The organism is Bacillus sp. FG16, assembly GCF_057809515.1.
Genome location: NZ_JBMDKC010000041.1, coordinates 1 through 47,560, shown reverse-complemented (window position 1 = coordinate 47,560; position 47,560 = coordinate 1). Strand labels below are relative to the sequence as shown.

Sequence of the window (47,560 nt, the reverse complement as noted above, 5' to 3'; positions counted from 1 at the left end):
AATACATAATTATATTATGTAAACTATAAGCAGGATAAGAAAGCAAGAGATTTTAATTTTTATATTTTAGATGTATTTTTACCCGGTAAGTATTCCGGTAATCAACTTGCAACATTTACGGAGGTCATCAAATTTCGAGTAAGTAATGGAGTTGATAACAAAAAAATTAACGTTTGTGTATATGGAAAAATAGAAAGTATGGCGAGTGGGAAATGGATCGAATCATAAGGGGGAATTAAAAATGTTACTAAAAACAATCTACTGTAAGGTGGAAGAAGAGAAAAAAGAATTGTTTTCCAGTGCGCAAGAAAAATGGCGTGATATACAGCACCTAGATGGTTTTCATGGACAATTTGGTGGATGGAATGAAGATGAGGCATGTGTATTTACTTTATGGGAAGATAGAAGTGCATATCAATCATTTATGAATGGTGCTCACGATACAATTTATTTAAATAGTAATCAAGAGGATACGTTTCTTTCATGTGAAATTGAATTATTTCAAACGTTGTATGATATAACTGATATGCATTTGAAAGACGTTGTAGTAGAGGGAGCATTCGTAAGAGTTGCTATATGTGATGTAAAGTTGGAAAAGGAAAAGCATTTTTTACATAAGCAAGAAACAATTTGGAATAAAGGAATGGAAAAAGCAAAAGGAATGCTAGGTGGAGTAGTTGGAAAGTCTTTAAAAAATGAAAATCGTTACATAGTATTAACGTATTGGAAAGATGAAATAGCGCACCAACATTATGTGGAAGAGATTTTCCCAGATTTATATAAATTAGCTAATATTCATGAAGATATAGAAGAGATAAAAGGAAAACAAGCTGTATGTAAGGAAGAATGGCTTGTATATTAAACGATGAAAAAGTGCATAAATGATTGTATAATAACGATATTTTCTTATAAACAAGTAATTAATTGAAGACGTTATATACCCTTTCATGTTAATATATTTAAGTTATAATAGGAGGCTTACCCTTTTGTATTGTACGGTAGAAGCAGTGTGAGCTTGAAATTTTTTTTAGAAAAGGATGTGCCTAATTTGCGTATCAATAAATTTATTAGTGAAGCTGGAAAAGCGTCTCGACGTGGAGCGGATAAACTAATTAATGAGAGAAGAGTAATTATTAACGGTAAGGTTGCAAAAATTGGTGACCAAGTAAATCCAGGTGATGATGTACGAGTAAATGGAGAGCAGCTTCGAATTGCTCGAGATCACGTATATATCGCTTTAAATAAACCAGTAGGTATTACATGTACGAGTGAAAAAGCAGTAAAAGGTAATATTATCGATTTAGTGAATCATCCTTTACGAATTAGTCACATTGGACGTCTTGATAAAGACTCAGACGGTTTAATTTTGTTAACGAATGATGGTGATATCGTTAATGAAATTTTACGTGCTGAAAACAAACATGAGAAAGAATATATCGTTTCAGTAGATAAGCCAATTACTCCTGATTTCTTAGAGAAAATGGCAGCGGGTGTTAAAATTCTAGGTACAAAAACACTTCCTTGTGAGATCACACAGTTATCAAAATATGAGTTCAACATTATTTTAACGCAAGGGCTAAATCGTCAAATTCGCCGTATGTGTGAAGCTTTAGGTTATCAAGTATACACGTTAAAACGTACGAGAATTATGAATATCGAATTGAATAATTTACCAGTTGGACAATGGAGAGATTTATCGAAGAAAGAGAAAAGACGTCTATTTGCAGACTTAAATTACGAACCACAAGATTGGTAAAATTGCGAAGGGAAACCAAAAATCTATTTTTGGTTTCTTTTTTTATTAAAAAAAAATCATTTTTAAACACTTGCAAAAATAAAATGAATAAGATATAGTAAATAACAATTAATGGATGTACTTTTAAAAGCAAAGAAAAGGACACGAGTTATTTTACCCGGTTATACAGAGAAGGAAGGAAAGAAAGCTGAGAACTTCCTAACGCAGAAAAATAACTTACCACCTTAGAGCTGCACTAGGGAAATTAAGTATCTAGTGCCGTGTAAGCGACGTTATCGCAAAAGAAGCCATTATGTTTTTTGTGATGGGAATCTGGGTGGAACCACGGATATAAGCATATTCGTCCCTATATTTAGGGATGAATATGCTTTTTTGCATTCAATTTCATAATAAGCGAAGAAAAGGACACGAGTTATTTTACCCGGTTATACAGAGAGGGAAGGAAAGCTGAGAACTTCCTAACGCAGAAAAATAACTTACCACCTTAGAGCTGCACTGGGGAAATTAAGTATCTAGTGCCGTGTAAACGACGTTACCGTAAAAGAAGCCATTGTATGTTTACAATGGGAATCTGGGTGGAACCACGGGTAAAAGCACACTCGTCCCTATGTTAGGGATGAGTGTGCTTTTTATTATGAAATGGAGAGATGAAAAATGAAAGAGCAAATGATTGAAATTAAATTTCCAGATGGTAGCGTTAAAGAATTTGTAAATGGAGTTACTTTAGAAGAAATTGCGGGATCCATTAGCAGTAGTTTGAAAAAGAAAGCAGTCGCAGGGAAAGTAAATGATGGGTTATATGATTTACGCCGAAATATTGAAGAAAATGCGGAAGTAGAAATCGTTACTATAGATTCAAATGAAGGTGTAGAAATTGCAAGACATTCCGCGGCACATATTTTAGCGCAAGCTGTAAAAAGAATGTATGGTGATATAAATCTTGGGGTGGGGCCTGTTATTGAAAATGGATTTTATTATGATATGGATCTTCCAAGTAGTGTAAACGTAGAAGATTTACGAAAAATCGAAAAAGAAATGAAAAAGATTATAAATGAAAATATAAAGATAGAACGAGTTGAGGTTTCTCGAGAAGAAGCAGCAAAACTGTTTCAAGAAATGAACGATCGCTTGAAATTAGAACTTTTAGAAGCAATTCCTAGTGGGGAAAGTGTAACACTATATAAACAAGGTGAATTTGTAGATTTATGTAGAGGACCACATTTACCATCAACAGGTTATTTGAAAGCATTTCAATTAACTCAAGTTTCTGGGGCATATTGGCGAGGTGATAGTAATAACCAAGTGCTTCAGCGTATATATGGTGTTGCATTCTCTTCCCAAAAAGAATTAGAAGAGTATTTACATTTCGTTGAAGAAGCAGCAAAAAGAAATCATCGTAAGTTAGGCAATGAGCTTGAGTTATTTATGTTTTCTGAAGAGGCTCCGGGAATGCCGTTTTATTTACCGAAAGGACAAATTATTCGTAACGAATTGGAAGCATTTTTAAGAGAAATTCAAAAAGAGTACAATTATCAAGAAGTACGCACTCCGTTCATGATGAACCAAGAAGTATGGGAGAGATCAGGGCACTGGGGACATTATAAAGATAATATGTATTTCTCAGAAGTGGATAATAAAAGTTTTGCATTAAAACCGATGAACTGCCCAGGGCACATGCTTATGTTTAAAAATAAATTGCATTCTTATCGCGAATTACCAATTCGTATGTGTGAATTTGGTCAAGTACATCGCCATGAATTTAGTGGTGCGTTAAACGGATTATTAAGAGTACGTACTTTCTGCCAAGATGATGCACATTTATTTGTAACTCCAAAACAAATTGAAGATGAAATCAAATCCGTAATGGCGCAAATTGATTACGTATATAAAACTTTTGGATTCGAATATGAAGTAGAGCTTTCTACTCGTCCAGAAGATTCAATGGGTGACGATAAATTATGGGAGCAAGCAGAAGCAGCATTAGAAAATGTATTACAATCGCTAAATTATAAATATAGACTAAATGAAGGTGACGGTGCATTTTACGGGCCGAAAATTGATTTTCATATTAAAGATGCTTTAAATAGAAGTCACCAGTGCGGAACAATCCAGCTTGATTTCCAAATGCCAGAGAAATTTGATTTAAATTATATAGATGAAAATAATGATAAGAAAAGACCAGTTGTTATTCACAGGGCAGTTTTAGGGTCATTAGATCGCTTCTTAGCAATATTAATTGAGCACTTTGGAGGTGCGTTCCCGGCATGGGTGGCACCAGTTCAAGTGAAAGTAATTCCAGTTTCAAATGCAGTACATGAACAATATGCCAATGAGATTGCACATAAATTAGCAAAAGTTGGAGTTCGTGTTGAACAGGATGCACGAGATGAAAAATTAGGATATAAAATAAGAGAAGCACAAATGCAAAAAGTACCGTATGTTCTTGTTATTGGGGATAAGGAAATGGAAAATGGAGCTGTAAATGTACGTAAATATGGGGAAGAGAAGTCAGAAGTTGTTGTGCTAGATGTATTTGTGGCAAGTATTGAAGAAGAAATAAAGAATAGAAAATATTGATTGTAAAGAAAACACACTATTAGAAATTAGTGTGTTTTCATTTTTATCTTACAAAAATGTAAGGTAAATGTAAGCGAAATCGAGGGAACGAGTTGTAGAAAAATGAGAATATGAAGTAGGAAATAGGTTCATGTTACGGGTGTAAACCTTATTGAATGAATAATTAAAAAATTCTTAAGAATTTACATGACAAAATAATAAGAAATATGTGAGAAATTAAATTTATACAAAAGGGATGGAGTGAAAGAGATGTCAATGAATGTAGTTACTGTAGAAAGTGTAGAAAAAACGTATGGGAAAAGAAATGAGAATCAGTCAAAAGCGTTAAGGGGCGTATCATTAAATATTAAGGAAGGGGAATTCGTCGGGATTATGGGTCCTTCTGGGTCTGGGAAAACGACACTACTTAATGTGATTAGTACACTGGATCAAGCGACAGGTGGCAGTGTGACAATAGCTGGCACAAATATTACTTCAATGAAGGGGAATGCTTTATCAGATTTTCGATCTCAAAAATTAGGTTTCATTTTTCAAGATTTTAACTTACTAGAAAACTTATCAATTTATGAAAATATCGCTTTGCCACTTTCTTTGCAAGGCGTACCTTCAAGTGAGATTACTGGAAAGGTAAATGAGGTTGCGAAGAAATTAGGGATTACTGAAATTTTAACGAAATATCCAACTGCTGTTTCTGGTGGACAAAAGCAAAGAACAGCGGCAGCTCGAGCTTTAGTACATAATCCAGCAATTGTATTAGCAGATGAACCGACAGGTGCGCTTGATAGTAAAAACGCAAAAAGTTTATTAGAAGCAATGCAAGATTTACATGAAAATCATAATGTAAGTATTTTAATGGTTACACACGATGCATTTAGTGCAAGTTATTGTGAGCGTATTTTATTTATTCAAGATGGTCTTCTTTATAAAGAATTAAATCGTCAAGGCACTCGAGAGAATTTCTATCAAGACATTTTAGGTGTGCTCGCTCATATGGGCTCAGCTGCTGAGTCTAAGTAGGGGGCGAAACTATGTTATTTAAATTATCACGTCATAGTATGAAAAAGATGTTAAAAGATTATATGGTTTTACTTATTGGCCTCGTTATTAGTATTAGTATTTTCTACATGTTCCAAACAATGGCGATGAATAGTGAATTTACGAAAGATAATAGTCTAATTAGTAGTATTAGACTCGTCTTTTGGGTAGGTGCAATACTATTATCTTTCATTACTGTATTTTATATTATATATGCCAACTCTTTCTTGCTCACGTTAAGAAGAAAAGAACTCGGTATGTACATGATGCTTGGTGCGAAAAAGAAAAAAGTAGCACAGTTATTATTTATTGAAACATTCGGTATGGGTATTGTCAGTATTATTATCGGTATTTTAGTAGGGATGTTACTTGCAAGTGTAGCAGGGAATTTTTTAATGAATGGAATGGAAATTTCAGCAAAAGGTAGTTACGCATCTGTATACACACCAGCAATTTTAGTTACAGCTATTTTCTTCTTAATACTATTTTTCATTACTGGCTTAATGAACAGTGTCCGATTGTTACGTAAAACTGAACTAGAGTTAATTCGTGAAGATGAAACACTAGATGAAGTGAAGAAAAGTAAAACTCGCATTATAATAATGACAGTACTTGGTGTATTACTAGTAAGTACAGGGTACTATTTTATGATCAATGTAAAAATATATGCTGAATTAGGTTTTATTATAGCAACCATCGTTACAACACTTGGAACATATTTTATCTTTAGTTCATTACTCCCATTTTTTGTGATGAAAATTAAGGGGAATAAAAAACGAAATGAAACGGGCTTAAATAGTTTTACATATGCACAGCTACGCTTTCGAGTAAATAGTTTATCGAGAGTATTAGGTACTGTAGCGATGTTAATTGCATTAGGCGCAGGTGCGATGACGGCAGGTATGGCTTTCCAAAAAAATGTAGGTATTATGACAGACTTTTCTCGTGTATATGATGTTGTAATTCATGATCCGAATGATCAAGACAAAGCTGCCTTAAAAGAAATGGAAATTGTTGAAGAAAGCAAGTACAAATATAAAGTAGATGGAGAAGCGGTTTATTATTTACGTAACGACTTAACTGCGAAACCACCACTTGTTTCAGACCATTTTGATACAAAAACGTTAAAAGAGCCTGTTCGTAAACGTGTGACTGATCCTTTAACTGAACCTGTATATTCAGCTTTAGAGGCTCCTGAATTAGCAAAATTCCCTCGTATGCCAAAGGATTGGGAAGACGCAGTTGTAAGAGAGATACAAATTACGCATAATCAATTTAGCGGAAAACCAGTAAGAATTGCAGACGAAGAGCATTATAAAGGAATTCAAGGAACAGAACACACTGTAACATTAGCAAAAGTAGATGATATGAAAAAATATAAACCGTTATTGATCGAAATAGACAAGAGACAAAAAGCACAAATTGAAAAAGCAACAGGTGAAAAGGTAGACTTATTTACGAAAATGACAATTTATCAGTTTATGAACAGCTTCATGAGCGGAACAATGTTTATGGGATTCTTCCTCGGAATTGCCTTTTTAGCAATGATGGCAAGTTCACTAATGTTCAAAATATTAACAGGTGCTTCTCGTGACGTACGACGTTATGAAATGTTACGAAAAATCGGCGTAAGACGTAGTATGTTAACGAAAAGTATATATAAAGAAATTTCATATTTATTTATCTTCCCAGCGATCATTGGCATTTCTCACGTTTTAGTAGGGCTTAACTTATTTAGCTTTATATTAGTTGACCCGTTTGTGAAAGTGTGGGTGCCAATAGGAATTTTCTTAGTCATTTATTTCATTTATTACTGGATAACTGTTCAACTTTATAAAGGTATGGTAATGCCGAAAGAAGAGGTAGCTAAATAGTTTATGAAAAGAGTCCTTGTGTTGAGAATAAGGGCTCTTTTTTTTATGTTTTTTATAAAGAAGGAAAAGATTGGATAATGGTCGAAAAAGATAATGTAACTTCCAATAAATGACTGAAATAATACTATTTTGTCGAGAGAAAGGATACGAAGTATGAAAGAAATGCTACAGTTATTTCGCAACAAAGTGTATGCACGTTTTTTTCTAGCAAATATTTTAGAGCGACTCGGTTCTATGATTGCTGGAATTTCTTTAATGTTTTATTTGCTAGATCAATACGGAAAACAACCAGTTTACGCAACGATGACACAAATTATGATTGCATTACCTGCATTAATCTTTTTTCTATTGGTAGGGACAGTAGTGGATCGATTTGATAGACAACGTATATGTACAGTAAGTAACATATGTTGCTCGCTCTGTAATATTGGAATCCTAATTTCGCTTTATTACGGGATGATTATACTTGTCTTTATATTTTTATTTTTGGAAAATGCGTGTATACAATTTTTCTCTCCAGCAGAACAATCGATGATACAGGGAGTAGTTGAATCAGACCAATACGGTGCAGCAGCGGGTATTAATCAAATGGTAAATAGTTTGTATGCTTTGTTTGGTGTAGGAATTGCAACGATGGTGTACTGGACTTTTGGAATTTACGGGAGCATTTTAGTAAATACGCTCACTTTTATTATGAGTGGTATTTTGATTCAAACGATCTCCATTCCAGAAAAAGTTCGTTTACCAAATGGTAGAACAAAATGGAAAGAAGTTAATTTGAAGATGTTAATAACAGAGTTTAAAGAAGGGATTAGGTATATATACCAAAATGAAACTTTAAAAAAATTACTTTTAGGATTTATCGTATTTGGATTATTAAATGGTGTTTTAAGTGTATCCACTACTTACATATTAAAATACAAACTAGCTCCAGAAACGTATGAAAGTTTAGCGATGGTGGGCGGTGTAGTTGGAGGGATTTCATTACTAATTGGAAGCATAGTAGCAACGAGTATAGGTAAGAAATATGCGCCAAAATCTATTATAGTTTTTGGTATGGCAGGCTCAGGAGTCTTCTTTGGTATGTGTTACTTTGTAAATTACGTATGGTCTTTTTATGTATGTATCGCTTTAGCGACATTCTTTTTACCGTTTATTAATGTTGCAATATCAGGATGGATGTATGAAATCGTAGAAGAATCGTTTATGGGGCGTGTTCAAAGTTTGCTAAGTCCATTAACGACAGGGTTTCAATTGTTATCTCTTGGAGCGATAGCTATGTTATTCCCGAAATGGATTGAGGCGGATACTTTGTATATTATTTTATTTGGTTTATTATTTTTTGTTACGTGTCTATACCAAGCTATTTTACCTAGTGGGCAAAAGCGAGTACATGTTGTAGCTAAAGAGATGTGACATATTTAGCTCTTTTTGTTTCTAGATATTCTATCGAATGGTAAGGGGTAATAGTTATGTTCATGCGAACTGCCAAGTGGTGTTGGATTACTTGTTTACAATTATTAGCTGCAATTCTATGTATAATCTGTTTAGGTGCGCTCCCTCGATTATTTAAGGGATTGCAAATTGATTTAATCGGTTTTTGGAACACGATTGTGTTTATTGGGGGAAAGTTACTCCGACCATGGGAAATTACATTTGGATTTCGAGACTCGAGGAAATTATTTCCACAAATATGGATTCATTATAGTGAAACTATGCTTGTATTTCTATCAGCTTTTTTACTATCTTTGCTTATAGCGTATGTACTTGTTGTTTGGGTATTGCAGCGTTCTCATATGAAGCAAAAAATGTGGAATGGAGTTTTTCTTACGCTAGAGAGTATACCGGATATATTACTTATTTTATTATCACAACTTCTTGTCGTAATTGTTTTTCAAAAAACAGGTTTTATGCCAATAAAACTTGCTGGATTAGGAGAAGAGAGAGTACGATTGTTACCGATTATATGTCTTACAATACCAACAACGTTATTATTTATTAAACTATTGTTATTACGTTTTAAAGAAGAAATGGAGAAAGATTATAGTATATTTGCGAAGAGTAAAGGACTAAGTTTGCAGCATATTTTAACACATCACGTTTCAAGGAATGTTTTATTGACAACAATCTACTATGCGAAAACAAACATTTTATTTATGCTATCCAATTTATATATTATCGAATGGATTTTCAATACATATGGAATGTTTGTTTTTGTAAAAGAAAATTCTAAATTAGAAATATTTACAGTGAGTCTAGTTATATTATACGTTCCACTTTTTATACTATTTCGTATATTACATACGCTTTTACAAAATGTTATAAGGGAGCGTGTGTAACATGTGGCAAGTTGTAAAAAGAGATGTGAGATTTTGGATAGGTGTTACTTTTCTGAGTGTACTAATGATTATTAGTATTGGATATACGTTATTTTTCGATGGGAATATTCGTGAACTTACGATGATGTATAACGAAAAAGGAGAACTAGAGGCAGCCCCATTTTCGCCATCAAGTAAATTTTGGTTCGGAAGTGATACGAAAGGCCGTGACCTTGTCCAATTAATAATAGAAGGCGCGAAATGGACAGTTGGAGCGAGTATAATTATAGCAACTTTACGAGTTATAGTTGGAGGAGGGATTGGGTTACTTCTTGGTATGTATGGTAAGCGATCTTTTCCGGTTATCTCATCCTTTTTTGATCCTTTTAGTATTGTACCGATGGTTATGATTTCTTATTTTATGTTAAATGAAGTTTTAACGTTTGATAGTGGAGCGGAAGTTGTGCCGTTGTATTTGCGGGTGACATTTCAAATTATAGTTCTTACATGTCTTGCTGTACCAACAGTTATGTTGTATGTAGCGCAAGAAGTTAAACGTATTAAGAAAGAAGAATTTATGTTGGCAACCACTGTGCTTGGCGGGAGTAAGTGGCAGAGGTTGAAGCGCCATATATGGCCTCATATGTTGCCATCATTTTTTTTATTAGTAGCACAACAATTTGTGAGTACTTTATTACTTCTTTTACACCTTGGTTTGTTGCAATTATTTTTTGGTGGAACAATAACCTTCAGTGGAATGGATCCAGATAGTGTAACAAAAGAATGGACCGGCCTAATTGGTCAAAACTTCCGCCACTTAACTACTCATACATGGATTGTACTTATACCGATTGCTTTTTATAGTATGACAATTTTAGCTGGAAACTTAATTAGTAATAGTATGCAAGATGCGATTAAGTTAGGAAATGTGAGAAGGACAGAGAGGGAGAATAAAGAATTACAAGTAGAGAAACAAGTACAACCAACTATGAATGACTTTTCTTTTTATAGGGAGATACAAAAGTAAAGAAAGATAGCTGAAGACAAATCGTTTTCAGCTATCTTTTTTCGTTTATAGTGGAGGTAAATCAATCTTACCTTCTTCAAATAATTCTTTTATCATATGCTTCGTATAACCAGCGGCTTGACCAAATGTGATTTTTGCTGGCATTGGTGCTTCGTTAGCATCTACATCAATAATACACGGTTTATTTTGTTTTACTGCATTTTCGAAAGCGGGAAGTAGTTCATCTAAATTCTCAACACGGTATCCAATACCTCCACACGCCTCTGCATATTTTGCAAAATCAGGGTTCGTTAAGTCTGTTTCGAATTCGATATTACCCATAACTTCTTGCTCGAATTTAATCATCGCGATTTTATTATTATTTAATACGACGACAACGATTGGTAGTTTATATTTTACAGCTGTTACGAAATCATTCATCGTCATTCCAAATCCGCCATCACCACAAACTGCAAATACTTGTTTATCCGGGAATGCAATTTTTCCAGCAAGGGCACCAGGTAAACCGCAACCAAGTGTTGCGAGCCAGCTTGAAATGACAAATTGCTGGTTTGTCATACGGAAGTGTCTTGCGGTCCATACTGTTACATTTCCGACATCGACTGATAGAATTGCGTCATCATGTGCTACTTGCTGCAGAGCGTGCATAACGCGTTGTGGTTTAATTGGAATAGAAGAGTCTTCTTCTTGATCGTGTAATTTTTCTTCCCACTTTTTCATCATTTCTTGATGATGTTCTAAGAAGGAATGGTCTGTGTTTTTTTCAACATTTTCAATTAACCATCGCAATGTTTTATCAGCATCACCAGCTAAGCCAATATCTGTTGCATAACGTTTCCCGATTTGGGCAGGATCTGTATCGATATGGATTGTTTTAGCTTTTTCAGGTAAGAAACCAGTGAACGGATAAGAAGTACCAACCATAATTAAAGTATCCGCATGTTTCATTGCTTCATAAGAAGGTTTCGTTCCGATTAATCCTAATCCACCGATACAAAGAGGATGCTCATCAGGAATAATTCCTTTAGCAGGTAATGTAAGTACGATTGGAGCACCAATATGTTCTGCCAATGCAAGTAAAGATTCTCTCGCATGTTTTGTTCCTTTTCCTGCTAAAATCACAGGCTTTTTCGCTTCATTTATTGCGAGTTTTGCTCCATCTAAATCTTCTTTTTGTGGAAACAACTCAGGTAAAGTAAAAGAAGTATTTGTAATACGAGCACCATTTTTCACTTCGAATTTCGGGACATCATCAGGAATCGTAAGAACGGATACACCTTTTTTCGTATAAGCCATTCGAATCGCTTGATTTACGACAGCAGGTAGTTGTTCTGCTGACATAATGCGCTGGTTATAAACCGCGACATCATCGAACATTCTTTCCAAGTTTACTTCTTGGAAAAAATCCGTTCCGAGTAAATCGGTTTCTACTTGACCTGAAATTGCTAGTACAGGAGCTTTATCGAGTTTCGCATCATATAAACCGTTTAATAAATGAATAGCTCCAGGTCCTGCGATTGCCATGCAAACGCCGAGTTTTCCTGTTAACTTAGCATAGGCAGCTGCTGCTAATGCACCAGCCTCTTCATGGCGAACTTGAATGAATTTAATTTTATCTTGTTTTTTTCTTAATGCTTCAATAATAGAATTGATGGAATCACCAGGCATACCGTATATATGTTCTACTCCCCAGTCAATTAATAAATCAACTAATGCTTCACCGGCTGTTTTTCCAAACATAATTGTTCCTCCTTATAATAGGTAGATAACATTATGTTTTGGATAAAAAGGAAAAATATACAAATAAGAAAATTTATCTGGTTATTTGTGATCTAAGAATCAGTTTGGGAGGCACAAAATTTTCACTTTAGCAACTTTAATGATGACCAGCGAATAAAGTGAACAATGTTATTAGTAAAAAACCACTAGTTGCCCACATTAGAAATGTAAGGAAAGAGAGCTGTTTCTTAGCTTTCCAAAGCATTCCATGAATTGTGACATATCCAAGTGAACCAATAGCACTTCCCATAATGAGGCCTTGCAGGTGAAGAGCTTTTCCTTCCATCAAAATGCCAAAAACTGTGCCAGTACCAAGAATAAGAGAAAGTAATAAAGTCGTTAATAAAAAGGAAATATATTTATGCTTTGTAAAGAGAAAGGGGATAATTAATGCTAAGCCTTCTGGAATATGGTGAATTACAATTGCAAGTAAGAAAGGAATGGCAGAATCATTATGATTTATAAAAGCTGTACCTAATGCAAATCCACTCGGCAAATTATGAATAAATATAGCGAAAGAGAGAAAAAGGAAAGTTTGCCATGCTTGTTGATCTTTTTTATGTATCGTTGGATGATGACAATAGTTATCTAATAAGCTCATAACTAAAATACCGATGGCTATACCAAGTATAGGCCCAATCATTTCGTAGCTTGAAAATGTTTCAGGAATAATTTCAAGGGATAAAAGCCCAAGCAAAATACCGCCACATAATGCATATAAACGATGCATTTTTTCTTCAATGAGTTGGCGTGTTGCTACTCCAACAGCACCTCCTAATAGTAATCCACCGAACGAAAAAAATGTTACAATCATTGGGATCCATAAACGTTCCATAGTATCACACTCCGATTCTATTCCCTTATTTTTAGCTTACGAAAAGGAAAGTTAGATTAGTCCAAGTAATTGTGTTTGATTATAGAGAAAAAAGTAGTGATTCGTTATAATTTATATATTAAATTTAAGTGAGAAAATGAAAAGGGGAATTGGTTATGCAACAAATTAAAAAAATAGGAAACTCATTTTGGTATATGACACCTGTTTCTGAAACAGATAGACCTATATTAGGAATGGTTGTTGGACAAGAAAAAACTTTAATGATCGATGCAGGGAATTCAGAGGAGCATGCACAATTATTTTTAGAAATGTTAAAAGAACAAAATGTATCGAATCCAGATTTCGTAGCACTAACCCATTGGCATTGGGATCATATTTTTGGATTGCCTGTACTACAAGATGCATTGTCTATGGCACATTCTGAAACGAAAAAAGAGATGAGTACACTTGTTTCTTATGAATGGACAGATGAAGCTTTGGACGCACGCGTAAAAGAGGGTACTGAAATTGCATTTTGTGCGGATTGCATCAAAAAAGAGTTTGAAGAAAAAGCGAGAAATATTAAAATCATTCCTCCAACTTTAACGTTCCAGGATCAAATTGAATTAGACCTTGGTGAAGTGACATGCGTGTTAAAACATGTGGGTGGAGATCATGCACATGATTCAGTTGTTATTTACGTGAAAGAAGAAAAGATATTATTTTTAGGAGACTGTATATATGCAGATATTTTTTCTTCGAAGTGGAACTATACGACGAAAAGAACGTTTAAATTGATAGATGAATTAGAGAAATTTGATGCTGAGACATATATTCTCTCTCATGGGGAAGCGATAAATCGAGAGGAGTTTTTACAAGAGATTCGTATGTTAAAAACAGTAGGAACTTATACAGAAGCTCATAAAGGTGATGAAGAGAAGATAAAGGCAGCGTATAAACAAGAACTAGATAGAGAATTAAATGAAGATGAGTTAGAAACAATAACTTATTTTGTCAATGGTTATGAAATGAATAATCAATAAGACACTACATTAATCCAATATAATTAAATTGCACAAAAAGAGTATTGAAATTTAATTCAATACTCTTTTCAATAGTTAAATATGTAGTTTCAACCAAATTCTAAATATAGGGGTTCATCGTCTGAAGTGATTTTATTCTATTTATTTTTCGTATAGATAGTGGTTCAAGTAGAAGCTTTCTTTGCTAATTCAGTAATATATTCAAAGAATACATCACGTTTTACATCATAAACGACATTTACAGGTCGTCCATCAGCAGTTTCCTCTGTACGCCCCTGGCTAGGTCCATATGTATGAACAATACTATTAATCGTTTCAGTTTTTGCAAGGCTAGTGTTTCCGACAAGCGCGGTAGTTAGTACATCCCATAAATAGTAGGTAGAGTTCGTTGAGAAGTGAACGAGAGGGGGGACCATTGCATAACATTGACCAAGGAAATCAACACCAATATACTTTCTCTCTTTTGCCCACTGTTCACGTATGTCTATAGTTAACGGAACTTGGTTTGTACTTTCTAGTGTCACTAAGTCGATTTTAATTTTTGCATCCCATACACGAGCTACTGCTTCAGGGTCCCAAAACGAATTCCACTCAGCTGTTCCATCATGCTCTGGTTCATGTACATTGCCTGCTGTAAGAAATGTACCACCCATCCAAACGAGACGTTCAATTTTATCTTCAATTATGGGAGCTTCATATAATGCACGAGCAAGGTCAGTTAGGGGCCCGGTAAATAATAAAGTTGTTTTTCCTTCCGTTTGTAGAAGCGTTTCTATTAAATGGTGATGTGCAGGCTTTGCTGCTACAGGTGTTACAACTTTTCCAGCCTCATTTAAAATTGGTAAAGCATCTACATAAAATGCATGCATCCGCCAGTCTTTCGGAAACGGATTTTGCCCACGAGAGTTTGAAGCGGCTACTGCAATATTACCTTCGCCGAAGCGATCAATAATTTTACGACTTGCAGACATTGCAGGTTCTAAATAGCAGTCTGCTGGGATAACAGATACACCGGTAAGTTCAACGTTTTCCATTTGAAGTAATAAAAATAATGAAATTAAATCATCTACGCCGCCATCATGATTGAAGTATACTTTTTTCTTCATTGTAATCTCCATCCTATATAATTTAGTTAGAAATTAAATATGAATTGAGGAAAAGTCATCAATAATTTCCACCACTTCAATTTCTCCATTAATCAGTAGCTCAGGAAGCTCATTTCTAATATTTCCTTTCCAATACTCTCTAGCTTGTTGGATTTTTTGAGAAAAAGGAATACCATCTTCTTTCGGTAAAAGATTACCGTCACCTTCAAAAGAACTTCCGATTACTCGTAGTTTAACAATCTGTAAAACTTCTCGATTGTAAGAATCAAATAATGCTTTCCATTTTAAAGCATCTTCGTAGCTTTTTGAAGCGTATAAACAAGATAACCTGGAAGGGTATTCAGGGAATTCTTGTAGTCTAACCATTTCTACAATTGTTTCTCTAACTGCTCTAATTGTTTGATCCATATAACTCATAACTACTGTAGCATTTTCATTATTTATATGTAATTCGTCATTTTTATAGTGATTATTTAAAATTTGTATGCCATCTTCACCATTAGCATTTAATTGTTCTCTTTCAAAAAAGAAGTGATATAGAGTATTTTGTTGATTTTTGTTAAAAGGAATCATTTGTCCGATATGCATTTTTTTCCTTGTTACGATGTGATATGCGTAAAATTCTGCTTCATTCATGGTTATCCTCCTAGTAATAATGTAATGCAATGTTAAATTTAGTAATTCAACATTGAAATATATAAAACCTTTATAAGTAAAAGTGAGAATTTGAGTTGAAAGTAAAGAAAATATATGAAAACGTTTTAAATTTGTTCACAAAATGTTCACTTACGAAGGGGTTTCCAATGTCGATATAATGACAAAGACTCAAAGAGAAAGGATGATGAAATTTGCCAACAACAAGAAAGGAAAACCTCCAATTTGGCATGATGATGTGCCTTGGAATGGTTATCGTAATGACGTTTTACAATTTACTAATGAATGAAACAGGAGGATCAATTTATATTAAAGAGATTGCATTAGAACTATTAATTGGCTTTATTATTGCGCTATTAATTGAAATATGTATCGTTGGACCTTGTGCGAAAAAAATTGTATTCATGTTGCCATTTGATAAATCTAAGAAAACAAATATTATCGTTGCAATGGCGACAACTATGGTAATCGGAATGGTGTTCTTTATGTCATTTTTCGGTATGGCTATGATGCATTTACATGGTGGACTACAAGGAGATTCATTTGTTTCAATTTATTTTTCGATTTTTATTAAAAATTTCATAATGGCATATCCATTACAATTAATTATTATGGGACCGCTTGTACGTTTCTTATTTGCAAAGTTTGTTATGAAAAAGAAATCTTTTAATGTAGCGTAATTTTCATTTATAAAACATTATATATAAATAATGAAAAGCACATCTCGCATTTTTGAGGTGTGTTTTTTTTCATTCCAAGTTATTTTCATAGTGATGTGACATTTGTCCTTTTGCCATTATAGGATGATGGTTTTTAATTAAGTCAGAAATAAAGGATGAGGAGATGATTTTTTGAAAGGTATTCTATTTGCTGTTTTTGCGGGGATATTTATAACGCTTCAAGGAACCTTTAATGCGAAACTTAGTTCACATATCGGTATATGGTCGACGAGTATTATAACCCATTTAATTGGATTCATTATTGCAACAACTGTATTTTTGTTAAAGAAAGAAGAGAAAGTAACAGATTTAAAGAGTGTAAAAAAAGTATATTTAGTAGCGGGTGCATTTGGTGGATTCATTATTTGTGCAGAAACTATGGCGATATATTCACTAGGAGTTACATTGACAGCTGGCACACTAATGGTTGCTCAATTGTTAACGGCAACAGTTATTGAAATGAAAGGACTGTTTCATATAAAAAAGATACAGATGGAGAGATATCATATTGTGGGAACAATAGTAATGATTATAGGTATTGTTGTATTTAATATGTAAATGAAAGGAGAAATGCATATGGAGGATAGATCAGGTTTAATTACGCATTATTTGAAAACCAATAAAACGCTTGAGATTTTTTCAGAAATAGATACATCTTATTTTCAATTAAATCACTTTGAAAAAGGCGAGCTTATTTGCAATATAGATGACGAAATGAATCGTTTATATTTTGTTGTTAAAGGTAAAGTAAAAGTTTACACGATTACACCTGAAGGGAAGAAACTAATCCTTCGCTTTATCAATCCACTCGCAATTGTTGGTGATATTGAATTAATTCAAAATAGCAAAGCACATAATGTCGTTGAAGCTTGTTCAGATGTTGTAGCAATTTCCATTTCTAATACGGTTATTAGAAACAAGTTATTACATGATCCTATATTTATGAAGTTCTTACTTGAAAACATTGCGAACACGTTAAAAATATCGACTCGTTTTACTGCTCTTAATTTACTTTATCCTGTAGAAGTACGTGTAGCTAGTTATTTACTTTCAATTTCAACAGATAGTAACGGGAATATGTACAAAGGGGATTTGGATGCGACTTCGGTAACGAGTATTGCGGATTTTATAGGGGTAAGTTATAGGCACGTAATTCGGGTATTACAAAGATTTTATAATGAAAAATTAATTGAAAAGAGTAATGGAGTTATTGTAATTAAAGATTTTTCTAGAATGAAGGAAGTCGCTAAAGATAATATATATGAGCAATGAAAGGGAGAGGAAGATTTTGATTGGATTTAGTTTAGCTATATTAGCAGGAATATTAATTAGCTTACAATCTGTTTTTAATGCAAAAGTAAATGAAAATGTAGGACAGTGGTTAACGACTACATGTGTCCTTGGAATAGGTCTCATTAGTTCTATTTTATTTTATATCATTACAGAAAACAGTATTAACATTAAAGTGTATACTACAAATTATTTGTTTTATGTAAGTGGACTGTTTGGCATTGGATTAATTATTTGTATATTGGGTGCAATAAAGAGTTTAGGTCCAGCGTATACGGTGCTAATTAGTCTTATTACTCAATTGGTCGTTGCATTATGCATTGATACATTCGGATTATTTGGAATGGAGAGCATGCCATTACAAATAAATAAATTAGTTGGTATAGGCTTATTAATTGTGGGAGTAGGGATTTTTAAAAATCTATTTTCGAATAAGAAAGCTATTCATATAAGAAAGGATAGGGTTTAAAGAATTTAAAGGTAAAAGCTGTTAATGGTCAGAACATATACATTTAAATAGTAGTAAGTGATTCAATATATGTTGCAAGATGGTGTACATGATTTGAAAATCGATGAGATTCAACATTTTAGCTCCCACGTAAAGCGCATGCAAGATTTTATCCCGCATTAACGGGCAGTAAGACCCCCACCTGAAAATTCAGCGAAAGCAAAGAAGTTAGGTGGGGAGCGGGCTGCCCGTAAAAACCCGATTGGTGAGGGCTGATAATCAGTGGGGGATGAACAAAACCCCTACTGATTAAAGTTTCACTTTATAAAATTTTTCGGCTATCCAATAACAAAAGAGAATTCTAGAATCGCACAAGGATAGAGGTGTGTAAAAACGAATAGGTTTATAGAATGAAAAGGGAGATTCCTTGTGAGATTAAATTTTTGATTTTGAAGTAATTCAAAATCTTAGCCAGATGCCTATGTAGCGGTACCTCATAATAAAAAGGCAGGAACATATCAATTATGTTTCTGCCTTTGATTTTATTAAGATTAACATTTATGACCTAAGTATAAATGTATTGAGCTCTTCTTTATTTATTATTTTTTGAACCGTAAATGAACAAACTTCAACATTTTTATTAAGTTTACAATTCTCATCATTTGTTATATAATTAAATAAATAATTAGGGTGAAATGTACACTGTTAGGAGTGAACAATTATGGTGAAAGCAAGGGAATTAGCCTTCTAAAATAAAAAGAAAATTTTAGGAGGCTATTAGAATGAAGTTTCATGTAATTGATAGAGAAGATTGGAATAGAGAGCAGTATTTTGAGCATTATTTAAAGTTGAAATGTACATTTAGTATGACTGTGAATGTTGATATCACGATGTTATTAGAGGAAGTATATCAAAAGGGAATAAAATTTTATCCCGTTTTTATATATTTAATTTCTAGAATAGTAAATAATCATAAAAAATTTCGAACATGTTTTAACGATGAAGGAGTTTTAGGCTATTGGGAGGAAATGATACCGAGTTATACAATCTTTCATAAAGATGATAAGTCTTTTTCAAGTATATGGACGGATTATTCAAGTTATTTCCGCACTTTCTATAAAAATTATGAAGACGATATGAGATGCTATGCTAGTGTTCATGGTCTTTTCACAAAAGAAAATATTCCGCCTAATGTATTTCCGATTTCTAGCATACCTTGGACTAGTTTTACTGGATTTAATCTTAACATTAATAATGATGAAAATTTTCTATTGCCAATTATAACTTGTGGGAAATATTTTAACGAAGGAAACAAGGTTATGCTACCAGTTTCATTGCAAGTACATCATTCGGTTTGTGATGGATATGATGCGAGTAAATTTATAGAAGATTTACAGCAGTTAAGTAATACTTGCAACGATTGGCTTAAGTAATATCTAATTTTTAATTATATAAAGTGAAACTTTAATCAGTCCTCATCAATCGGGCTTTTACGGGCAATTGATCCCCCACCTAACTTCTTTGCTTTCGCTGAATTTTGAGGTGGGGGTCTTACTGCCCGGCAAATAGCGGGATAAAATTGAAAATGAATAAAAGAAGAGAACATGTTTATATTACATGGTCTCTTTTTATTATTCATTAATACTAAGTAACTGTGGAAAATGTAGGGTGATTGTAGTTTAATAGTAAAGAGAATGATTAGTGTTAATTTTCTTAGTTTTGAAAAAATAAGGATATAAATGTTTTAATAGGGGGGAATAAAGTGAAATTCGTAAGCATTGAAAAAAATGAGGTCCTAATTGGGAATATGGCAAATTTGTATTGTAAAGTATTTGAGAAAACAAATTTCAATGAAATGATCGAGCGAATGAATAGGCATATAGAATATACAGGTTTTAAAGGTATAGTAGCAATAAATGATGAAAATGAAGTAGTTGGTTTTACTTATGGTTATCGCTCAATGGAGGGACAGTACTATAATCAATTAATGAGAGAAGTGTTACATCTAGAGCAAGTAGACGAATGGTTGCAAGATTGTTTTGAATTTGTAGAGTTAGCAGTTCACCCACAATATCAAAATAAAGGTCTTGGAACGAAATTACATAATAAATTACTAGAAGGGGTTTCAAATAGAACGAGTGTTTTAACAACACAAATAAACAATGAAAAAGCACGTTCGTTATATGAAAGATTAGATTGGATAAATGTATTGGAGCCATTTCATCCAAGTAAAAATGATGTTCCATATGTAATAATGGGAAAAGCATTAAAAACAAAAGTGAATTGATAATTATGGCATTCACAAAAATTATTGGTTTGTAATAATGAAGGGGAAAACAACAATGATATCTATAGAAAAAGCTACAATTTTAGATGCTAAAAAGTTAACAGAAATAATGAAAAGAACATTTGATGCAGAAGCAAAACAATGGCTATACGGCCAAGATGATGTCATTGATTATAACATTCAACCGCCAGGATATTCTTCAGTTGAAATGATGGAATATTCCATTGAAGAATTGGATTCTTTCAAAGTTGTAACGGATAAAGAAATAATCGGAGGGATAATAGTTACGATTTCTGGTAAGTCGTACGGTCGAATTGATCGTATTTTTGTAGATCCTGTTTATCAAGGAAAAGGAATTGGATCACATGTTATGAAATTAATAGAAAAGGAATATCCAAACATAAAGATTTGGGATCTCGAAACATCTAGTAGACAAATTAATAATCATCACTTTTATAAAAAGATGGGTTACCAAATGATTTTTGAGTCGGAAGATGAGTATTGTTACGTGAAAAGAATAAAAACAAGCTCAAACAAAGAGAGTGTAGTTACAAATAAAGATATGAAAAATAGTCAATACGAAAACTGTAATTTAGCAAATACAGAGTATTATCAAGTGAATTTAAAAAACAGTTCATTTGTTGGTAGCAATATAATGAATATGAATATGAGTAATTGTAATGTAAGTCAATCAAAGTTTAGAAATATAAATTTTAGATGGTCATCATATGCAGATTTAAATCTTTCTGGCAGTAAATTTAATTTGGTGACTTTAGGTGGAGTACAATTTAAAAATACAAGTCTCGGAGATGAGAAGGAACCTATTTTATTCAATAAATGTGATTTGGAAGGTAGTACCATAAGTGATAGTAATCTGAAAAATATTGAAATAGAAAATTGTGATATAGTCGGTATGAAACTAAATGGCATTCCGATTGAAAATTTGCTTAATTTATATAACAAGGTGAAAAGTTAACCATATCCATATAGTTGTTAATCTTTTTGGAAGTTAAGTATTATATCGAAATAATTATGTAAAAATGACACAAAGAAATACGGATGAGAAGGTCATTCATGATCGTTTCTAGAATACACCACAAATATATTGTTATTTATATGGAGGAGAGAAAGATGGGGATTAACGTTAGAGCGGTAGAAATACAAGATGCTAGAGCAATTCATCGTATATGTATACAAGATGACGTTTTACCGTATATGATTTTCTTACCTAGCATGCGTGTAGACGCTATGGAAAATAGAATTCGAAATTTAGCACCAAATCAATTTGAATTTGTTGCAGAATATGATAGAGAAGTTGTTGGGTTTGTAGGTTTAACACAAAGCCAGGGCCGAAGATCTCATTCAGGTGATTTATTCATTGGGGTAGACAGTGAATATCATAATAAAGGAATTGGGAAAGCACTTCTTACGAAGATGCTTGATCTGGCTGATAATTGGTTAATGATAGAGAGAGTAGAACTAGGTGTGTTAGAAACGAATCCAAAAGCAAAAGCTTTATATGAAAAATTTGGATTTGTAGAAGAGGGAGTAAAGATAGGGAATTTGAAAGCTCATGGAAAGTTTATTAATGAAATTATGATGAGTCGTTTTAGACCGGATGGTTTAATTGTACATAATGAATAGTTAAAAGCATGACAGTATACTGTCATGCTTTTTTATTAGAACTTGGCTGTAATAAAAATAATACTAAACCAATAAAAATAACGGTAATTCCTAGTCCTTGTTGTAAAGAAATGGTCTCATGTAATATAAAGTACGCTAGTATACAAGTGCCAATTGTTTCTCCTAAAATACTCATTGAAATTACAGTAGCACTCATCCATTTTAATAACCAATTAAAAATGGTTTGTCCTAAAATTGTAGCAATGAAAGCTAATCCAATAAAGCACAACCAAGTTTGTGTAGAGTAATGCATGAAAGATTCTTGTTGCGTGAAAGCAAATATGCCAAGAAAGCCAGCACTACTTCCATAACTAATTACCGAATATGGTATAAGTGCTAAATCTTTACGAACGTGTTGGCTAATGAAAAAATAAGCAGTAATGATACCGGCAGCGATAAATGCTAAAATATCTCCATATAAAGTTTCTCCGCTAATTTGGAAATCTTGCCAGCCAATGATGATACTACCTGAAATAGCGATGAGGCAACCAATAACTGCTCCTTTCGTAAATCTCTCCTTAAATAAAAAATAACCACCAATCATTGAGAATAAAGGTTGTAGCGTTACGATAACTGTAGAGCTTGCTACAGAAGTATATTGTAATGATTCAAACCATAGTACATAATGTGCAGCTAAAAATAGCCCAGATATGAATCCGAATACCCATTGTTTTTTCGTTAAATTTTTTAGCTCATTTCGACTATTTTTATTAAATAGTAATAACGGTAACAGAATTAGTGTGGCAAAGAATAATCGGTAAAAAGCAATGATTGTCGCAGGAGCATCTGCCAATTTTACAAAAATAGCTGAAGTTGATAAGGCGAATACACCAAAAAATAAGATGCAATATGAAAGAATAGGTGATTTCAAAGTTTGTCCCTCCGATAGAATGTTTATTATAATAAACTTAATGCGATATAATGTACAAAGGTAAGTATATAAGTCCCGGAGATAATAGGGAAGGGTTATTTGCCTTTGTTTAGTATGTCAGCACAAAGACAACGAAACATGCATTATGATGGACGAAAGGAAGTTTTACTATGGTACATGATAGGCTTGGACAAACAGTATTAAGTTATCGTAAGAAAAATAATATGACAATTCGTGAATTCGCTGATTATGCAGGGATTAGTACGTCGTTAATTAGCCAAATTGAAAGAGGACATGCTAATCCTTCTTTAAATGTTTTGGAATTAATTGCAAAAGCATTAAATGTACCGCTGTTTACACTTTTTATTAACGATATTGATACAGATTCGCTCATTTCTAAGAAAAAAGATCGAAAAAAAGTATATCGGGAAAACAATAATCACATTGTATATGATGTATTAACACCTGATTTTATGAAAGCACGTATTGAAATGCTAATGATGGATTTAAATAAACAAGCAAACACAACAGAAAGCCATTATTCCCATGAAGATAAGGAAGAAATTGCTGTTGTTATGAAAGGGGAAGTGTATGTGGAATTGGAGGGAAAAGAATATTTTTTAGAAGAAGGCGATGTTGTACGTATTCCACCGAATGTGAAGCATCGATTTTTGAATAAAAGTGATGCATCGAATCACATTTTATTTGTACTGACACCATCTTTAGGATGAAAATATAGTGATTTTTATCCCGCATTAACGGGCAGTAAGACCTCCCTCGAAATTCAGTGAAAGCAAAGAAGTTAGGTGGGGGATTAACTGCCCGTAAATGCCCGATTGGTTCAACTAATAATCAGTGGGGGGATGAACAAAACCCCCACTGATTAAAGTTTCACTTTATTAGGGGAGATAGAAAATGGAAAACAAAAGTATTTTAAAAGGCGGTCTTTCAATTATTTCTCAATGTAAAAAAGAAACAAATGATATTTGGCATGCGCATTTTGGAGCAGCTGCAATTGCTAGTTATTTTTTTATGAAAGATAATAATATTGATGAAGAAACAGCTCGTAATATGTATTCGCAAACAAGGATGATGCTAAGCAAGAAAAAAATTGGTGAGATGATTGATGATAAAAAAGAAATAGATTTTCAGATTGCGGAGAATATGATTATAAAATCTTTAGAACAAACGATTGATGAGCTTCATTGGGTGGGGCATAACGTCATTTATGCATCATTAAGTTTATTAGCTATGAAAGAGCTACAAAAATGGGGTAATAATCAAGCAATTGAAGGGATTACTACTCTTATTTTATCATTTCGAAAAACAATTCCAGGTAGATCGTGGATTGGTTATACGACGAAAGAAGTAAAACAATTAAGTTTTGAAGATGAGATACAAAGTGAATTGAGTAATCCAACACAAGTATCTCAGTTCATTTTAAATGAGTTATCGAAATTTAATAGTATTTATCGAGCGGAATCACATCATGATTTAATTGGGCATTTGCTTACATACTCCCACGCAATTAATATAATGTACGATTTAGGACATATAGATATATTTCAACGAGGGATACGTCCGCTTTTAAAACTAGTATACGTACTAAGAGCTAGCCAAAAGCTCAAGCTGAATACGGAAATAACTTTACACTCACCTATAGATCGATTACCTTTAATTCAATCTAAACGTGCAAATATTTTACCAACTGAAAATATATTTTGGATAAAAGACTATAGTGAATTCGATTGGGATTTTGGTCATGTATTTAAATTCTCATATAGTTATTTTAATCATATAAAAAGAGCTCCAAATTATAAAGATATCACATTAGAAAAATTCCGGTATGTTATTCATTCTTAATGAACGTTAATGATCTGTAAAAGGAAGTTTAACCTAGTTTTTTTGTTAGTAGTATATTATTTTTTCAAATATGTAAGATTTTACATGCGTATTTTACTTTTACTAATTATGTAAGTAGGCTATACTGAAATACATACATTTTATTTTTGGAGAGATGTAAAACGACATGGAACTAGCGAAATTGGAAAAAGTAATTGAAATAAAAAAAGAAGAACTTTTATATTTAGTATCGGATTATGGAATTCAACATGAAAAAGTATTGGCATTGAGTCAAGAACTAGACAAATTAATCAATTACTTTATGTTTTTAAAATAAAGAGAACTATGACGGGGTTTGTAAATGTTATAGTTCTTTTTTATTAGGCAATTTGAAAATATATTCAAATATATTGTCTAATTTCTTACAGAATGCGCAACTTGCTAGTCGAATATAAGGACTTTTGGTTATAATAAAAAAGAATTATTAATTGTATCGGTTAGGAGCGCAGTACATATGAAAACAGTTGTTGTTATCGGTGGAGGTATAACGGGACTTTCTACTATGTTTTATTTAGAAAAATTAAAAAAGGATTATAATATCGATTTAAATTTAATTCTTATTGAAAAAGAAGAGTATTTAGGTGGTAAAATCCATAGTGTGGAAGAAAAGGATTTCATTATGGAGTCAGGAGCGGATTCAATCGTTGCTCGTAATGAACATGTTATGCCACTTGTAAAAGATTTAAATTTAGAAGATGAAATGGTATATAATGAAACGGGTATTTCTTACATATATTCTGAAAACATGTTACATCCGATTCCTTCTGATACTATATTTGGGATACCGATGAGCGCCCGGTCGTTGTTTAGCAGTACGCTAGTCTCAACGAAGGGGAAAATCGTAGCTTTAAAAGATTTCATAACGAAAAATAAAGAGTTTACGAAAGATACATCACTTGCTCTATTTTTAGAAAGCTTTTTAGGCAAAGAGTTAGTGGACAGACAAATTGCTCCTGTGCTTTCAGGCGTATATTCTGGTAAATTGAATGAGCTTACAATGGCATCTACATTACCGTATTTACTGGATTATAAAAATAAGTATGGAAGTATTATTAAAGGTTTTGAAGAGAATAAAAAACAATTTCAATCAGCAGGAAATAAAAAATTCGTATCATTTAAGGGTGGACTATCTACGATAATTAATCGCTTAGAAGAAGTGCTGACTGAAACTGTCGTAAAAAAAGGTGCTATAACGACGGCTGTAAGTAAACGAGAAGATCGATATGAGATTTCTTTTGCAAATCATGAAACAATACAAGCTGATTATGTTGTTTTAGCAGCTCCACATGATATAGCGCAAACTTTATTACAGTCTAATGAGTTAAATGAGCAGTTTAATACATTTAAAAACTCATCTCTTATAAGTATTTACTTAGGATTTGACATACTAGATGAACAACTACCAGCTGACGGTACGGGGTTTATTGTAACGGAAAACAGTGATTTACATTGTGATGCTTGTACATGGACAAGTCGAAAGTGGAAACATACATCGGGTAAACAAAAATTATTAGTAAGAATGTTTTATAAGAGTACCAATCCGGTATATGAAACAATCAAAAATTATAGTGAAGAAGAACTAGTACGAGTAGCTTTATATGATATTGAAAAGAGTCTCGGAATTAAAGGTGAACCAGAAGTAGTCGAAGTTACAAATTGGAAAGATTTAATGCCGAAATATCATTTAGAACATAATCAAGCGGTTCAAACATTGCAAGAAAAAATGACGAATCTTTATCCAAATGTATATTTAGCTGGTGCCTCATATTACGGTGTCGGAATTGGTGCGTGTATTGGAAATGGAAAGAATATGGCCAATGAAATAATGGCTACATTAAATAAATAATACTGTAGAATAAATAAAAACTGTTCCTTCAGCAAAATGGAGGAACAGTTTTTATTTATTTTATTTGAATGGAAATTTTATTGTTTTTTACATTGTTTTCTTTTATTGTTAATGTTATTTCTCCAGACTCTTTAAATGAATACGGTGATAGTTGATACATATCTTTTATATCATGTTTTTCTTGTAATTTACTTATCGGTATTAATACGATAGTTGGCGTCCATGTTTCTCGTTTTCCTGAAGGATATTCTATAAGTATTAACGGATTTTGTAACTGCATTGTTTTCCAATAGACGAAATATAATTGTACTTCTGTATCTTTTTTCAATAACTCTTCGGAGAAATAACCGAATTCGCCTACATTACCGAAAACAGTGTAGTTTTGATTTTTTAATTTAATATCTAAATAACTAGGTTGATATGTTACTGCATGATAAGTTCCATATGAAAGTGAGAGTATGGCAGCGATTAAAATACCGATTGAAAATGTCTTAAAGCTATTGCCTTTAAAGTTAGTCATCATGAATGAGTTTGGTGTGAATTTTTTTGCGAATAAAAAAATAAGTAATATGAGTAAGAGGGATAAGCCGATGAATATATACATAGGAAATTTACACCTCCACAATAAAATAATATATCAACTATATTTTACCATAAATGTATGGGGTAGGGTGGTTGTTTGGAAGGAGAAAATGAAGAAACAATTTTTTTACAGTTCTTGATAATTTGAAATTCGATTTATGGAAATTATAGCGTAATGTTTGAGTAGTAATCAGAAGGTATCCAATTTGTGTATATAGAATAAAGAAGGAATGCGTCATTAGAAATGTTTGATTTATGGAACAATAAGGACTTTACTAATTATAAATATTTTTTCTGATATAATAAATGAGTAGAGAGAAAGGAGTGATCCTATGGCATTTCCTATATTAGAAACAGAACGCTTACGTTTAGTTGAAATAGAACAATCTTATTGTCAAAAAATATATGAAATCTTTTCATTGGATGAAGTAACGTGTTATTACGGTATGAATTCTTTTACGGAGTTTGGACAAGCTTCACGTATGATCGAATCTTTTTCGAAAAATTACTTTGAGAAAAAGGCAATACGATGGGGAATTGTGTTAAAAGAAACGAACGTTTTAATAGGAACAATTGGACTAAATAATTTACAATTATGGAGTAAACGATCTGAGATTGGATATGACCTGCATCCTCGTTATTGGGGAAATGGTTATGCGTCAGAAGCGGCTCGAGAAATTATTGATTATGGGTTTAAAGATTTAGGTTTGTTTAGAATTGGAGCTATTACATATCCTGAAAATGTTACTTCTTGTAGAATGTTATCTAAAATCGGCTTTCAAAAGGAAGGTCTATTGCGCGGATATATTCATCAAGGAAATAAGCAACACGATGCATTATTGTATTCTATAGTGCGAACTGATATTGAGGACATAAATTTATAATAAAAAAAACCTCTTAATTAAAAGAGGTTTTTTTTATTATAAATTAACCTAATTTAGGTAATAAACGTTCTCCGCTTTTCATACTACTTTTACATAAAGGGCATTTAGGCTCTTCTTCAAATGAAAAGTTCTTTCTCATCCATCCTAAACAATCCTCTGATTCACATTCCCAAACAGGGGTTTGTTCTGGTGGTACTTCTGCTACATCGTTCTTTCGATTGCGATACATGTAACCACTCCTTTTATGTAAAAAATTTTAGTTATATATTAAAAAGGTTGTTAACCTTGCTGGTAACAACCTTTTTATTGTTTGAATTATAGCTTTACAACGTTTTTAGCTTGAGGTCCGCGGTTACCGTCTTCAACTTCGAAGCTAACTTCTTGACCTTCGTCAAGAGACTTGAAGCCGTCGCCAGTGATAGCTGAGAAGTGAACGAATACGTCGTTACCGTCTGCAACTTCGATGAAACCGAAACCTTTTTCGCTGTTAAACCATTTTACTTTACCTGTTAATGTCATGGTAATGCCTCCTAAAAGTAGAAAAATTACAATATGATCGGCCTTATTTGAATGAAAATAAAAGTTCACATATTATCAAAAACCCATAAGGAGTACAAAATGTCCCTGATTGATACTTGATAATATGCAAAGAAAATATAGTGTTAAATTGACCTTAATTACTATCTTACAACAAATGGTGGGAAATAGCAAGTGCTGGTAATACCAGTGTGAAATAGGGATGGTAAAAGACACAAAAACATCTCTTTTATTTATATATTATTCCTAATTTTGGTTTATGATAAACTAAGAACATTTTTATTGGGAAATTGTATTAGTGAATCGATATATAGTATAAGAATAGTGTTGATGTATTTGTTAAGGAGGCGAGAATATTGCAGTCTAATAAATTTAAAATAATTGAAGCAGCCAAAGAAGGAAGAAGAAAAGTTCATCCAGTATTTGCTGTTATACTTGCAATTGTATTTTTAACTTTAGGTGAATTGTTTATGTTATTTATGTTGTTTTTACCGAAAGCAGAAACGCTTTTAATGAAAGCAATTTATAGTGATATTGAAATGATATTGACGTTTGGCGGAGCTATATTTTTTGTTTTTTTATGGATTAGATTTGTAGAGAAAAGATCAATTTCATCCATTGGATTTTGGAGGAATCAGTGGATAAGAAAATATTTAAGAGGTGTATTAATAGGTTTTGTTTTTATTTCAATACCAGTCATGCTACTTTTATTAACTGGAAATGTACAACTACAAATGCAACACATTACACCAACCGCTATACTTGGAATTGTGGGATCTTTAGTTGCTTTTTTAATACAAGGTGCAACAGAAGAAATTGTTGTTCGGGGTTGGTTATTTCCAGTTCTTTCTGTTAGAAGCCGTATATGGATCGGTATTGTTGTAACTTCATTTTTATTTGGTTTTCTTCATTTACTAAATCCAGGTATTACAATTCTTTCAATATCGAATATAATATTAGTTGGTGTGTTTGCAGCTTTTTACGTTTTGAAAGATAGTAGTCTTTGGGGGATATGCGCATGGCATTCCATTTGGAATTGGGCACAATATAACGTATTTGGTTTTGCGGTTAGTGGAATGACAATGTATTCTACACCACTTTTTAAACCTGTAACAACTGGATCGGAATTCCTTCATGGAGGCTCGTTCGGAATTGAAGGGAGTATCATTACAACAATAATGCTCTCTATCGCTTCAATTGTTTTATGGAAACAGTTATGGGGGAGAAAAGCGAAACAACGAGATTTTAGTTAATGAAAGAGGGAGAAACTATGGGGATTATAGCGTTTGAGGGAGCGAGTGCGGTTGGTAAGAGCACAACGTGTCGTGAGTTAGAAAAGAATTATGGTGCTTATATTATACCTGAAGTGAATTTTTTATTTGAAAGACCAAAAAATGAGCATAGAACATGGTATTTTGAAAAACAAGTAGAGCGCTGGAAAATAGCAATGCAGAAGTCAGAGCAATATGAATTAGTAATACTTGATGGAGACATTTATCAGCCACTTAGCTATAATTGGTGTTTCCATTTTGAAATATTTGATCAGTCATTATCTTTAATAGAAGACTTTTATAAGGAAAAGCTGATACATAGGGAAATTGGTTTTCCTGATCAATATTTTTATTTATATACGAATGATGAAGAACTTAGAAAACGGAAAGAATCTGATGAGACGAGAAGAAGAAGAAACTTTGAAAAGCATTTACATATATCAAAACCACTTCAGCGTTATTATGAAAATTTAAATACCGTTACAGACGGGTATTGTAAATTAATTGAGGCGAAAAGTGTAAAATCGAATGAAATAGAAATTGTAAATAATTTAAACAGTTTAAATGTTTGTGAAGAAAGACGTTTTGATGTTTCGAGGTTAGATGCTATTACGAAGTGGTTAAAAGAAAATTGTGCATAAAGTAAAAACAACGAGTGTTGTAGAACGCGCTCGTTGTTTTTTTGCTTCTTTATAAATATAAAGGAAAAATTTGTAGAATACTTTCAATATTTAACAGAATAATCTTTCAATTTTAAAGGAAAAGAAATACAATATGAGAAAGTATATATAAATAATATGATAGGGGATGGGATGCGATATTTTAAATGAAGTAACAGTTTTTATATAAAAAATAATTAGGTAGTCAGAACAGAGATATTTGGGAGGAAACAAGCGCGATGAAAACACTATTTAAAATAATCGGTATTCTAGCTGGTATGGCGGTAATCGGAGTAGGTTTAACATATGGTATGCTGCATTATTTAAATAATAGTAAACCAGCTGCGAAAAAGGCATCACCAGCTGCTCCAGCAGTAGAAGTACTAGCTGATAGTAACGTAAAAGCAGAAGATGCGAAGCTTTTAGAAAATGGAAACTATTCATTACCGAATAGTGGTTTTAATAAAAATTTTAAATGGACAGATGAGAACATACAGACAGCATTACATGAAATGGCACATCAAAAAGCGAAAGCTGATCAAAAGTGGGGCTATATTTTTATTACACAAGAACGGATTGAAAGTTTAATTGATATTGTAAAGAGTAACGATCTTGTACAGGGAAGTACATATGTAGAAATTTTAGAACGATGGAAACAAGGAAAATATGAAAAAGTTGATGGGGATCATAATAAGATTTGGAAATTACAAAGTGGGAATTTAGGAGAAGGAAAAGGAGTAATGTCGGAAGCTGAGCAAAAAGAATTAATTAATCAAGTGTTTATGCAAAAAGGTACATATTCAGGTAGTAAATTAATTGCAGATGGGGGAAAGACTAATAAATAATATACTAATTAATGAAAGGGAGTAATTGCTTATTAGGCAATTACTCTTTTTATATGTACTTCTTAATATCTTAATCTCGTTCAAGTAAGGAAAGAAACGACTGTAGTACCGGAGAAATCCATCTAGATTTATGATAGATGACATGACTTTGAATAAATGCTGGAGTTTCAATAGGCTGAAAACATAGTTGTTCTTTTTGACAACTCTCTTGTACAACGATATAAGGAAGAATTGAAATGCCTAACTCACACATGACGGATTGTTTAATGACTTCAACATTGGAAGTTTCAAATGTTTTAGCTGGAATATTTCCGCTTTGACGTAAAAAACGATCTACCATTGGCCTATAGCCGCAGCTTTGTTCTGTAAAAATGAACTGGGTGTCCTGTAATAACTGGAATGGATTTGTATGTGCAGCGGAATAAGCTGGTAAAATCCATCCAAATGTTTCATTACTAAAAGTTCGCGTAATAAAATCATTATGTTCTATACTTTCTCCAATTATGAAGACAATGTCTGTTTCTCCTTCACGTAATTTTTGTAATGCTTGTTCATTTGTGTTCGTTTCAAGTACGATATTTACTTTCGGATTTTTCTGTTTGTAAGTACGTAACAATTGTGGTAAGCGGTATACCGCTAATGATTCATTAGATGTAATACTCAATGTACCTTCTAAATAATCTGTATTTTGGGGGATTTCTTGCGCTTTTTCATATATTGCAAGTAATTCTAATGCATAAGGATGAAATTGATGACCTGCTTTTGTAAGTAGCACTTTTTTCCCTAACCGATCGAAAAGAGGAATATGTAAATCGTTCTCTAAAGCTTTCATATGTGCTGTAACAGTAGATTGCGCATAACCTAGCGCGTGCGCAGCTTTAGAAAAATTACCATACTTCACAATGGCGCAAAATGTTTTAACATGTCTCATTTCCATAAGCGATCCCTCTTTTATTATCATGATTTGTGAATGATTATATCATGTATTTTAATTTTCCAAATGATTAAATTCTGTATAAAATGAAATTGTAGAAATATTCATTCAGGTGATATTGGAGGAGAAAAGATGATCAAAAAGGGCTATCATGTAGCTGTTGTTGGGGCTACAGGTGCGGTAGGGCAAAAAATTATTGAACTGTTAGAGAATGAAATGAAGTTTAATATAGTTGAAGTTACATTGCTTTCGTCCAAACGATCCGCTGGTAAGAAAGTAAGATTCAAAGGACGAGAGATAATTATACAAGAGGCAAAAACAACTAGCTTTGAAGGTGTAGATATTGCCTTTTTTAGCGCTGGGGGAGAAGTATCTAGACAATTTGTAACTCATGCAGTTTCTAGTGGTGCGATTGTAATTGATAACACAAGTGAGTACCGAATGGCGCAAGATGTACCGCTCGTTGTTCCGGAAGTGAATGCGCACACTTTAAAACAGCATAAAGGTATCATTGCAGTTCCAAATTGTTCAGCATTACAGATGGTAACAGCACTTCAGCCGATTCGAAAATCATTTGGTTTAGAAAGAATTATCGTTTCAACATATCAAGCTGTATCGGGTTCTGGCATTCATGCGATTCATGAATTACAAGAGCAGGCTAAGTCTATACTTGCAGGTGAAGAAGTGAAGAGTGATATATTACCGGTGAAAAAAGATAAAAAACATTATCCAATAGCATTTAATGTACTGCCTCAAGTAGATATATTTACAGACAATGATTTTACTTTTGAAGAAGTCAAAATGATTCAAGAAACGAAGAAAATATTAGAAGATGAAAACTTGAAAATGGCAGCTACTTGTGTACGTGTTCCAGTTGTATCGGGGCATTCAGAATCGGTTTATATAGAACTGGAAAAAGAAGCAAGCGTTGCGGAAATTAAGGAAGTATTAATGGATGCACCAGGTGTTATTTTGCAGGATAACCCTAGTGAACAGCTGTATCCAATGCCATTATATGCAGAAGGGAAAATAGATACATTTGTCGGAAGAATACGTAAAGATCCTGATACGCCAAACGGATTCCACCTTTGGATTGTTTCCGATAACCTATTAAAAGGTGCGGCTTGGAATTCAGTTCAAATCGCAGAGACTTTAGTGGAAAAGGGGATACTTTAATATAGTTTAAAAAACTGGGGAATCGTTAATGATTCCCCAGTTTGTATTTCATAATTGTTTTCTTTATTTCGGCCAACTTTAATTAAAATTAGTCGTTATTGAATTTTTATAAATATCTACTTTATGTGCAGTGAAGCGTAAGGTTTTGGATTCTGCATGAATTGTAAGATTAATAATAATCGATAACGGCATTTCGACCGTTTTCACAATATCTTCTATAGCAATATACTCATTTTTTGCTTCCTTATAATAAACAACAGAACGAATTACGGCCTCGTCACCTTCAATATCAATTTCACACATCATAGGGAATTTTTCACCATTATGTAAGAATAATTCGCCTAGTACGATTGAACCGTTTAATTCTTCTGTAAAATTAGTAGTTGCCGCTGGTTTTACCCATGTTTCGTCATGTTCTTCGTTTTCCTCTTCATCTATTGCCCATTCCCAAATGGGGTTTTGTTTTAGGTCCTCAATAGTTAATTTATCAATTGGTTTGCAATTATTCATACATAAATTCTCCTTTTATTTTGATAAGTAAGTTTCTTAGTTTCATGAATTAGATGATTGCTTATAAGTGGATTCAACAAAGTATTTTGCTCATTTGATATCCAAACTACTTTATTTTGAAATAAAGTTATTACAGCAATATTAACAAAACTTTAATTGTCTAGTAAATAATTATTAGTGGAGATATTAAAATGGGATGGTGTTAAAGAAAGATAGTAAAAAACATCAAGGATGAATGAAATCCATTTGGTATGATATGGATATATCCAATGTGAGGGGGAGTTTGATGTATCAAGTAAAGGGGTATTTTTCATCATTAAAAGGAAGTTATTATGAGATTGGAAAGCAACAAGGGGAGTTCGTGAAACAAAATCCGTATCTCATCCCGCAATTTATACACGAAGAAAATGTAATATCTAATAACCATTGGACAGAATCGAGAAATATACTAAACAAACATTGTCCAGGCATAAATGAAGAAATTGAAGGTTTTTGTGAAGTGTTGAAAATTCCTTCTAAAAATATAATGTATTACTATCAAACACTATTGAAAGCAGGTTGTAGTCATTGTGCAGTATTACCTAAAAAGACAGATTCAACTCACACTTATGTATTAAGAAACTATGATTTATCACCAGTAATAGATGATATGCGTTTTTGCTCGACGCATGTTGAAGGTGCGTATGCGCATAGTGGTTTTTCTACTCAATATTTTGGTAGAACAGAAGGAGTTAATGAACATGGATTATCTGTTACATTTTCAGCATGTGGTCAACCAGTAGGAAATATTGAAGGTCTACGAAAGCCAGTAGTAAGTGGTTTACAATGTTTTGCGGTAATTCGACTGTTATTGGAGAAATGCAAAAATGTGCAGGAGGCTAAGTCACTAATAGAAGAAATACCAATTGCTAGTAATATTAATTTAATACTAGCTGATCCTTTAAATGCAGCATATATTGAAATATTTGACGGTCATAAATCCACAATAACGATTGATGGTGAAAAACAAGCTTTTATTGTATCAACAAACCATGCAGTTAGTTCATCAATTCAGAAATTAAATAATAGGAGATTAGAACAATCTACAAAGAGATATCACGTTTTACATGAGCATTTAAATAGATATGAACAAGTAAGCATAGAGTCTTTAAAAAAATTAGTAGAAGAAGAATATCCTGCTGGACTAACTGTACATAACTATGAAGAATGGTTTGGAACTTTACATTCTGTATTATTCGATTTACATGATCGTACAATGAAGATTTGCTTCGGATCACCACTTTTAAACGACTGGTACCTATTGAAAGTTGGAGGAAGTATGCCGTTTTCTGAGGTGAACGTGAACTTTAAAAATAAAACTTATACTGACTTTTGGAGGGAAGATAAGAATAAATTGATGCCTAAAAGATAAATGGGATAAGATGGTAATATAAAGAGTGCATTTATACTGGAGGGATTACCAATACTAAAAGTTATGTTACCATTTGTTCTTATCTTTTTTCTTGTCATTGCGATGTATATTGCTTATCAAAAGAGAAAAAAATCTGGGATAAAAGGATTGAAAAGTGCGTTAACTTCTATTTGCTTCTTTTCACTTGCAGTCTTAAATATGTTTGCATAGTGGTTTCATTTTGGTGGTGCTTTTACTTGGTTATTTTCAATTGTATTATTGCTAGTTGGTGCATATTTTACTAAATATATTCCAATATCTAAAAAGGTACATTAAAGTTTATAAGAGTTTAAATATAATGTTTACTTTGTTTTGAGAAGAGATTATTCTACTAAATTGTTGTGAAACGGTTTCATAGGATAATCTCTTTTGTTTAGTTTTGGAAAGAATGTACTGTAATTTTTAGTTGCTCAATAAATTCTCGAGTTGCAGCACACATATATTTATCTTTTCTATAAATTAGCCCTATTTCAATTGTTGGAGTAGGGTTTTCTATTTTAATTGCTTTAATGTTTTTATTTTGTAAAAAGTCTATATATGGTTTGGGTAACACTGTAATTCCCATTCCTTTGGAAACCATTTGGATTAAAGATTCCATCGTACTAATTTCTAAAATTGGCCTTGGTTTAAAGTTTAATTTTTGACAATGAGATGTAATTAGTTCGGTTAAAAAGAAATTTTTAGGTAAAAGAATTAAAGGGTAGTTCTGTAATTCAGCAATAGATACATGATTACGTTCAGCTAATCGATGACCAGTGGGCACGACCAATGTAAGATCGCTTTTGTATAGAGGGATGGAGATAATCTCTTTATCTTGCACCGGGAGAAATGTAATTCCGATATCTAGTTCGTTTTGTAATAATTTTTCACGAATATCTCCTGTACGAAGCCCTAATACAGAAAGCTTTATATTGGGATATAAATTATTAAAATTTAAAATAGCTGGTGGTAGTAAATAATTTACGACGGTTAACAAAGCCCCTATTGTTAAGGAACCTTGCTGTAAACCGTTTAGGTCTTGAATGGCTGAACGAGCTTGTTCGACTTCATGAAAAATGGTTTTACTATGTGATAATAAAATCTTCCCTGCTTCAGTTAAAGATATTTTTTTACCAATTCGATCGAAAAGTGGCATTCCTACTTCATGCTCTAATGCACGTATTTGTTGACTTAGTGAAGGCTGTGAAATATTTAATTTTTCAGCTGCTTTTGTGAAATGTAATTCTTTTGAAACAGCTAAAAAGTATTCAAGTTGTCGTAATTCGATTGGAATCACCTCAAGTATAATGATAGGTTATACCTATCATTATTATATAAATAATTGAATTGAACAATGATTTTAGAGGTTTTATAATCATCTTTATATAGCAGAGAGGGTTGTAAAAATTAATCGAGAGAAAATACATGTAACACCTTTAAAGGAGGAAATAGAATGGCTAATGAATATCAATTATTATCTTTAAGTATAGGATTACCAAAAGAGGTTACATACGGCGGAAAAGTAATTCATACAGGCATAAATAAGAAGCAAGTAAAGGAACCGGTATATTTATCCTTTGTAAAATTTAATGGAGATGGACAGGCGGACTTAGTTCATCATGGAGGAGTAGATAAAGCAGTTTGTGTTTATACTGGTGATCACTATCCATACTGGGAAAAAGAATTGAATCAAGATCTTGTATATGGGGCTTTCGGAGAAAATATAACAGTTAGTGGTATGCGCGAAGAGGATGTTTGTATTGGTGATACGTTTGAGCTCGGAGAGGCAATCGTACAGGTAACACAACCAAGGCAACCTTGTTTTAAATTAGCAAAAAAATATAATATTCCAAAGTTACCACTATATTTTCAAGAAACAGGATATACAGGATTTTATTTTCGTGTATTAAAAGAAGGATGGGTATCATCAGTCGATACATTAAAAAGTCTACAGTCTGATCCGAAAGGTGTTTCAATAGCGTTTGCTAATCGTATCATGCATAAGGAAAAACAAAATATTGAAGGGGTAAAAAGAATATTAGAAGTAAATGCACTTTCAAGTAGTTGGAGAAAGTCTTTTGAAAAGCGTATAAGTGGAGAAGAAATTAATACGAAGGAAAGACTTGAAGGGATAAAAGAATAAAAATATTTTATTATAAATAGTGTATTTCTATTAGTAAAAGCTAATTAGAAAGCGCTATTTTTATATAATAAACTAATTAATATCCAGAAATCTTAATATTGTTTTATTCGACTTATTTTCAAATAGTCAAAACATAAAATTAATTAGACTTTTTTTTTATGTTTTATGATAGTATATTGATTGGTAAGACCTCTATTTTTAAGAGTAGGTCATATAAGTATATCTAATTTAATGGAATTTAACATTTGGAGGTACAACATGGGGAATGTTGAAAAATTGGCAAGTCTTCTAATAGAAGAACCGAAAAGAGAGCAGTTATTTCCTTTATTTGAAGAAGTGTTTGGAATTAAAACTCAAACATTGAATGATTTTTCGGATAAAGGATATTGGGATGATACATATAAAGCTTTATCGTTTTTACAAGAAGATAAAGTGATTGCAAATGTTGCGGCATTTTCACTCCCATTATTAATTAATGGTGAAAAAATAAATGCGGCGGGTATTCAATCAGTAATGACACACCCTAATTTCCGTAGACAAGGGTTAATGACACAATTAATGGATAAAATGATAGAAGAAATCGATAAGAAATGTGAATGTGCATTATTGTTTACGGAAAACCCTGAACTATATACAGCATTTGGATTTAAAGTTGTGCAGGAATATTTGATGACTATACCATATGATAAAAATATTAATAATAACGATTCACTACTTAAAAAGTTAGATTACTATAATATAGAGAATAGACAGTTAATACATGAAACTATTGATAGTAGCCAAAGACTTTCAAATAGTTTTTCAACTTTAAACTTCCATCCTTCATTTTATTTGAATATGTATGATTCGGAATGGAATGAGAAATTGTATTATTCAGAGAAACTAGATGCTCTAATCGTTTATGAAGTAGAAAATGAAAAGTTGAAATTATTTGGAGTATTTGCGCCAGTACTTCCGGTTTTAGATGAATTATGTGGAGAAATCAATGAAAGGTTTACGGACATCGAATTTTATTTTTCTCCGGATCAATTAGGGGTTGAGGATGTACAGTTTACAGAAGTACAGTCTAGCAAGTATTTAATGGTTCGAAGTGATAAAGAGTTAGATTTTAAAGGTTATAAATTCCCAGTATTAGCGGAGTTTTAAATGTCTATATAAATGCTTTATTATGGAGGAGCTATGAATATATCGTATATACCAGAACATATTGAGCAACTCACTATAATGAATGTACCTGAATACTATAAAATTAATGATAATCATGCGTTTATTGTCCGTTCGAAAGCAGAAACTGATTTTTGGCTTAAAACACATTATGGTTTTGAAGTAATGAATGGTCATGTATTTTATAATGAGATGATGACAGACTTTCAAGCTGAAGTTCAGTTACGTATGAATCCAAATTCAAAATTCGATCAAGCAGGTCTTTTTGTTATGATTTCGGAGAACTGTTGGCTAAAAACATCTTTAGAATATATCCCTGAAGGGCCATCTCACTTAGGTGCTGTCGTAACGAATAATGGATATTCTGACTGGTCAACGCAAGATTATCCAACTGAAGCAGCTAAGCAACAACTTCGTTTTCGAATTATTCGAAAAAGCGGTGATTATACAATATATGTGAAAAAGGGCCATCAATGGGAACAAATAAGAATCGCTCATTTAATGGAGGATATAGGGAAGGAGCCTGTTAAAATAGGTTTTTACACGTGTAGTCCTTCTAAAAATAAGGGATTTGAGACTGAGTTTTTACATTTTACAATTGAAGAAATATAGATAAAAAACCGTATTCTTTTCATTAAGAATACGGTTTTTGTATTTATATAATATAAAGCACATTTATTGACTAGAAAGTCATTAATACTTATCATTTAATAATGTTAAATATTAATTTACATAATATAATAGAAGTAATAAAGAAATTACAAAATATATAGCTTAAATAAGGAGGGATATGAATTATTCAGTGGTAATTTCATGGGAAAAGGAGATTATGTATGAAATCATTTCGTAAGTTATTACAGTATTTAAAACCATACATGTTCTTCGCTATTATTGGGCCGCTATTTATGGTACTTGAGGTTGCGATGGACTTAATTCAACCGACTATTATGCAACATATCATTGATGTTGGGATTGCAAATCGGGATTTAAATTATGTAATAAAAATGGGGCTTCTTATGATAGGAGCAGCAGCACTCGGTTTAGTTGGAGGGCTTGGGTGTATGATGTATTCTACAAAAGCAGCTGTTAATTTCGCTACAGACATACGAAAAGATGTGTTTGCGAAAATAGAAACATTTTCTAGTAATAATCGGGACTCATTTGGAACAGGTAAATTATTAACGATCGTGACAAATGATATCACTTCCATTCAATCGGCAATGACGATGACATTACGTGTTCTCGTTCGTGGTCCACTGTTATTTATCGGAAGTATAATTATTGTTTTTGTAACAGCGCGAGAGTTATTTCCAATATTACTTGTAGTTGTTCCGATTTTATTACTTGCGATTATTTTAATTGCAAGTAAAGCAAGTGGTACATTTAAAAAGGTGCAAGAGGCATTAGACAAAGTGAATACAAAGCTACAAGAAAATTTATCTGGTGTGCGTGTTATAAAAGCGTATGTAAGACAAAAATACGAAATCGCTCAATTTGGAAATGTAAATACAAATTTAACGAAGATAAATATTCGAGCTGTGCAACTTATTTCTTTAATGATGCCAATCATTATGCTAGTTGTAAGTGGCGGGATTGTCGCAACATTATGGATTGGTGGAGAAAAAGTATTCGATGGAACGCTTCAAGTAGGAGCGATTTTGGCATTTATTAATTACTTGAATATCATTTTAATGTCACTTATGTCGATTAGCATGGTATTTATTCAAATTGCGCGAGCTTTTCCATCTGCGGATCGTGTACAGCAAGTGTTAAATACCGAGGTTGATATTATAAGCGAAGCGTATGCGATCGAACCTGAGAAAATTGAAGGAAATATCGAATTTAAAAATGTTAGTTATAGCTATACGAAAAATAATGAATACGTTTTAAAAGATATTTCGTTTAGCATACAAAAAGGTGAAAAAGTAGGGATTATTGGATCAACTGGAAGTGGTAAATCTACCTTAGCGAAACTGTTACCACGTCTATATGATGTGGATCATGGTGAAATATGTATAGATGGAATAGATGTTAAAAAATATGATTTGCAAAAACTCCGTGCTTCAATAGGGTTTGTACCTCAGAAGGCATTGTTGTTCTCAGGCAGTATAGAAGAAAATTTACGTTATGGTAAAGAAGATGCAACACATGACGAGCTGGAAGTAGCAGCTGCATCAGCTTGTGCGACTGAGTTTATCAATAAGCTGGAAGAATCTTATCAATATAATTTAACACAAGGCGCGACAAATCTATCAGGTGGACAAAAACAACGTGTATCAATTGCAAGGGCACTTGTGAGAAAGCCACCGATTCTCATATTAGATGATTCTACATCAGCAGTTGATGCAAAATCAGAGGCTACCATTCAAACAGCTTTAAAAACAAAATATAAAGGCACAACGACTTTATTAATTGCGTCCAAAATTTCTTCCATAATGGATGCGGATAAAATACTTGTATTAGATAATGGTGAATTAGTTGGCAATGGTACACATGAACAATTGTTAGAACAAAGTGAGGTTTATCAGGAAATTTATCTTTCCCAAGGTGGTAATTTGGATAAAGAAGGTGGGGAAGAACATGCGTAATTTTCAAGGGCAATTTGCTAATAAAGGTGGACGAAACACCCCAAAGATGGGAAAAGCTAAAAATGCTCAAGGAACTGTAATGCGGGTATGGAACTATATGGGCTATCAAAAAGCTGCTCTTATGTTTGTTATATTTCTAGTCGTTGTTACTACATTACTTGGATTATTAGGTCCATATTTTATGGGAGTCATTATAGATCAATATATTGTACCGAAAGATTTAAGTGGTACAGCAAGAATGTGTATGTTACTTATCGCGATTTATGGTGTAACTGTACTTTTAACATGGTTACAAACGTTTGTCATGATTAACGTTGCATTAAAAACAATTCAAAAAATACGACAAGATATTTTTGAGAAAATCCAAACGCTTTCTTTACGGTTCTTTGACGTGCGTTCTCAAGGTGATTTAATGAGCCGTGTGACAAATGATATAGATAATTTGAATCAAGCTTTGACACAAAGCGTTGTACAAATTATTTCATCAGCATTAACTTTTATAGGTGTAACGATTGCAATGTTCGCCTTAAATTGGATTTTAGCAATTGTAACTTTAATTACAGTACCTATTATGTTTTACGTTACAAAAAAACTAGTTGCATATAGTGGTAAAAACTTTGCGAAGCGTCAAAAAGATTTAGGTGAATTAAATGGATTTATTGAGGAAGCAATTACAGGTGCGGATGTTACAACGTTGTACGGAAAAGAAAAAGAAACTGTACAAAATTTCAATAAAATTAATGAACAGCTAAGAGTTTCAGCTACGAAGGCTGATACATTTTCAGCTTTTATTTTTCCAAGTATGAACTTTATTAATAACTTAGGTATGGGGCTTGTCATTGGGACTGGATCAGTTATGGTCTTAAACGGAATGACAACAGTAGGAGTTATTGCGGCTTTTATTAATTATTCTCGTCAATTCTCAAGACCGCTAAGTCAATTTGCGACTTTAATGAATACAATTCAAGCGGCGGTTGCTGGTGGAGAACGTGTTTTTGAGATTATGGATGAGGTACCAGAAATTCAAAATAAAAAAGACGCATTTGTTGTACAAAATTTACAAGGGCATGTTGCACTTGAGAATGTTTCATTTGGCTACGCAGAAAATAAAACGATTTTAAAAGAAGTGAGTCTTAAAGCGCAGCCAGGAGAGACAATTGCTTTAGTTGGTCCGACTGGATCAGGGAAAACAACAATCATTAATTTGTTAACTCGCTTTTATGATATACAGCAAGGACAAATTCATATTGATGGAAAAGATATAAAAGATTATGATATTAATTCTTTACGAAGTAAAATAGGAGTAGTTTTACAGGATACGTATTTATTTGCTGGTTCGATTATGGATAATATCCGTTATGGACGCTTAGATGCTACTGATGAAGAAGTTATCACTGCAGCTAAGGCAGCATCTGCACATTCTTTTATTAAGCATTTACCAAATCAATATGAAACAGAAATTGCTTCAGAAGGATCGAATTTAAGTCAAGGACAAAAACAACTTCTTGCGATTGCACGAGCAATTTTAGCAGATGCAGATATATTAATTCTCGATGAAGCGACATCAAATATTGATACAAGAACAGAATTACAAATACAAGCAGGACTAAATAATTTAATGAGAGGTCGCACAAGTTTTGTGATCGCTCATCGACTTAAAACAATTGAAAAAGCAGATCAAATTCTTGTTATAAAAGATGGAAATATTTTAGAAAGAGGGAATCATGAGTCTCTCATGGAAGATAGAGGGTTTTATTTTGATCTGTATACGAGTCAGTTTAAAATTTAATATAAAAAATGAGGTTTCTCTAGAAAAGAGAAGCCTCATTTTTTATATTCGTAAATTTTATGAATCACTTTTCAAACCAAATTCATTATCCGACCTGAAAAATACTTATACTTGCAGAGACATTTGTTAAAGAGCCGCCATCACTATTTGAGAGAGTGATAGTACTTGCTGAAGAGGTGTTATTTATTAAAGTCAATGTTGAAGGAACAACTGTTACGGTAAAAGCAGCAGTACCTTGATTTATTGTATGTGGTGACCCCGTACCAAAACGCCCACCTGGAATTGGTGTACCATTTAGTTCGAGGGAAAATTGGTTTTCGCGAGAAGCTTGTAATTGAAACTCTGCTACATATGTTCCTAGTGTATTAATTATAATATTTCCAGTACCTGTGATGTGACTAAGGGCAGTTCCTGTTATAGGTCCATTTGTGTTAAAAGTAACACTACTTCCCACTGCGATTGATTGGTTAGTAGTATCAAAAACATATAGATAGTTTGTTAACCCTACACTAGCCGCCCCAGTAGGTCCGGTGGAACCGGTAGAGCCAGTATGTCCAGTGGAACCGGTAGCCCCAGTAGGTCCAGTGGAGCCAGTAGAACCAGTAGAACCAGTGGAGCCAGTAAGTCCGCTGGAACCAGTAGCCCCGGTAGGTCCAGTAGGAGAATGTGGGAGAATAATACGGTTAATATCTAAAAGTGAAAAGTTAATGAACATATCTTTGTTTTGATAATCTATCGAAATCACCTCACTAGCATGTTTAAAGAAATAGTAAAGTAATAATTTTTATAGGTATTTCATTTCTATATTATTAATGCAACTTATTTTGGAAACAGTAAATAGCTATCATGACTATAGGGTATTAATTTTCAACCTAAATTTTAATAAAACCTTTATTAAAGATAAAGAGCGCTTTTAAAGGCGCTCTGAGACAAGTTTCATGTTGAAAAAGGGAATTGAGGATATTATGTGCATACTGTTTTAGAATGTTGTAAATTTTTAATTAAAAATAAAAAGATCTTATAAAAATTTAAAATTTGTATTATTAGATAGTCACCATACAATAAAATATGCTTGTTTGATATAAATGTGTGTCAAATTTACCAAAATATATTTTGGCATGCATAAGAAAATTAAAATACTTTGTTAGCAAATACTAGCGGCTTCAGTGACAGATGGTAGAAAAAGTTTACGTGGTATTGTAATAATCTCAAGCGCTATTTGCGTGGAATATAGGAGTATTTGAGTTAAATCTAAAGCGAGTGTTAAAAGTATTATGAAGCTTGTAAGAATTACAAAACTACCCCAAAAGAAACTTTTTGAAGTGTTACGGAAATCTTTTATTAAGGAAAAGAAAGAAAAAAATGCAGTAACAATAAGAATGAAAAATTTATACTTATCAGACATTATGACCCTCCTAAATAACAGTAATTTATATTATACCGTATTTTTCAATATTATTATAAAAAGATTTTAAAGTGAATAATAGGAAAAAATAAGGCCATAACTCTTAAAACATTAGTTTTGATTTTATTTTTTAAGAAACGGTATGAAAGATTATAGGCTGGTGATACGAGATTAAATAAGGGGAATCTGCGTGCAGCAAGAGTCCCAAATCAGATTTCTACTAGAGAAAAGTAGTTAGTTGGAGTAGGTAGATTAATAAAAAACGGATGGATGTGGAAACTAAATATTTATGACATTAAGTACAAAGGTCAGGAAATATAGTTTGGTATTCTGAGAATAACCGGAGGTCCGTAGTTAAGGTTGCATAGTATTTATATTTTTTTTCTAATTTTTCAATTGTTGTTAAATGATGAGAACCTAATCCACGCCGTACACTATGTTGAGAAAGGGTCGGTCCAATTTGCAATTTTCGTTTTTTCATTGCATCGTTCCATGGACTATAAAAAAATTTAAAAATAAAAGCAGGTTCCATGTAAATGCTATAAGGATAATGTGAACCATGTCTCCCGACTCTATAGTTCCCATCCGAATTATTGTGAATTAATCTACCGTTAAGATAAAGTTGATTTGGAGTAGGTTGAATTATTATGCCGTGATAACGTTGTTTAACAAGCGGAGAACTATATCTTGGATTAGTGTAGCCATGAGTCGGTTCATCGATCATCATAATCACTCTTATTGAAAACATATTGTCACCCAAAGTGTTAAGTGATTTGAAAAATTTTTCTTTATTGTAACAGCATAGGAATTCTGTCGTATTTAATACCATTTTCCATCCTGTAATTTCTCTTTCAATTTTCATAACTTCTTGATCAACTAAATAAGCATCAAATTCGAGTGATTTTGAGTTTCGTATTTCCCAATTAGGAGCGAATGTTTTACAGATTTCAACTGAACGATCAGTGGATCCACGGTTAATAAGAATACCATGATCAAAAAGCTTTGTATGGTGCATTAACCACCATGGAAGTAAATATTCTTCATTGTAAAAATGAGAAATTAAAGTAGTCTTAATCAAAATCACCTCCGTATTTAACCGGCCTCTTATTTAATATGATATGGAAGGAACCTTATTGTTAGAAGGTTCCCTCTTAAAAATTTTAAACAAATAGGGTATATGGATGAATTAGTATATAAAGTAGTCTGATTGATGAAGAGTGGTATTAAAAAGTACAAAAACCTAAAACGAGAATGAGCATTGAATTAGTGTATAACGATTGAAATAGCACTAAAAACTAATAATACAGCCATAATGATGTTAAATAATTGATTGTGTTTTAATAGAAGTTTTTGAAACATAGAACCGAATAAGCTCCAACTAAATGTACTTGTTAAACCGACTATACCAAGAAATAATGAAAAAAGTAGAAAGCTTGAATATGAATTGTAGTAAGGAAGGATAAAAGTTGATACTACAGTCAGTCCGAATAAGATCCCTTTAGGGTTCACAAACTGAAGAAAAACCCCTACTGTAAATAGATTTTTATTATTCTTTTCATCGAGATTTGTACCCCCCTTTGTTAGTGAATATCTTAAAAGCTAAATATAGCATATACGCTACACCTAAAATTTTTAAAGGAGCTTCAATTATAGGGAGGATATTAATTAATAAAATATTAAAGAAACTACATAAGGAAGTGAGGATAAAAAAACCGAAAGATACTCCAAAGCAAAACTTCATGCTCCTTTTTAATCCGTGTTGATTTGCGTATGTCATCGCTAAAAAATTGTTAGGTCCGGGTGTGAAGCTACTTATAAAAACAAATAATAAAAAAGAAAATATAGGCATTTGAAGACCCCCTAATTATTTTTGTGTGTTATAATGACCGAAAAGAACAATATAACGTGTGCTTTTTATTATACATACCGGTCGTTATATTGTATATAGTGTGGGAGTGTTTTTTATGGAAGAAATTCAACTTATACTGGCGAAAAATTTAAAAACTATACGAGAAAAAGAAAAATTGAGTTTGGAAAAAGTTTCCCAATTGACAGGTGTGAGTAAAACGATGATTGGACAAATTGAAAGAGGAGAATCAAGCCCGACACTAACAACAATATGGAAAATTGCAAATGGCTTGAAAGTTTCTTTTACCTCTTTAATCAACAATCCACAGCCTGATACGAAGGTGATTTTAAGAAAAGATATTCAAGTATTGTCTGAAGACAATGGAAAATATAATGTGTATCCTTCTTTTCCTTTTCAAGATGATAGACATTTTGAAATGTATACAGTGGAAATAGAAACAGAAGGGAAATTAAGTTCAGAAGGGCATAAAGAAGGCGCAGAAGAATTTATAACGGTATTTGAAGGTGAATTGACATTAAAAGTGAATAACAGTCAATATAAATTAAATAGTGGAGATTCAATTCGTTTTAAGGCCGATAGAGCACACTCTTATTATAATTTAGGGAAATCTTTGACTCGATTAAGCATGACAATTTATTATCCAACTGCATAAGTGTGCATTTACAGTAACAAAAGATAAAACCATCTATATGAAGTGAACCCGAATAGTGGTACATGAAAAAAACACCTCCTGAATTCGCATACT

Annotated in this window: 47 protein-coding genes, 2 pseudogenes and 2 other annotated features; of the genes and pseudogenes, 34 read left to right on the top strand and 15 right to left on the bottom strand. The window is 32.7% G+C overall.

The window, feature by feature from the left end; translation table 11 throughout:
- Positions 1-241: 241 nt before the first annotated feature.
- The 8 genes from ACODS7_RS16405 to ACODS7_RS16370 all read left to right on the top strand — a co-directional run bounded on the left by ACODS7_RS16405 (position 242) and on the right by ACODS7_RS16370 (position 10,587).
- Entirely contained in the window at positions 242-862 is a 621-nt protein-coding gene (locus ACODS7_RS16405; protein ID WP_016081706.1) for a YdbC family protein, read from the top strand.
- 186 nt (positions 863-1,048) lie between these two features.
- Complete coding sequence (locus tag ACODS7_RS16400; protein WP_029442257.1) at positions 1,049-1,756, top strand: pseudouridine synthase; 708 nt, start codon at positions 1,049-1,051, stop codon at positions 1,754-1,756.
- Positions 1,757-1,879: 123 nt separating this feature from the next.
- Positions 1,880-2,107, top strand: a binding site (T-box leader).
- Between the two features lie 36 nt (positions 2,108-2,143).
- Positions 2,144-2,366: a binding site (T-box leader), on the top strand.
- Positions 2,367-2,410: 44 nt separating this feature from the next.
- Positions 2,411-4,333 (top strand): threonine--tRNA ligase, encoded by a 1,923-nt coding sequence (thrS, locus tag ACODS7_RS16395; RefSeq protein WP_043938687.1) that lies wholly within the window; start codon positions 2,411-2,413, stop codon positions 4,331-4,333.
- A 249-nt stretch (positions 4,334-4,582) separates the two neighbouring features.
- Positions 4,583-5,350, top strand: coding sequence for an ABC transporter ATP-binding protein (locus ACODS7_RS16390; RefSeq protein WP_029442259.1), 768 nt, complete (start codon positions 4,583-4,585; stop codon positions 5,348-5,350).
- 11 nt (positions 5,351-5,361) lie between these two features.
- A complete protein-coding gene (locus tag ACODS7_RS16385; RefSeq protein WP_029442260.1) occupies positions 5,362-7,242 on the top strand; it encodes an FtsX-like permease family protein in 1,881 nt (626 codons plus the stop codon).
- A 144-nt stretch (positions 7,243-7,386) separates the two neighbouring features.
- On the top strand, positions 7,387-8,658 hold the full coding sequence (locus ACODS7_RS16380; RefSeq protein ID WP_254907413.1) for an MFS transporter: 1,272 nt from the start codon (positions 7,387-7,389) through the stop codon (positions 8,656-8,658).
- A 56-nt stretch (positions 8,659-8,714) separates the two neighbouring features.
- Positions 8,715-9,581: an ABC transporter permease subunit gene (locus ACODS7_RS16375; RefSeq protein ID WP_016081701.1), complete on the top strand. Its 867-nt coding sequence runs from the start codon at positions 8,715-8,717 to the stop codon at positions 9,579-9,581.
- Between the two features lies 1 nt (position 9,582).
- Positions 9,583-10,587 carry an ABC transporter permease subunit gene (locus ACODS7_RS16370; protein ID WP_098139199.1) on the top strand — a complete coding sequence of 335 codons (1,005 nt, stop codon included), beginning with the start codon at positions 9,583-9,585 and terminating at the stop codon, positions 10,585-10,587.
- A 45-nt stretch (positions 10,588-10,632) separates the two neighbouring features.
- Here ACODS7_RS16370 and ACODS7_RS16365 read toward each other — a convergent pair whose 3' ends face one another.
- Positions 10,633-12,327 (bottom strand): pyruvate oxidase, encoded by a 1,695-nt coding sequence (locus tag ACODS7_RS16365; protein ID WP_243168106.1) that lies wholly within the window; start codon positions 12,325-12,327, stop codon positions 10,633-10,635.
- A 136-nt stretch (positions 12,328-12,463) separates the two neighbouring features.
- The gene (locus tag ACODS7_RS16360) at positions 12,464-13,201 is read right to left on the bottom strand and encodes a ZIP family metal transporter (protein ID WP_243168105.1); all 738 of its coding nucleotides are present in this window, start codon (positions 13,199-13,201) and stop codon (positions 12,464-12,466) included.
- A 155-nt stretch (positions 13,202-13,356) separates the two neighbouring features.
- Between ACODS7_RS16360 and ACODS7_RS16355 the strand changes: the two genes are divergently transcribed.
- Positions 13,357-14,223: an MBL fold metallo-hydrolase gene (locus tag ACODS7_RS16355; RefSeq protein WP_098139203.1), complete on the top strand. Its 867-nt coding sequence runs from the start codon at positions 13,357-13,359 to the stop codon at positions 14,221-14,223.
- 164 nt (positions 14,224-14,387) lie between these two features.
- Here ACODS7_RS16355 and ACODS7_RS16350 read toward each other — a convergent pair whose 3' ends face one another.
- Together ACODS7_RS16350 and ACODS7_RS16345 are read right to left on the bottom strand one after the other, a co-directional pair.
- A complete protein-coding gene (locus tag ACODS7_RS16350; protein ID WP_080681762.1) occupies positions 14,388-15,341 on the bottom strand; it encodes a nucleoside hydrolase in 954 nt (317 codons plus the stop codon).
- 21 nt (positions 15,342-15,362) lie between these two features.
- Complete coding sequence (locus tag ACODS7_RS16345) at positions 15,363-15,965, bottom strand: DUF2441 domain-containing protein (RefSeq protein WP_029442265.1); 603 nt, start codon at positions 15,963-15,965, stop codon at positions 15,363-15,365.
- A gap of 212 nt (positions 15,966-16,177) precedes the next feature.
- Between ACODS7_RS16345 and ACODS7_RS16340 the strand changes: the two genes are divergently transcribed.
- From ACODS7_RS16340 to ACODS7_RS16305, 8 genes are all read left to right on the top strand, one after another.
- Entirely contained in the window at positions 16,178-16,663 is a 486-nt protein-coding gene (locus ACODS7_RS16340; RefSeq protein ID WP_029442266.1) for a DUF2798 domain-containing protein, read from the top strand.
- 171 nt (positions 16,664-16,834) lie between these two features.
- Entirely contained in the window at positions 16,835-17,260 is a 426-nt protein-coding gene (locus ACODS7_RS16335) for a DMT family transporter (RefSeq protein WP_016081693.1), read from the top strand.
- An 18-nt stretch (positions 17,261-17,278) separates the two neighbouring features.
- Positions 17,279-17,974: a Crp/Fnr family transcriptional regulator gene (locus tag ACODS7_RS16330; protein WP_029442267.1), complete on the top strand. Its 696-nt coding sequence runs from the start codon at positions 17,279-17,281 to the stop codon at positions 17,972-17,974.
- A 16-nt stretch (positions 17,975-17,990) separates the two neighbouring features.
- On the top strand, positions 17,991-18,461 hold the full coding sequence (locus ACODS7_RS16325) for a DMT family transporter (protein WP_029442268.1): 471 nt from the start codon (positions 17,991-17,993) through the stop codon (positions 18,459-18,461).
- A gap of 761 nt (positions 18,462-19,222) precedes the next feature.
- Entirely contained in the window at positions 19,223-19,873 is a 651-nt protein-coding gene (catA, locus tag ACODS7_RS16320) for a type A chloramphenicol O-acetyltransferase (protein ID WP_016081684.1), read from the top strand.
- A 329-nt stretch (positions 19,874-20,202) separates the two neighbouring features.
- Positions 20,203-20,727: a GNAT family N-acetyltransferase gene (locus ACODS7_RS16315; RefSeq protein ID WP_243168104.1), complete on the top strand. Its 525-nt coding sequence runs from the start codon at positions 20,203-20,205 to the stop codon at positions 20,725-20,727.
- A gap of 37 nt (positions 20,728-20,764) precedes the next feature.
- Complete coding sequence (locus ACODS7_RS16310; protein ID WP_088114366.1) at positions 20,765-21,703, top strand: GNAT family N-acetyltransferase; 939 nt, start codon at positions 20,765-20,767, stop codon at positions 21,701-21,703.
- 155 nt (positions 21,704-21,858) lie between these two features.
- Positions 21,859-22,371, top strand: coding sequence for a GNAT family N-acetyltransferase (locus tag ACODS7_RS16305; RefSeq protein WP_029442273.1), 513 nt, complete (start codon positions 21,859-21,861; stop codon positions 22,369-22,371).
- 22 nt (positions 22,372-22,393) lie between these two features.
- Here the strand turns inward: ACODS7_RS16305 and ACODS7_RS16300 are convergent, their stop codons facing one another.
- Positions 22,394-23,281 carry a DMT family transporter gene (locus ACODS7_RS16300; protein WP_029442274.1) on the bottom strand — a complete coding sequence of 296 codons (888 nt, stop codon included), beginning with the start codon at positions 23,279-23,281 and terminating at the stop codon, positions 22,394-22,396.
- 170 nt (positions 23,282-23,451) lie between these two features.
- Between ACODS7_RS16300 and ACODS7_RS16295 the strand changes: the two genes are divergently transcribed.
- The 4 genes from ACODS7_RS16295 to ACODS7_RS16280 all read left to right on the top strand — a co-directional run bounded on the left by ACODS7_RS16295 (position 23,452) and on the right by ACODS7_RS16280 (position 27,029).
- On the top strand, positions 23,452-24,012 hold the full coding sequence (locus ACODS7_RS16295; protein ID WP_098138893.1) for a helix-turn-helix domain-containing protein: 561 nt from the start codon (positions 23,452-23,454) through the stop codon (positions 24,010-24,012).
- Between the two features lie 184 nt (positions 24,013-24,196).
- Positions 24,197-25,144: a hypothetical protein gene (locus tag ACODS7_RS16290; RefSeq protein WP_029442276.1), complete on the top strand. Its 948-nt coding sequence runs from the start codon at positions 24,197-24,199 to the stop codon at positions 25,142-25,144.
- A 166-nt stretch (positions 25,145-25,310) separates the two neighbouring features.
- Positions 25,311-25,460, top strand: coding sequence for an aspartyl-phosphate phosphatase Spo0E family protein (locus tag ACODS7_RS16285; RefSeq protein ID WP_000417698.1), 150 nt, complete (start codon positions 25,311-25,313; stop codon positions 25,458-25,460).
- Positions 25,461-25,637: 177 nt separating this feature from the next.
- Positions 25,638-27,029 (top strand): protoporphyrinogen oxidase, encoded by a 1,392-nt coding sequence (locus ACODS7_RS16280; protein ID WP_043938960.1) that lies wholly within the window; start codon positions 25,638-25,640, stop codon positions 27,027-27,029.
- Positions 27,030-27,084: 55 nt separating this feature from the next.
- Here the strand turns inward: ACODS7_RS16280 and ACODS7_RS16275 are convergent, their stop codons facing one another.
- Positions 27,085-27,633: a hypothetical protein gene (locus ACODS7_RS16275; protein ID WP_043938958.1), complete on the bottom strand. Its 549-nt coding sequence runs from the start codon at positions 27,631-27,633 to the stop codon at positions 27,085-27,087.
- A 310-nt stretch (positions 27,634-27,943) separates the two neighbouring features.
- On the opposite strand from ACODS7_RS16275, the gene ACODS7_RS16270 reads away from it, so the two are divergent.
- On the top strand, positions 27,944-28,495 hold the full coding sequence (locus ACODS7_RS16270) for a GNAT family N-acetyltransferase (protein WP_000885398.1): 552 nt from the start codon (positions 27,944-27,946) through the stop codon (positions 28,493-28,495).
- A 43-nt stretch (positions 28,496-28,538) separates the two neighbouring features.
- On the opposite strand, the gene ACODS7_RS16265 is transcribed toward ACODS7_RS16270, so the two are convergent.
- Both ACODS7_RS16265 and cspD read right to left on the bottom strand, forming a co-directional pair.
- Positions 28,539-28,724, bottom strand: coding sequence for a cold-shock protein (locus tag ACODS7_RS16265; protein ID WP_000286203.1), 186 nt, complete (start codon positions 28,722-28,724; stop codon positions 28,539-28,541).
- Between the two features lie 86 nt (positions 28,725-28,810).
- Positions 28,811-29,014 carry a cold-shock protein CspD gene (gene cspD, locus ACODS7_RS16260; RefSeq protein ID WP_000176365.1) on the bottom strand — a complete coding sequence of 68 codons (204 nt, stop codon included), beginning with the start codon at positions 29,012-29,014 and terminating at the stop codon, positions 28,811-28,813.
- 374 nt (positions 29,015-29,388) lie between these two features.
- Between cspD and ACODS7_RS16255 the strand changes: the two genes are divergently transcribed.
- The 3 genes from ACODS7_RS16255 to ACODS7_RS16245 all read left to right on the top strand — a co-directional run bounded on the left by ACODS7_RS16255 (position 29,389) and on the right by ACODS7_RS16245 (position 31,807).
- Positions 29,389-30,285: a CPBP family intramembrane glutamic endopeptidase gene (locus tag ACODS7_RS16255; protein WP_043938955.1), complete on the top strand. Its 897-nt coding sequence runs from the start codon at positions 29,389-29,391 to the stop codon at positions 30,283-30,285.
- Positions 30,285-30,944: a nucleoside/nucleotide kinase family protein gene (locus ACODS7_RS16250; RefSeq protein WP_043938953.1), complete on the top strand. Its 660-nt coding sequence runs from the start codon at positions 30,285-30,287 to the stop codon at positions 30,942-30,944. Before ACODS7_RS16255 ends, ACODS7_RS16250 begins: the two co-directional genes overlap by 1 nt.
- Positions 30,945-31,201: 257 nt before the next feature.
- Complete coding sequence (locus ACODS7_RS16245) at positions 31,202-31,807, top strand: PRK06770 family protein (RefSeq protein WP_029442281.1); 606 nt, start codon at positions 31,202-31,204, stop codon at positions 31,805-31,807.
- A 70-nt stretch (positions 31,808-31,877) separates the two neighbouring features.
- On the opposite strand, the gene ACODS7_RS16240 is transcribed toward ACODS7_RS16245, so the two are convergent.
- Positions 31,878-32,744: a LysR family transcriptional regulator gene (locus tag ACODS7_RS16240; protein WP_016081671.1), complete on the bottom strand. Its 867-nt coding sequence runs from the start codon at positions 32,742-32,744 to the stop codon at positions 31,878-31,880.
- Positions 32,745-32,873: 129 nt separating this feature from the next.
- Here ACODS7_RS16240 and ACODS7_RS16235 point away from each other — a divergent pair, with 129 nt between their 5' ends.
- Positions 32,874-33,917 (top strand): aspartate-semialdehyde dehydrogenase, encoded by a 1,044-nt coding sequence (locus ACODS7_RS16235; protein WP_043938951.1) that lies wholly within the window; start codon positions 32,874-32,876, stop codon positions 33,915-33,917.
- Between the two features lie 78 nt (positions 33,918-33,995).
- On the opposite strand, the gene ACODS7_RS16230 is transcribed toward ACODS7_RS16235, so the two are convergent.
- On the bottom strand, positions 33,996-34,427 hold the full coding sequence (locus ACODS7_RS16230; RefSeq protein ID WP_029442283.1) for a hypothetical protein: 432 nt from the start codon (positions 34,425-34,427) through the stop codon (positions 33,996-33,998).
- 286 nt (positions 34,428-34,713) lie between these two features.
- Between ACODS7_RS16230 and ACODS7_RS16225 the strand changes: the two genes are divergently transcribed.
- Positions 34,714-35,838 (top strand): C45 family autoproteolytic acyltransferase/hydrolase, encoded by a 1,125-nt coding sequence (locus ACODS7_RS16225; protein WP_029442284.1) that lies wholly within the window; start codon positions 34,714-34,716, stop codon positions 35,836-35,838.
- A gap of 51 nt (positions 35,839-35,889) precedes the next feature.
- Positions 35,890-36,153, top strand: a pseudogene (locus tag ACODS7_RS16220) (hypothetical protein).
- A gap of 97 nt (positions 36,154-36,250) precedes the next feature.
- On the opposite strand, the gene ACODS7_RS16215 reads toward ACODS7_RS16220, so the two are convergent.
- Positions 36,251-37,153 carry a LysR family transcriptional regulator gene (locus ACODS7_RS16215; protein ID WP_016081666.1) on the bottom strand — a complete coding sequence of 301 codons (903 nt, stop codon included), beginning with the start codon at positions 37,151-37,153 and terminating at the stop codon, positions 36,251-36,253.
- A 156-nt stretch (positions 37,154-37,309) separates the two neighbouring features.
- On the opposite strand from ACODS7_RS16215, the gene ACODS7_RS16210 reads away from it, so the two are divergent.
- From ACODS7_RS16210 to ACODS7_RS16190, 5 genes are all read left to right on the top strand, one after another.
- Positions 37,310-37,999 carry an MOSC domain-containing protein gene (locus ACODS7_RS16210; protein WP_029442285.1) on the top strand — a complete coding sequence of 230 codons (690 nt, stop codon included), beginning with the start codon at positions 37,310-37,312 and terminating at the stop codon, positions 37,997-37,999.
- 258 nt (positions 38,000-38,257) lie between these two features.
- Positions 38,258-39,145 (top strand): GNAT family N-acetyltransferase, encoded by an 888-nt coding sequence (locus ACODS7_RS16205; protein WP_029442286.1) that lies wholly within the window; start codon positions 38,258-38,260, stop codon positions 39,143-39,145.
- A 33-nt stretch (positions 39,146-39,178) separates the two neighbouring features.
- Complete coding sequence (locus ACODS7_RS16200; protein ID WP_001027675.1) at positions 39,179-39,775, top strand: DUF1349 domain-containing protein; 597 nt, start codon at positions 39,179-39,181, stop codon at positions 39,773-39,775.
- A gap of 221 nt (positions 39,776-39,996) precedes the next feature.
- The gene (locus ACODS7_RS16195) at positions 39,997-41,751 is read left to right on the top strand and encodes an ABC transporter ATP-binding protein (RefSeq protein ID WP_029442287.1); all 1,755 of its coding nucleotides are present in this window, start codon (positions 39,997-39,999) and stop codon (positions 41,749-41,751) included.
- On the top strand, positions 41,744-43,540 hold the full coding sequence (locus ACODS7_RS16190; protein WP_016081661.1) for an ABC transporter ATP-binding protein: 1,797 nt from the start codon (positions 41,744-41,746) through the stop codon (positions 43,538-43,540). Before ACODS7_RS16195 ends, ACODS7_RS16190 begins: the two co-directional genes overlap by 8 nt.
- 85 nt (positions 43,541-43,625) lie before the next feature.
- Here ACODS7_RS16190 and ACODS7_RS16185 read toward each other — a convergent pair whose 3' ends face one another.
- From ACODS7_RS16185 to ACODS7_RS16170, 4 genes and pseudogenes are all read right to left on the bottom strand, one after another.
- Positions 43,626-44,285 (bottom strand): collagen-like protein, encoded by a 660-nt coding sequence (locus ACODS7_RS16185; RefSeq protein ID WP_373371764.1) that lies wholly within the window; start codon positions 44,283-44,285, stop codon positions 43,626-43,628.
- Between the two features lie 399 nt (positions 44,286-44,684).
- Positions 44,685-44,945 carry a hypothetical protein gene (locus ACODS7_RS16180; protein ID WP_016081658.1) on the bottom strand — a complete coding sequence of 87 codons (261 nt, stop codon included), beginning with the start codon at positions 44,943-44,945 and terminating at the stop codon, positions 44,685-44,687.
- 295 nt (positions 44,946-45,240) lie between these two features.
- A complete protein-coding gene (locus tag ACODS7_RS16175) occupies positions 45,241-46,023 on the bottom strand; it encodes a glycosyltransferase family 2 protein (protein WP_016081657.1) in 783 nt (260 codons plus the stop codon).
- Between the two features lie 185 nt (positions 46,024-46,208).
- Positions 46,209-46,794: pseudogene (locus ACODS7_RS16170) on the bottom strand (LysE family transporter).
- A gap of 115 nt (positions 46,795-46,909) precedes the next feature.
- Between ACODS7_RS16170 and ACODS7_RS16165 the strand changes: the two are divergent.
- Positions 46,910-47,467 carry a helix-turn-helix domain-containing protein gene (locus ACODS7_RS16165; RefSeq protein WP_029442289.1) on the top strand — a complete coding sequence of 186 codons (558 nt, stop codon included), beginning with the start codon at positions 46,910-46,912 and terminating at the stop codon, positions 47,465-47,467.
- The last annotated feature ends 93 nt before the right edge of the window (positions 47,468-47,560 follow it).

Bases quoted from the DNA above. Each gene is read 5' to 3' on its own strand.
- ACODS7_RS16285 (WP_000417698.1), top strand. From the start codon at position 25,311: ATGGAACTAGCGAAATTGGAAAAAGTAATTGAAATAAAAAAAGAAGAA.
- ACODS7_RS16280 (WP_043938960.1), top strand. From the start codon at position 25,638: ATGAAAACAGTTGTTGTTATCGGTGGAGGTATAACGGGACTTTCTACT.
- ACODS7_RS16385 (WP_029442260.1), top strand. From the start codon at position 5,362: ATGTTATTTAAATTATCACGTCATAGTATGAAAAAGATGTTAAAAGAT.
- ACODS7_RS16240 (WP_016081671.1), bottom strand. From the start codon at position 32,744: ATGGAAATGAGACATGTTAAAACATTTTGCGCCATTGTGAAGTATGGT.
- ACODS7_RS16225 (WP_029442284.1), top strand. From the start codon at position 34,714: ATGTATCAAGTAAAGGGGTATTTTTCATCATTAAAAGGAAGTTATTAT.
- ACODS7_RS16310 (WP_088114366.1), top strand. From the start codon at position 20,765: ATGAAGGGGAAAACAACAATGATATCTATAGAAAAAGCTACAATTTTA.
- ACODS7_RS16230 (WP_029442283.1), bottom strand. From the start codon at position 34,427: ATGAATAATTGCAAACCAATTGATAAATTAACTATTGAGGACCTAAAA.
- ACODS7_RS16390 (WP_029442259.1), top strand. From the start codon at position 4,583: ATGTCAATGAATGTAGTTACTGTAGAAAGTGTAGAAAAAACGTATGGG.
- ACODS7_RS16165 (WP_029442289.1), top strand. From the start codon at position 46,910: ATGGAAGAAATTCAACTTATACTGGCGAAAAATTTAAAAACTATACGA.
- ACODS7_RS16355 (WP_098139203.1), top strand. From the start codon at position 13,357: ATGCAACAAATTAAAAAAATAGGAAACTCATTTTGGTATATGACACCT.
- ACODS7_RS16330 (WP_029442267.1), top strand. From the start codon at position 17,279: ATGGAGGATAGATCAGGTTTAATTACGCATTATTTGAAAACCAATAAA.
- thrS (WP_043938687.1), top strand. From the start codon at position 2,411: ATGAAAGAGCAAATGATTGAAATTAAATTTCCAGATGGTAGCGTTAAA.
- ACODS7_RS16205 (WP_029442286.1), top strand. From the start codon at position 38,258: ATGGGGAATGTTGAAAAATTGGCAAGTCTTCTAATAGAAGAACCGAAA.
- ACODS7_RS16235 (WP_043938951.1), top strand. From the start codon at position 32,874: ATGATCAAAAAGGGCTATCATGTAGCTGTTGTTGGGGCTACAGGTGCG.
- ACODS7_RS16190 (WP_016081661.1), top strand. From the start codon at position 41,744: ATGCGTAATTTTCAAGGGCAATTTGCTAATAAAGGTGGACGAAACACC.
- ACODS7_RS16305 (WP_029442273.1), top strand. From the start codon at position 21,859: ATGGGGATTAACGTTAGAGCGGTAGAAATACAAGATGCTAGAGCAATT.
- catA (WP_016081684.1), top strand. From the start codon at position 19,223: ATGAAGTTTCATGTAATTGATAGAGAAGATTGGAATAGAGAGCAGTAT.
- ACODS7_RS16180 (WP_016081658.1), bottom strand. From the start codon at position 44,945: ATGTCTGATAAGTATAAATTTTTCATTCTTATTGTTACTGCATTTTTT.
- ACODS7_RS16265 (WP_000286203.1), bottom strand. From the start codon at position 28,724: ATGTATCGCAATCGAAAGAACGATGTAGCAGAAGTACCACCAGAACAA.
- ACODS7_RS16200 (WP_001027675.1), top strand. From the start codon at position 39,179: ATGAATATATCGTATATACCAGAACATATTGAGCAACTCACTATAATG.
- ACODS7_RS16270 (WP_000885398.1), top strand. From the start codon at position 27,944: ATGGCATTTCCTATATTAGAAACAGAACGCTTACGTTTAGTTGAAATA.
- cspD (WP_000176365.1), bottom strand. From the start codon at position 29,014: ATGACATTAACAGGTAAAGTAAAATGGTTTAACAGCGAAAAAGGTTTC.
- ACODS7_RS16345 (WP_029442265.1), bottom strand. From the start codon at position 15,965: ATGAATGAAGCAGAATTTTACGCATATCACATCGTAACAAGGAAAAAA.
- ACODS7_RS16195 (WP_029442287.1), top strand. From the start codon at position 39,997: ATGAAATCATTTCGTAAGTTATTACAGTATTTAAAACCATACATGTTC.
- ACODS7_RS16275 (WP_043938958.1), bottom strand. From the start codon at position 27,633: ATGTATATATTCATCGGCTTATCCCTCTTACTCATATTACTTATTTTT.
- ACODS7_RS16365 (WP_243168106.1), bottom strand. From the start codon at position 12,327: ATGTTTGGAAAAACAGCCGGTGAAGCATTAGTTGATTTATTAATTGAC.
- ACODS7_RS16405 (WP_016081706.1), top strand. From the start codon at position 242: ATGTTACTAAAAACAATCTACTGTAAGGTGGAAGAAGAGAAAAAAGAA.
- ACODS7_RS16370 (WP_098139199.1), top strand. From the start codon at position 9,583: ATGTGGCAAGTTGTAAAAAGAGATGTGAGATTTTGGATAGGTGTTACT.
- ACODS7_RS16350 (WP_080681762.1), bottom strand. From the start codon at position 15,341: ATGGAGATTACAATGAAGAAAAAAGTATACTTCAATCATGATGGCGGC.
- ACODS7_RS16210 (WP_029442285.1), top strand. From the start codon at position 37,310: ATGGCTAATGAATATCAATTATTATCTTTAAGTATAGGATTACCAAAA.
- ACODS7_RS16245 (WP_029442281.1), top strand. From the start codon at position 31,202: ATGAAAACACTATTTAAAATAATCGGTATTCTAGCTGGTATGGCGGTA.
- ACODS7_RS16360 (WP_243168105.1), bottom strand. From the start codon at position 13,201: ATGGAACGTTTATGGATCCCAATGATTGTAACATTTTTTTCGTTCGGT.
- ACODS7_RS16295 (WP_098138893.1), top strand. From the start codon at position 23,452: ATGGTACATGATAGGCTTGGACAAACAGTATTAAGTTATCGTAAGAAA.
- ACODS7_RS16375 (WP_016081701.1), top strand. From the start codon at position 8,715: ATGTTCATGCGAACTGCCAAGTGGTGTTGGATTACTTGTTTACAATTA.
- ACODS7_RS16250 (WP_043938953.1), top strand. From the start codon at position 30,285: ATGAAAGAGGGAGAAACTATGGGGATTATAGCGTTTGAGGGAGCGAGT.
- ACODS7_RS16290 (WP_029442276.1), top strand. From the start codon at position 24,197: ATGGAAAACAAAAGTATTTTAAAAGGCGGTCTTTCAATTATTTCTCAA.